A 47680-nucleotide genomic window follows, 5' to 3' on the forward strand; every position below is an offset into this window, starting at 1 on the left:
CTGCTGACCGACCGCAACTTCGGGACGACCTTCTTCGACCCGGCCGGCGGCGGCGACCCGATCCTGTGGCAGCACCTGTTCTGGTTCTTCGGTCACCCCGAAGTGTACATCATGATCCTGCCGGCCTTCGGCATCGTCTCGCACATCATCGCCACGTTCTCGCGCAAGCCCGTGTTCGGCTACCTCGCGATGGCCTACGCGATGGTCGCGATCGGCGTCGTCGGCTTCGTCGTGTGGGCGCACCACATGTACACGGTCGGCCTCTCGCTCCAGACGCAGTCCTACTTCGTCTTCGCGACCATGGTGATCGCGGTCCCCACGGGCGTGAAGATCTTCTCCTGGATCGCGACCATGTGGGGCGGCTCGATCCGCTTCACCGCCGCGATGCACTGGGCCGTCGGCTTCATCTTCCTCTTCACCGTCGGCGGCGTGACCGGCGTGGTGCTGGCGAACTCGGCCGTCGACAAGTACCTGCACGACACCTACTACGTCGTCGCGCACTTCCACTACGTGCTCTCGCTCGGCGCCGTGTTCATCATCTTCGCCGGTGTCTACTACTGGTTCCCGAAGATGACCGGCCACATGATCCCCGAATGGGCCGGCAAGCTGCACTTCTGGCTGGCCTTCATCGGCGCGAACGTCCTGTTCTTCCCGATGCACTTCCTGGGGCTCGCCGGCATGCCGCGCCGCTACGCCGACTACCCGGAGGCCTTCGCCGGCTGGCACAAGGTCTCGACCTATGGCGGCCACATCTTCGGCCTCGGCATGTTCGTCTTCGTGATCGGCGTGATCCTGGCCTTCCGCTCGAAGGAGCGGGCCGCGGACAACCCGTGGGGCGAGGGTGCGACGACGCTGGAATGGACCCTGTCCTCCCCGCCGCCCTTCCACCAGTTCGAGACGCTGCCCCGCATCGTCGACGAGCCGGGCCACCACTGAGGACGACCGGCCCGGGGATCTCCCCGGGCCCCTTGCGAGGACCGCCGACGCGGTCCTCGCCCTTCCCCGGAGGCCGCAAGCATCGGCCTCCCGGAAAGGGCGAACCATCCGGGCACAGCGGCAGGGAATAGCCGCACGCTTGGAATCATTCCGATTCGCCTCTCGCGCCGCCTGGAAGGGCGGGCTGCCAGAGCCAGTGATGTCGATGACGAGTCTGACCAACGCGATTCCCGCCGAGCCCGCCCCCCTCGCCCCCGCCGTGGGCGGCGACGTGCCGGACTACTTCGCCCTGCTGAAGCCGCGGGTGATGGCGCTCGTCATCTTCACGGCGCTCGTCGGCATGGTGGTGTCGCACGGCCACGTCTCGCCCGTGATCGCCACGATCTCGCTCCTGATGATCGCGGTGGGCGCCGGCGCCTCGGGCTGCCTCAACATGTGGTGGGACGCCGACATCGACGCGGTGATGACCCGCACGGCCAAGCGCCCGATCCCGGACGGTCGCATCCGGCCCGACGAGGCGCTCGCCTTCGGCCTCGTCCTCTCGGTCGGCTCGGTGCTGATCCTCGGGCTCGCGGCGAACTGGCTCGCGGCCGGGCTCCTCGCCTTCACCATCGTGTTCTACGCGGTGATCTACTCGATGTGGCTGAAGCGGGCGACCGCGCAGAACATCGTGATCGGCGGCGCCGCGGGCGCCCTCCCCCCGGTGATCGGCCAGGCGGTGGTCTCGGGCAGCGTCGGCATCGAATCGCTGGTGCTGTTCGCGATCATCTTCATCTGGACGCCGCCGCATTTCTGGGCGCTGGCGCTGGTCAAGGCCGGCGAATACGCCAAGGCCGGCATCCCGATGATGCCGAACGTCGCCGGCCCCACCTCCACACGCCGTCAGATCGTCTACTACACCCTGCTCCTCGCGCCGCTCGGCCTCGCGCCCGTGGCGCTGGGCTTCGGCGGCCTGATCTACGCGGTGGTCGGCGTGCTCGGCGGCCTCGGCATGCTGGCCTTCAGCGTCCAGGTCCTGCGCAACCGCGAGGGCGAGGCCGAGAAGCGCGCGGCCATGGGCATGTTCGCCTTCTCGATCCTCTACCTGTTCCTGCTCTTCGCCGCCCTGCTCGCCGAGCAGGGCCTGGGCTTGTTCCGGCCGCTGGTGGCCTGATTGATCGTGATGCAAGATCCCAAGATCGAGTACCGTCCTCTCACGCCGGAGGAAGAGGCGCGCCGCCGCAAGCGCTCGGTGGCGATCGCGCTCGCGCTCGGCGCGATGGTGCTCCTGTTCTTCGTGCTGACCATCGCCAAGCTCGGGCCTCAGGTCCTGAGCCGTCCGCTCTGATCCGATGACGCAGACGCCGCCCGCTCCCGCCCGGAACGCCGGCCGCACGGCCCTCGCCTGCGCCGGCTTCGCCCTCGGCATGCTCGGCCTCGCCTTCGCCTCGGCGCCGCTCTACGACGCCTTCTGCAAGGCGACCGGCTATGACGGCACGCCGCGCCAGGGCGCCGCGCCGGCGACGGCGGCGGCGCAGCCGGGCGACGCGATGCTCGTCCATTTCGACACGAACGTCGCGCCGGGCCTGCCCTGGAAGTTCCGCGCGGAGGCGCGCAGCGTCGAGGCCAAGCTCGGCGAGACGCAGACCGTGTTCTTCAAGGTGCGCAACGCGGCCTCGGTGCCCACCACCGGCATCGCCACCTTCAACGTGCAGCCCGGCCTGATGGGCGGCTATTTCGTGAAGGTCGAATGCTTCTGCTTCAAGGAGCAGACGCTGCAGCCGGGCGAGACCATCGACGTGCCGGTCGTCTTCTATGTCGACCCGGCGCTGCGGACCGATTCGAACACCGCTCATCTCTCGGAGATGACGCTGTCCTACACCTATTTCGCCTCCAAGAACGGCCAGCCGGTGACCGCCGCGCTGACCTCGCAGGGCGAAGCGGCGGGACGGCGGGATTTCTGAGGGCCTAAGCGTGACAACAGCCGCGCCCGTCCAGTATGGGTGCGCGAGACGGGCTCGACGGGGCGGATAGGCCCCGCGACGGATGGGGATAGGGCTCGGCCGGCGGCGACGACGGCGGGCCGGAAGGGGTCAGGAGAAACGTTCAGATGGCCGAGGCGCACGCCAAGAATCACGACTACCACATCCTGAGCCCGAGTCCGTGGCCGCTGATCGGCGCCATGTCGGGCTTCGTGATGACCACGGGCGCCGTCTTCTGGATGAAGAGCCTGCAGTTCGGCACCCTGACGCCCGGCCCCTACGTCTTCGGCGCGGGCCTGCTCGGCGTGCTCTACACCATGTTCTCCTGGTGGCGGGACGTGGTGCACGAGGCCAATTCCGGCGACCATACCCGCGTGGTGCAGCTCCACCACCGCTACGGCATGATGATGTTCATCGCCTCCGAGGTGATGTTCTTCGTGGCGTGGTTCTGGGCCTATTTCGAGGCGGCGCTCTACACCGCCGACCCGATCCAGGTCTCGCGCGTCGAGTTCACCGGCGGCGTCTGGCCGCCCAAGGGCATCGAGGCCTTCGATCCCTGGCACCTGCCGCTGCTCAACACGCTGATCCTGCTCACCTCCGGCACGACCATCACCTGGGCGCACCACGCCCTGCTGCATGGTGACCGGAAGGGCCTGAAGTACGGCCTCTGGCTCACCGTGATCCTCGGCGTCCTGTTCACCGCCTGCCAGGCCTACGAGTACCACCACGCCGCCTTCGGCTTCTCGGGCAGCATCTACTCGTCGACCTTCTTCATGGCGACGGGCTTCCACGGCGCCCACGTCATCATCGGCACGATCTTCCTCGCGATCTGCCTGTACCGGGCCTATCTCGGCCAGTTCACCATCCAGCAGCATCTCGGCTTCGAGTTCGCCGCCTGGTACTGGCACTTCGTCGACGTGGTGTGGCTGTTCCTGTTCGCCGCGATCTACGTCTGGGGCTCGGGCGCCGGCCACGGCGCCCACTGACGGGGCGCCCGCCGCCTTTTGCATGGCGGCAATGCCAAGGGCGGCTTCGGCCGCCCTTTTTCGTGCGCGCAGGGTCCCTCCATATGGCAGGGCCGGGGACAGCCGAAGGATGGATGCGTTGGACAACCGTTATCAGACGCCGGAGCCGATCCCGACGGGCGTGCGCGGGCGCTGCCCGCGCTGCGGCGAGGGCCACCTGTTCAAGGGCTTCCTGTCCCTGCGCCCCTCCTGCGAGGCCTGCGGCCTCGACTATTCGCGCTTCGATTCGGCGGACGGGCCGGCCTTCTTCGTGATGTCGATCGTCGGCCTCGTCGTGGTCGGCCTCGCCCTCTGGATGGAGATCACCTACGAGCCGCCGATCTGGGTCCACGCGCTGGTCGCGGTCACCCTGTCGGTCGGTCTCAGCCTGATCCTCGTCCGGCCGTTGAAGGGCATGCTGATCGCCCTGCAATACGCCAACAAGGCCGAGCAGGGACGTTTCGAGCGGTGAGCGCGGACGCTGCCGATGCGGCCCGGGCCGGCTCCTGGCGCGGCCTCCTCGCGCCCGGCCTGTCGGCGCTCGTGGCGCTCGCCATCCTCCTCACCCTCGGCACCTGGCAGATCGCGCGCAAGACCGAGAAGGAGGCGCTGATCGGCCGTATCGTCGAGCGCTCGCGGGCGGAGCCGGTGGCGCCCCCCGAGCCAGCCGCCTGGGACGCGGCCCGCGACGAGTTCCGGCACGTGCGCGCCGCCGGCCGCTTCGTCAACGAGGACGAGACGCTGGTCCACGGCCTTGCCCCGGGCGACACGCCCGGCCGGGCGCTGCAGGGCTACTACGTCCTCACGCCGTTCCGGCGCGACGCGGGCGGTATCGTCCTGGTCAACCGCGGCTTCGTGCCGACCGAGTTGAAGGCGCAAGCCGACCGCCGCGACGGCGTGATCGAAGGCGACACCACGGTCACCGGCATCCTGCGCGCCAGCGAGGCGCGCGGGATGTTCGTGCCGGCGCCCGATCCGAAGCGCGGCGAGTGGTTCAACCGGGACATCGCCGGGATCGCGCAGGCGCGCGGGCTCGGCGCGGTCGCGCCCTACCTGATCGAGGCAGATGCGGTGCCGGGCGCGAAGACCTGGCCGAAGGGCGGCCAGCTCCGCGTCGACCTGCCGAACAACCACCTGCAATACGCCTTCACCTGGTTCGGCATCGCGGCCTGCCTCGTCGGCGTCTTCACGGTCTTCGCCTGGCGGCGCCTGCGCGGCCTGACCTGAGCCGCTTGCCGGAGCGGGACGCCGCCATAGTCTTCATCGGATCATCGCCCCGTGGCGGAGTGGTCCCGATGCGCGCGCGGCTCGCCCTTCTCGCCGGTCTCATGGCCGCCTGCCTCTTCGCCTCTCCCACCCTCGCGGCGGATGACGGCGCCCGCGACGCGGCCCGCGCCGCGATCAGCCGTCAGGCCGAGGCGCTCGCCCGGGACGATGCGGAGACCGCCTACGCTCAGGCCTCGCCCGCCATCCGCGACCTGTTCCCGACGCCGGAGGTCTTCATCGGCATGGTCCGGACGAATTACCGTCCGGTCTACCGCCACCGCAGCTTCGTCTTCGGGCAGGCGCAGGACCGGGGCGAGACCGGCCTGTCGCAGGAGGTCGCGATCCAGGACGAGTACGGTGTCGACTGGACCGCCGACTACACGGTCGAGCGCCAGCCGGACGGGAGCTGGCGCATCACCGGCTGCCGCCTGACCAAGGCGCCGGGCACGAATACCTGAGGGGTGAGCTCGCAGGTTTCGACACGGCCCCAGGCTTCGTGTAGAGGGGGCGCCTTCCCCCGGAGGCCCTCGTGCTGCATGTCTCGACCCGCGGCGACGCCGCGCCGCTCTCGTTTTCGGATGCCCTCCTCGCGGGCCTCGCCCGCGACGGCGGCCTCTACCTGCCCGAGAGCTGGCCGGGCATTCCGCACGGGGAGATCGCGGCGCTGGCGGGCGCCCGCTACGCCGACGCGGCCAAGCGCGTGCTGCGCCCCCTGGTCGACGGCGAGATCGCCGATGCCGACCTCGATGCGATGATCGAGGCCGCCTATGCCGGCTTCCGCCACGACGCCGTCTGCCCGCTGACCCAGCTCGGCGACAACCTGTTCCTGCTCGAACTCTTCCACGGCCCGACGCTCGCCTTCAAGGACGTGGCGATGCAGCTCCTCGGGCGGCTGATGGACCATGTGCTGAGGAAGCGCGGCGCGCGCGCCACCATCGTCGGCGCCACCTCGGGCGATACCGGCTCGGCCGCGGTCGAGGCCTTCCGCGGGCTCGATCAGGTCGACATCTTCATCCTCTACCCGCACGGCCGGGTCTCCGAGGTCCAGCGCCGCCAGATGACCTCGGTGGAGGCGGCCAACGTCCACGCGCTCGCCGTCGACGGCACCTTCGACGATTGTCAGAACATCGTCAAAGCGCTGTTCCAGCACGCGGATTTCGCCGACGAGGTCCGGCTGTCGGGCGTCAACTCGATCAACTGGGCCCGCGTCGCCGCTCAGGTGGTCTATTACTTCACCAGCGCCGTGGCGCTCGGCGCGCCCCACCGGCCGGTCTCCTTTGCCGTGCCGACCGGCAATTTCGGCGACATCCTCGCCGGCTGGGTCGCCAAGCGCATGGGCCTGCCGGTCGAGCGCCTGATGATCGGCACCAACGCCAACGACATCCTCGTGCGCACCCTGGAGCACGGCGCCTACGAGTTGCAGGGCGTCGTGCCGACGACCTCGCCCTCGATGGACATCCAGATCTCCTCGAATTTCGAGCGCCTGCTGTTCGAGGCGCTCGGGCGCGACGCCGCCTCGATCCGCCGGCTGATGGCCGGGCTGAAGCAGTCGGGCGGCTTCCGCCTGGACGATTCGGTGCTCGCCACCGTCCGCTCCGAGTTCGACGCCGTCGCCGTCCCCGAGCCCGACGTGATGGATGAGATCCGCGCGACCTATGCCGGAACCGGGATCGTGCTCGATCCGCACAGCGCCATCGGCGTCCGCGCCGGCCGCCGCCTGCTGGAGAAGGACCCGCGCACGCCCGTCGTCGCGCTCGCCACCGCCCATCCGGCGAAGTTCCCGGATGCGGTTGCTGAGGCGACCGGCGGCCTGCGGCCCGCCCTGCCGCCGCATCTCGCCGACCTGATGGAGCGCCCCGAGCGCGTCACCCGCGTGGCGAACGACCAGGCCGCGATCGAGACGCTGATCCGCTCGCGCGCCCGCATCACGAGGGGCGCATGAACCAGCATTTCGCCACGCACGGGGCCTCGCCCTCGCTGCGCGTCACCCGGCTCGACAACGGCCTCACCGTGGCGACCGAGGCGATGCCCGGCGTCGCCACCGCGACGCTCGGCGTCTGGGTCGGCGCGGGCTCGCGCCACGAGCGGGCGGAGGAGAGCGGCCTCAGCCACCTCATCGAGCACATGGCCTTCAAGGGCACGCGCACCCGCTCGGCCCGGGCCATCGCCGAGGACATCGAGAATGTCGGCGGCGAGATCAACGCGGCGACCTCGGCCGAGGGCACCAGCTACACGGCACGGGTGCTCGGCGAGGATGTCGGCGTCGCCCTCGACGTGATCGGCGACATCCTCTCCGATTCCGTCTTCGATGCGGGCGAGCTCGCCCGCGAGAAGGGCGTGATCCTCCAGGAATACGCCGCCGTCGAGGATACGCCCGACGACGTGGTCTACGACGCCTTCATCGAATCCGCCTTCCCGGGCCAGCCGATCGGCCGGCCGATCCTGGGGCGCCCGGAGACGATCAAGAGCTTCGACGAGCCGGCGATCCGCGCCTATCTCGCCCGCGAATACACCGCCGACCGCTTCGTGGTGGCCGCGGCCGGCGCCGTCGAGCACGAGGCGATCGTCGCCGCGGCCGGGCGGCATTTCGGCGCGATGCCGGCCGCCACCGCCCCCGAGGCGGTGCCGGGCGTCTATGGCGGCGGCGAGCGGCGCATGCCGCGCAAGCTCGAACAGGCGAACCTCGTCCTCGGCCTGCCGGGTCTCTCCTTCCGCGACGACGGCTACTACGCCCTGCACATGTTCGCGCAGGTGCTCGGCGGCGGCCTGACCTCGCGGCTCTGGCAGGAGGTCCGCGAGACCCGCGGCCTCGCCTACGAGATCCAGGCCTTCCACTGGCCCTTCTCCGATTGCGGCCTGTTCGGCATCGGCGCCGGCACTTCGGGCGGCGACCTCGCCGAGCTCACCGACGTGACCCTCGACGCCCTGGTCCGCGCGACGCGGGACATCGCGCCCGAGGAGATCGCCCGGGCCAAGGCGCAGCTCAAGCTCTCGCTGCTGGGCGCCCTGGAGACGCCGGGCGGGCGCATCGAGCGCAACGCCCGCCAGATCCTGGCCTGGGGCCGCGTCATCCCCGCCGCCGACGTGATCGCGAAGGTCGACGCCGTCACGGTCGAGGCGGTGCGCGCGGCGGGCGCGCGCCTGCTCGCCGGGGCGCCGACGCTCGCCGCCATCGGCCCGATCGGCAAGCTCCAGCCCCTCGACCGGATCGCCGGGCGGCTGCGCGCGGCCTGATCCGCGCCCGCAACTTGATTTGGCCGCAAACGGGGCCGATGCCCCGGCAAGCGGCCGGCAGGAAGCGGTGGGCGCCCGCGCGCCCGCCGGACCCGCCGGGTTGCTCCCTGTGGGTGGCGCCATTACCACTGCCCTGCACCTGAGCCGTTCACGCGCTCCAACGCCCGGCCGGAACCCTCCTCCGTTGCGCATCCTCGCCTTCTTCCTCGCCTGTCTCGTCTGCGGCCTGGTGGCGAGCCGGCCCGCGGACGCGGTCGAGGCGGTGCGGGTCACCCTGGACAGCCCGGTCATCGATCTGACGCCCGCGATCGAGCGCTACCGCTCGGACGGCGACCTCATCCAGATCTCGACCGCGCCGGGCAAGGACGGCATCGTCCGCCGCATCGTGGTCAAGGCGCGCGACGCCGGGGCGCGGCCGGACTGGATGGTCTTCGCGCTCACCAACGACACCGACGAGCAGATCGACCGCATCCTGGTGGCGCCGCATTTCCGGCTGGTCGATTCCGGCGTGGTCTGGCCGGATCTCGGCGGCTCGCGCATCGCCGCGATCACCGCGAGCCAGGGCATCCGCCCGGAGCGCGACGAGAACCCGGAAGCCGACCAGTTCGTCATCACGCTCGATCCCGGCACCACCGTCACCTACGTGGCGGAGCTGCGCGGCCCCAATATCCCGCAGGTCCATCTCTGGGACCAGGACGCCTACCGCAAGAAGGCCGCGGGCCTGACCCTCTACAAGGGCATCATCATCGGCATCGCGGGGCTGCTCGCCCTGTTCCTCACCATCGTCTTCGTGGTGAAGGGCGCGATCATCTTCCCCGCCGCGGCCGCGCTCGCCTGGGCGGTGCTCGCCTATGCCTGCATCGATTTCGGCTTCCTGCAGCGGGTCTTCACCGTCACGGAGCTGGCCGAGCGGGTCTACCGCGCCTCGGCCGAGGCGGTGCTCGGGGCGACGCTCCTCGTCTTCCTGTTCGCCTATCTGAACCTCTCGCGCTGGCACGTGCGCTACAGCCACGTCGCCTTCTTCTGGCTGGCCTTCCTCGCCGGCCTCGTCGGGCTCGCGGTGTTCGATCCGCCCGTGGCGGCGGGCGTGGCGCGGATCTCGATCGCGGCGGTGGCCGGCGTCGGCCTGCTGCTCATCGTCTATCTCGCCGCCCATAACGGCTACGACCGCGCCATCCTGCTGGTGCCGACCTGGACACTCCTCGTCGTCTGGGTGGCGGCGGCAGGCTTCGCGGTGACCGGGCAGATCGGCAGCGAGCTGGTCCAGCCGGCCCTGATCGGCGGCCTCGTCCTCATCGTCATGCTGATCGGCTTCACGGTGATGCAGCACGCCTTCGCGGGCGGCGGCCTCTCGCACGCCCTGGTCTCGGATACCGAGCGCCGCGCCCTCGCCCTCACCGGCGCCGGCGACGTGGTGTTCGACTGGGACGTGCCGGGCGACCGGGTCTTCGCCGGTCAGGAGATCGAGGGCCAGCTCGGCCTCGCCCGCGGCGCCCTCGAAGGGCCGGCGGCGAACTGGCTGCAACTGCTCCACCCCTTCGACGTGGAGCGCTACTCGGCGGCCCTCGACACGGTGATCGAGGAGCGGCGCGGGCGCATCGTCCACGATTTCCGCCTGCGCGCGTCGAGCGGCGCCTATTACTGGTACCGCCTGAAGGCGCGGCCGGTGATCGGCTCGGACGGCGAGGTGGTCCGCGTGGTCGGCACCATCGCCGACGTCACCGAATTGAAGACCGCCGAGGAGCGCCTCCTGCACGATGCCGTGCACGACAGCCTCACCGGCCTGCCGAACCGCGAGCTGTTCGGCGACCGGCTCGACGCGGCGCTCGCCTTCGCGAGCCAGGACGCGCGCCTGAAGCCGACGGTGATCGTCCTCGACATCGACCGGTTCAAGGGCATCAACGACGCGATCGGCCTGTCGGCCGGCGATTCCATCCTGCTCACCCTGTCGCGCCGCCTCGGGCGCCTGCTCCGCCCCCAGGACACCCTCGCCCGGGTCGCCGGCGACGAGTTCGCCGTGATTTTGCTCTCCGAGCGCGACCCGGACCGGGTGCTCGCCTTCGTCGAGATGATCCGCCGGGCCATCGCCACGCCGATCACCTATGCCGACCGCGAGATCTTCCTCACCGTCTCGATCGGCCTCGCCCTGTACGAGACGGGGGCACAGGTGAAGCGCGACGACGTGTTCAAGAACGCCGAGACCGCGATGATCCAGGCCAAGCGCGGCGGCGGCGATCGCATCGAGGTCTTCCGCGCCCATATGCGCGCCGAGCGCTCCGACCGCCTGATGCTCGAGGGGGACCTGCGCCGCGCGCTCGAGCGCAACGAGATGAAGGTGCTGTTCCAGCCGATCGTGCGGCTCGAGGACCGCACCGTGGCGGGCTTCCAGACGGTGCTGCGCTGGGACCATCCCAAGCTCGGCCGCATCCCCGCCTCGACCTTCATGCCGGTCGCCGAGGAGAGCGGCTTCATCGTCAATCTCGGCATCTTCGCCCTGGAGCGCACGGCGCTGGAGCTCGCCGCCTGGCAGCGGGCGCTGGAGGTGGAGCCGCCGATCTTCGCGTCCGTCGACGTCTCCTCGCGCCGCCTGCTGCGCCACGACCTCCTGCACGACGTGAAGACCGTGCTGGCGCGCTCCGGCGTCCTGCCGGGCTCGCTCAAGCTTCAGCTCTCCGAGGGTCTCGTGATGGAGAACCCGGAATACGCCGCGCAGATGCTGACCCGCATCCGCGACCTCGGGGCGGGTCTCTGCCTCTCCGATTTCGGCACCGGCTACTCGGCCCTGTCCTACCTGCAGCGCTTCCCCTTCGACACGATCAAGGTCGACCAGTCCTTCGTCCGCCAGATGGCGACCGGCAAGACCGCGATCCTGCGCTCCATCGTGAAGATGGCCACCGAGCTGAACCTCGCCATCGTCGCCGAGGGCACGGAATCCGAGGCGGACGCGCAGGCGCTGATGGAGCTTGGCTGCGAATACGCGGAGGGCACGGCCTTCGGCGAGCCGATGACCGTGCTCCAGGCCCGCCAGCTCGTCGGGGCCGCCCCCGAGGCCGCCTGACGACGGCCTCCCCACGGCTGCGTCTTGTCCCGGCGTCCGGGACTATTGCCCACGTGTCCCCGGCGCTCCGGAGCCTGTTGAGGCTGCCCGCACCCTGCCCTAGCGATCGGGGCGAGGGCCGGGGCGAGAGACATCGCATGAACACGGCCGGCCCCTCCAAGAGGGCTACCGATGAAAGCGCTGCTGTTCTCCGCTCAGGGCCGCATCGGCCGCGGGCAATTCTGGAAGGGTGTCGTGCTCTCGACGCTCGCCATGCTCGTCGTCCTGACGGTCGCGAACCTGATTCTGGCCCAGTTCGTCCCCAACGAGGCGTCCGACGACGGCGGATTCAAGGCGACGGGCGCCGCCGCGATCCCGATGGTGCTCGCCAACTTCGCCGTGATCGGCCTCTTTGCCTGGTCCTCGATCTGCCTCGGCATCAAGCGCTTCCACGATCGCGGCAAGCCCGGCATCTGGGTCCTGATCAGCTTCGTGCCGATCATCGGCGGTATCTGGTATCTGATCGAGACCGGCTTCCTGAAGGGCACGGACGGCGCGAACGCCTACGGGCCCGACCCGCTCGCCGGCTCCCTCCCCGCCGGCGCCCTCGCCGCCGCGCGCTGATCCGCAACCAGATCGGTTCGATACGCAGACACCCGGTGCCGCCGCAGCGGCGCCGGGTGTCTGCTTTTCAGAAACGGGAGCGTCCGCAATCGGTAGCGAGCCTCCGTTGACGATCGATTTAAGTCCGCCTTAACCATGTCGCGGCATCGTCTTGTGCATGATGGGTATGGGCGCGCACCGGGCGGCGCGCCGCCCGCACGGGTGGAGAGTGGGCATGGCCGAGGCGGCGCGGCGGTTCGAGAGCCGGAGCAATCCCGACGTCGTGCGTCGGCTGATCGCCCGCCCGATCCGGCTGGAGCACAGCCGGCTCGTCCCGCCGCCGCCCGAGCCGGAGGTGCTGCCCGAGCCCTTCGAGCCCGAGGTCGAGGCCGCCGTCACCGGTGAGCGCGACGTCGAGGTGCTCGAGGCCGAGCTCGCCCTGCTCAAGGCGGTGCTCCAGGCCGAGCGCGACGAGGTGGCCCAGCTCCGCGCCCGCCTCGCCCTCGCCGACGACGAGCCCGAGATGGACGTGCGCGCGATCCGCGAGCGCTGGGCCGCCCTCGTCGACCACCTGCTGCTGACCCGCCGCTGAACGGCCGCCTCGCGTGACCAGGAGACGCCCATGAGCGCGCGTTGCTCGCTCATCGTCAACGGCAAGGCCGTGCGCGTCTCGACAGGGGACACCCCCGTAGAGGCGGCGCTTGCCGAGGGCATGATCGGATCGCTCCAGGCCCTGCACGGGGCCGGGCTGCTCGGCCAGGGGCCGGGCGTCGCCCCCCGCCGGACCAAGAGCCGCCGCGGCCGGGCCGACACGCTGAAGCTCGCCGCCTCGACCGCCGCGCCCATCGTCGCCGCGGAGCCGCGGCACGTCCCGACCACGTCGCGCAAGGGCACGCTCACGGCCGTGCGCGTCCTCAGCCCGCACGTGGTCGAGGCGGTGGTGACGCTCGAGAAGCGGATCGTGCTGGAGCCGGGCCATCAGGTCGCCCTCAGCATCGAGGAGCTGAGCCCCGTCACCCTCTGCCCGACCCTGCGCGTCGACGGCTCGGCCGAGCTGAACGAGGCCGTGTTCCACTGCCCCCGCGACGAGGACGGGAACTCCCTGTTCGAGGCCGTCGGGCTCGACGTGGCGGTGAAGCTGAAGGGTCCGGTCGGGCGCGGCCAGTACCGGCCGGGCGGCGGCCGCCTCGTGCTCGTCGCCGCCGAGACGGGCTTCGGCGCGATCTGGTCGATCGCCCATGCCGCCCGCTACATCGAGCCGGCCCGCGAGATGACCGTGATCGTCGGCGCGCGTGATTCCCGCGACCTCTACATGCGCGAGAGCCTGGACTGGCTGCGCCGCACCGGCATCGGCCGCATCGTGATGGTGGCCGACCGCGGCCGCCAGCGGCCGCCGGACGTGCGGCCCGGGCCGCTCACCGCGCACCTGCCCAGCTTGCGCGCCACGGATGTGGTGCATGTCGCGGGCTCCGCCGCGACCATCGGCGCCGTGCAGGTGCTCGCGGCCTCGGTCGGCGCGCGCTGCTACCCGATCCCGGTCGAGGGGCTCGATCCGGCCTGATCAGGCTTCTTTGACGTTTTCAAGTTGATCGAACCGGAGCGGCCCGCTCGACCCGAAGCGATCGACTGGTTTCAGGATCAGGCCGGCCGCCAGATCCGCTGCCGCCCGCTGATCCCGCGCAGGGCGAAGGCGCCGACCGGTTCGAAGGGGGCGCCGCAGCGCGCGGCGAAGGCGTCGGAGACGAGGAGCGGCTGGCCGACCTCGCCGCACAGGGCCTCGATCCGGCTCGCCTCGTTCACGGCGCTGCCGATCACCGTGAAATCGAGCCGCCGCCCGGTCCCGACATTGCCGTAGACCAGCGGCCCGAAATGCAGGGCGAGGTCGGCCTCCAGGGCCGGCAGGCCGGCGCGCGCGCGGCGCCGATTGAGCGCGTCATTCCCCGCGAGCGCCCCGCGGGCGGCGGCCAGGGCCGCCCCGCAGACCGGGCACGGTGAGCGCTCCGGATCCTCCACGGGGAAGATCGCGAGGAAGCCGTCGCCGAGGAACTTCAGGATCTCGCCGCCCTCCGCCCGGACCGGCTCGCCCAGCGCGTCGAGATGCTCGTCGAGCCAAGCCACCACGCGCAAGGGGTCCTCCCGGTCGGCCAGCGCCGTGAAGCCGCGCAGGTCCGCGAGCAGGATCGCGGCCGAGACCGTCCGGCCCTGGCCGCGCCGCACCTCGCCGGCGAGCACGCGCGTCGCGGTCAGGGGGCCGAGATAGGTCGTCAGCGAGTCGCGCAGGCTCTGCGCCAGGCTGAACTTGCACATGGCGAGGGCGAGTGCCGGGCGCAGGGCCGCGAAGGCGGCGAGCGCCCCGTCCGAGAAGCCGCCGGGTCGGTCCGTGGCGAAGGACAGGGCGACGCCGTACACCGCCGTGCCGGAGGTGAAGGCCGTCAGATGCAGGACGTAGTCGGTCCCGCCCTGCGCGCGCAGCTCGCCGAGCAGCGTCAGGTTCGGGACGGGCGCCGGTCCGTCGAGACGCCAGCGCAGGGAATCGCCCCCGTTCTCGAGGAGCGCGTTGATCGGCGAGCGCGCGAACTGCGCCTCGCCCTCCGGGCCGTGCTCGGTCGATTCCCGCACCAGCCCGCGCCCGCGGCGCCAGACGAGGCTGATCGCACGGAAGGTCGGGTCGATCGCCGGCATCGCCACGCTGACCCGCCAGAGCGGGATGCCCGCATCGAGTAGGGCAGCGAAGGCCGTCTCCAGGACGTCCTCCGCGCGAGAGGCGACCGCCGCCCCGGCCACGAGCCGGTCGGCGATCGCCGCGATGATCGGGTCCTTCGACGCCACGGATCGCGCGACGCGCCGCCCTCAGGCGACGCGCACGCGCCAGATCTCCTCGGCGTATTCGCGCATGGAGCGGTCGGAGGAGAACCACGCCATCCGGGCGGTGTTGTGGATCGCCCGCCTCCACCACGCCGCCGGGTCCTTCCAGGCGGCGTCGATCTCGCGCTGGGCGCGCCAGTAATCGTCGAAATCGACGGTGAGCAGGTACTGGTCGCGGTGGCGCAGGTCGTCGGTGAGCGGCCGGAAGCGGTTCGGCTCCTCGGGCGAGAACCGGCCGGAGGCGATCATGTCGAGCGCCGCCGCGAGGCGCGGCGAGTTCCAGATCGCGTCGCGGGCATAGTGCGGCTCCGCCGAGCGGGCCTGCACGCCGGCCGCGTCGAGGCCGAAGATGAAGATGTTCTCCGCGCCCACATGGTCGCGGATCTCGATGTTGGCGCCGTCGAGGGTGCCCACCGTCAGGGCGCCGTTCAGCGCGAACTTCATGTTGCCGGTGCCCGAGGCCTCCATGCCGGCGGTGGAGATCTGCTCCGAGAGGTCGGCGGCCGGGATGATCGCCTCGGCGAGGCTCACCGAGTAGTTCGGCATGAACACGACCTTGAGCCGGTCGGCCACCTCGGGATCGTCGTTGACCGCGCGGGCCACGTCGCAGGCGAGCTTGATGATGAGCTTGGCCTGCGTGTAGCTCGGCGCCGCCTTGCCGCCGAAGATCTTCACCCGCGACGTCCAATCCTTGTGCGGCTCGGCCTTGATCGCCTGGTAGAGCGCCACCGTCTCGATGACGTTGAGGAGCTGGCGCTTGTACTCGTGGATGCGCTTGATCTGCACGTCGAACAGCGCGGACGGGTCGACGCTCACGCCGGCGCGGTCCTCAATGATCCGGGCGAGCGCCTCCTTGCGGCCGCGGCGCACGGCGGCGTAGCGCTCCACGAAGGACGCGTCCTGCGCGAAGGCGTCGAGACCCTTCAGCAGCTCCGGATTGTCGAGGACGCCCGCGCCCACCGCGTCGACGGCGAGCCGGGTCAGGCCCGGATTGGCGTTGTGGAACCAGCGGCGGAAGGTGATGCCGTTGGTCTTGTTGACGATCTTGTCCGGATCGAGGGCGTGCAGGTCCGCGAAGACGGTCTTGCGCATCAGTTCGGTGTGGAGCGCCGAGACGCCGTTGACCCGGCGCGAGCCGTGGAAGGCGAGATGGCCCATGCGCACGCGCCGTCCGTGCGACTCGTCGATGAGCGAGACGGCGGCGAGATGCGCGGCGTCCGACTTGCCGTTCTTGGCCTGCTCCTCGAGGTGCATCCAGTTGATCAGGTAGATGATCTGCATGTGGCGCGGCAGCAGCCGCTCCATCAGCTCGACCGGCCAGGTCTCAAGGGCCTCGGGCAGGAGGGTGTGATTGGTGTAGTTCAGCGTGTTGGTGGTGACGTGCCACGCATCCTCCCAGATGAGGCCGTGGTCCTCGAGCAGGATGCGCATCAACTCCGGCACGGCGATGGCCGGGTGGGTGTCGTTGAGCTGGATCGCGGCGTGGTCGGGCAGCGTGCGCACGTCGCCGCGCTCGGCCACGTGCCGCCGGACGAGGTCCTGCAGCGAGGCCGAGGTGAAGAAGTATTCCTGGCGCAGGCGCAGCTCCTGGCCGGCGGTGGAGGAATCGCTCGGGTAGAGCACCCGCGAGATCGCCTCGGCGCGCATGCGGTTCGCCACCGCGCCGACATGGTCGCCGCCGTTGAACTGGGCGAGGTCCACCGGCTGCTCGGCCTCGGCCTTCCACAGGCGCAGGGTGTTGACCGTCCGGCCCTTCCAGCCGACCACCGGCACGTCGTGGGCCACCGCCTTCACCGTCTCGGTGGGGTGCCAGCTGCGGCGGATCACGCCCTCGCTGACCATCGACATGGTGACGTGTCCGCCGAAGCCGATCGTGTAGGTCGCCTCGGGGCGGACGAACTCCCAGGGGTTGCCCTCGGCGAGCCAGGTCTCCGGCGCCTCGCGCTGCCAGCCGTTCTCGAAGGACTGGCGGAACAGGCCGTGGTCGTAGCGGATGCCGTAGCCGTAGGCCGGGATGCCGATGGAGGCCATGCTCTCCATGAAGCAGGCGGCGAGGCGCCCGAGGCCGCCATTGCCGAGCGCGGCGTCCGGCTCGGCCGCCTCGACCGCGCCGAGATCGACGCCGAGGTCCTTCAGCGCGGCGCGCGTGGTCTCCACGAGGCCGAGATTGTTCATCGCGTCGGAGAGGAGCCGGCCGATGAGGAATTCGAGGGAGAGGTAGTAGACGCGCTTGTTCGGCACCGACCGGTCGGCGGCGGCGCAAGCGGCCACGATCCGGTCGCGCAGGGCGAGCGCGGTGGCCGCGAACCAGTCGCGCTCGCGCGCGGTCTCGGGCGACTTGCCGATGACGAAGGCGAGCTTCGCGCGGATCGCCTCGCGCAGGTCGATCACCGCGTCGCCGGATGCGGGAAGGACGGGCGTGGCCGACGTCGCCGGCCGCACGGCGGCCGTCGCGTCTTGCTCGGAAGCCTCCTTGCCGGAAGGCCGGGTAAGGACGTCGTTCAGCACCTTGCTAACCCCCATAAATAGTCGCCGCCGCGTGCTCCGCGTGCCCGGGTCCGTCGTCCGCTTCTAGCGGCGGCGATCGGCTTCCGTATTGATGGACGCCGTATCCTGTTCCGGGCTTGCGGCCATTGCGAGGCGAGTCTGAGGCACATGCTCCGTCTGCAAGCGATGTGCCGGGTTCGCGGCAAAGCCTTGCAGCCCGGCTGCAGATGACCTCAGGCTCTCACGATGTGGTTGAAGCAATGCTGAACGCGGCCGAAGGATCCCGCCGCGCGCTTTTGGGCGGGTGACGGGTCGCCGCTTCCGGCCCAGCCCCTACCTCTGGCGCGGGGAAGCAAGCCTCCGGGGAACAGCGCATGGCCGAGACCGTCTGGTGGAAACGCGGCACCGTCTATCAGGTCTATCCGCGCTCGTTCCAGGATACGAACGGCGACGGCGTCGGCGATCTCGCCGGAATCACGCAGCGGCTCGACTATCTCGCCTGGCTCGGCGTCGACGCAGTCTGGATCTCGCCGATCTATCCCTCGCCGATGGCCGATTATGGCTACGACGTGGCCGATTATTGCGGCATCGACCCGCTCTTCGGCACGCTCGCCGATTTCGACGCGCTGGTGGCCGAGGCGCACCGGCGGAAGCTGAAGGTGATTCTCGACTTCGTCCCGAACCACACCTCGATCGCCCATCCCTGGTTCGCGGAGGCCCGCGCCGCGCGCGAGAGCGCGAAGCGCGACTGGTACATCTGGCGCGACCCCGCGCCCGATGGTGGTCCGCCGAACAACTGGCTCAGCAATTTCGGCGGCCCGGCCTGGACGCTCGATCCGGCGAGCGGCCAATACTATTACCACGCCTTCCTGCGCGAGCAGCCGGACCTGAACTGGCGCAACCCGGCCGTGCGCGAGGCGATGTACGACGCCATGCGCTTCTGGCTGGAGCGCGGCGTCGACGGCTTCCGGATCGACGTGATCTGGCACCTGATCAAGGACGACGACTTCCGCAACAACCCGTCCAATCCGGATTTCGCCGCGCACCTGCCGGAGATCAACCGCTTCACGCAGGTCTATTCCGCCGACCGTCCGGAAGTGCTCGACGTCATCGCCGAGATGCGCTCCGTGCTGCGGGCCTATGGCGAGCGGGTGCTGATCGGCGAGATCTACCTGCCGATGGAGCGGCTGATGGCCTATTACGGCCCCGACCTCTCGGGCGCCGACATGCCCTTCAACTTCCAGCTCATCCAGACGCCCTGGCGCGCGGACGCGGTGGCGGAGCTCGTCGAGAACTACGAGGCGGCGCTGCCCGAGGGCGGCTGGCCGAACTGGGTGCTCGGGAACCACGACCAGCCCCGCATCGCCGCCCGGATCGGCGAGCGGCAGGCCCGCATCGCGGCGATGCTGCTCCTCACGCTGCGCGGCACGCCGACCCTCTATTACGGCGACGAGCTCGGCCTCGGCCGCGTGCCGATCCCGCCGGACCGGGTCCGCGACCCCTGGGAGATGAACGAGCCGGGCCATGGCCGCGACCCGGAGCGCACGCCGATGCAGTGGGATGACGGCCCCCAGGCCGGCTTCAGCAAGGTGGAGCCCTGGCTGCCGCTCTCGCCGGACGCGCCGACGCGCAATGTCGACGCGCTGCAGGACGTGCCCGGCTCCATGCTGACCCTCTACCGCCGCCTGCTCGCGTTGCGCCGCGAGCATGCTGCCCTTTCCACGGGCAGCTACCGCACCGTGCCGACGCAGCCCGAGGAGGTCTTCGCCTACGAGCGCGAGGACGAGGGCCGCCTCTTGCGCATCGTGCTCAATTTCGGCGAGGGCGCGCACGAGATCCCCCTCCCCGACGGGACCGCCTGGGCGGTGCTGCTGTCGAGCGATGCCGGCCGTGCCGGCGAGCGCGCCGCGGGCCGCATCGTGCTCGCCGGGGCCGAGGGCGTGATCCTGCTCGCGGTCTGAATCTCGCGGTCTGAATTTCGACCGCGCTGCATTGCGGCGGGCGCAGTGTTGCGTTAACGAATTTCGTGGCCTGATTTGTGCGACGCAACGGAACCGGCAGGGGACAGGGGCGTTGGCATGACGATCTTGGCCGCGGGCGCCTCAGCCCGTACCGGGCGGACCGCCCGCATCGAGACCGCTGCAATGGCATTCTGGGGTTGTTCGGACGGCGAGAGCCGTGTGCCGTTGCGCGAGCCCGACCCCAGATACGATTCAGCTTTGGACCAGCGCACCTCGCTGCAGTCGCGCATCCTGTTCGCGACGCCGGAGATGGCCGACTTCGTGAAGACGGGCGGCCTCGGCGAGGTGGCGGCCGCCCTGCCGCGGGCGCTGCGCCGCAGCTTCGACGTGCGCGTGCTCATCCCCGGCTACCGGCAGGTGCGCGCCGCCTTCCCGGACATTCCGGTGATCGGCCGCCTGGAGGGCTTCGCCCAGGTGCCGGCCTGCGATCTCGGCCTCGTCGAGACCGAGGACGGCCTCTCGATCTACGTCCTCCTGAACGCCGACCTGTTCGAGCGCGAGGGCACGCCCTACGGCGATGCCGGCGGCGATTTCTGCGACAACGACCTGCGCTTCGCCCGGCTCGGCCTCGCCGCCGCCGAGATCGCGCTCGGGGCCGATCCGGCCTGGCGTGCGGATCTCCTCCACCTCAACGACTGGCAGGCCGCCCTCGCCCCCGCCTACCTCGCCTGGCGCGGGATCCGGGTTCCGAGCGTGCTGACGATCCACAACCTCGCCTACCAGGGCCTGTTCCCGCAGGCGAACCTTGCCCGGCTCGGCGTGCCCGACCACGCCTTCCACATGAACGGCGTCGAGTTCTACGGGCAGCTCTCCTTCCTCAAGGCGGGCCTGTTCTACAGCTCCTTCGTGACCACGGTCAGCGAGACCTATGCCCGCGAGATCCAGACGCCCGAGATGGGCTGCGGCCTCGACGGGCTCCTGCGCACCCGCGCGGCGCGGGGGCGGCTCGCCGGCATCCTCAACGGCATCGACGAGAGCTGGGACCCGCGGACCGACCCGCACCTCGCCACCCGGTTCGAGATGGACGACTGGAAGGGCAAGCGCGCCAATGCCGAGGCCGTGCGCCAGCATTTCGGGCTCTCGGTCTCGCGCGGGCCGCTCTTCGCGATCGTCTCGCGGCTGGTGCACCAGAAGGGCATCGACCTTTCGATCCAGGCCGCCGAGACCATCGTCGCCGAGGGCGGCCAGATGGTGGTGATCGGCCAGGGCGAGGGCCGCTTCGAGAACGCCCTGCGCAGCCTCGCCCGCAAGCATCCGGATTCGGTCGGCGTGCATGTCGGCTTCGCCGAGGATCAGGCGCGGCGCATGTTCGCGGGCAGCGACTTCCTGCTGATGCCCTCGCGCTTCGAGCCCTGCGGCCTTGCCCAGATGTACGCGCAGCGCTTCGGCTCGCTGCCGATCGTGCGCCGCACCGGCGGCCTCGCCGACACGGTCGAGGACGGGGTGACCGGCTTCACCTTCGCGGACGGCGCCGATACGGGCTTCCTCGGCGCGGTGCGCCGGGCGCTCGACACCTTCGGCCAGAAGAAGCGGCTCAACACCATGCGCCGGCAGGCGATGTCGCGGGATTTCGGCTGGGCCGGGGCCGCGGAGCATTACGCCGCCCTCTACGCCCGCGCCTTCGGCAACAACGCGGCGCAGCGCTGGCGCGCTGCCTGACGCTCAGAGCAGCGCGCGGACCAGCTCCCTGAACCGGTCGCCGCGCTGCTCGAAGGAGCGGAACTGGTCGTAGGAGGCGCAGGCCGGCGAGAGCAGCACCACCGGCTCGGGCGCGGCGGAGGCGTCCGCGCCCTCCGCCGCCGCCGCCACGGCCCGGTCGATCGTCTCGCAGCGGGTGTAGGGCACCGCGCCCTCCAGCGTCGCCGCGAAGGCGTCGGAGGCCGCGCCGATCAGGTAGGCGTGGGCGATCCGCTCGAAATACGGCACCAGCGGGAAGATGCCGCCATCCTTGGCCTTGCCGCCGAGGATCCAGTGGATGTCGCGGAAGGCGGTGAGCGCCTTCTCGGTGGAATCGGCGTTGGTCGCCTTCGAATCGTTGACGAAGAGAACCCGGCCGCGCCGGCCGACCTCCTCCATCCGGTGCGGCAGGCCGGGGAACGAGCGCAGGCCCGCCTGGATCTCCTCCGCGCCGAGGCCGAGCGCGCGGGCGACCGCGACGGCCACCGCCGCGTTCTGCCAGTTGTGCGCGCCGCGCAGCGAGCCGATCCCGGAGACGTCGGCGAGACGGCTCCCGTCCGGATCGAACACCGCGGCGTCGCGGGCGACGAGAGCCTCGGCCGAGAGCAAAGCCTCGCGCGGCACGTGCACGCGCACGAGGTGCTCAGACCGGCGCTCGGCGATCTCGCGGCTGAGCCGATCGTCGATGCCGACCACGGCGAGGTCCGAGCCCGCGATCAGCCGCTCCTTGATGGCGGCGTATTGCTCCAGCGTGCCGTGCCGGTCGAGATGGTCGGGGGTGATGTTGAGCAGGATTCCGACGCTCGGATTCAGCGAGGGCGTCAGGTCGATCTGGAACGAGGACATCTCGATCACGTGGATCCGCGCCTCCGAGGGCGGCTCCAGCGAGAGGATGGCGGTGCCGATATTGCCGCCCATCTGCACGTCGCGGCCGGCCGCGCGCAGGATATGCGCGATCAGCGCCGTGGTGGTGGATTTGCCGTTGGTGCCGGTGATCGCGACGAACGGGCTCTTCGGCGCCATCGTCGCCCGCTCGCGGCAGAACAGCTCGATGTCGCCGACGATCTCGACGCCGGCCGCCTGGGCGAGGCCCACCGTCCAGTGGGGCGCCGGATGCGTCAGCGGCACGCCCGGCGCCAGGACGAGGGCGGCGAAATCCGACCAGTCGGCGCTGCGCAGGTCCCGGGTCTCGATGCCCGCGGCCTCGGCGCGGGCGACGCTCTCGGGGTTGTCGTCCCAGGCGAGCACCCGCGCGCCGCCGGCCTTCAGGGCGAGCGCGGTGGCGAGCCCGGATCCGCCGAGCCCGAACAGGGCGACGCGGCTGTCCGCGAAGGTGGTGATGGGTGTCATACGCGCACCTTGGAGATCGCCGCGCGGTCAAGCGCGGCGGCCTCTCCTAACCTCCGCCGCGCGGTCGAGGGAAGAGCACCGCTCAGCGCAGCTTCAGCGTGGCGAGGCCCGCGAGCGCCAGGATCACCGCGATGATCCAGAACCGGATCACCACCTGCGGCTCCTTCCAGCCCTTCTGCTCGAAATGGTGATGGATCGGCGCCATCCGGAAGACGCGCTTGCCGGTGAGCTTGAAGGAGGCGACCTGGATGATGACCGACATCATCTCCAGGACGAACAGGCCGCCGACGATGGCGAGCACGATCTCGTGCTTGGTGGCCACCGCGATCACGCCGAGTAGGCCGCCGAGCGAGAGCGAGCCGGTATCGCCCATGAAGATCTGCGCGGGCGGCGCGTTGAACCAGAGGAAGCCGAGGCCCGCCCCGATCACCGCGCCGCAGACCACGGCGAGCTCGCCCGTGTCGCGCACGTAGTTCACCTGCAGGTAGCTCGCGGTGAAGGAGTTGCCAACGAGATAGGCGATGACGCCGAAGGTGCCGCAGGCGATCATCACCGGCACGATGGCGAGGCCGTCGAGGCCGTCGGTCATGTTCACGGCATTGCCCGCGCCCACGATCACGAAGGCGCCGAACAGCACGTAGAACCAGCCGAGATTGAGCAGCGCATCCTTGAAGACGGGGAAGGCGAGCTGGTTCTGCAGGGCGGAGGGCGACCAGTAGGAGATGGCGATGCAGGCGCCGACCGCGATCAGCGCCTCGAGCCCGAGGCGGAACTTGCCCGAGAAGCCCTTGTGCGACTGCTTCGTGACCTTGAGGTAGTCGTCGTAGAAGCCGATCGCGCCGAAGCCGAGCGTCACGGTGAGCACGATCCAGACGTAGTAGCTGCGCGGATTGGCCCAGAACAGGATTGCGACGACGGCGCCGGCCAGGATCATCAGGCCGCCCATGGTCGGCGTGCCGCGCTTGGTGAGGAGATGGGCCTGCGGCCCGTCCTCGCGGATCGGCTGGCCTTTGCCCTGGCGCAGGCGCAGGAGCGAGATGATCCACGGCCCGAACCAGAACACGAACAGGCCCGCCGTGAACAGCGCGCCGCCCGTGCGGAAGGTGATGTAGCGGAAGACGTTGAGCGCCGAGAGCGTGCCGCTCAGGTCCGACAGGAGATACAGCATCCGTTCAGCCGAGCCTGCGCGTTCGGATAAGGGAGGAGATGCGGCGAGGCCGGCCCGAAGGGAGGGCGACCGTCATTTATGGGGCGGCCGCACGGGCCGAATCACGCTGCGTTGCAGCATCCGCGTAGCGGGCTTTCAGCGCCTCGACAATCCGGCCCATGCGGATGCTGTTCGAGCCCTTCACCATCACGGCGTCGCCCGCGCGCAGCAGCTTGGCGAGGGGCTCGACCAGTTCCGCGGATTCGGCCGCCGCGATGCCCCGCCGGCTCACCGGCAGCGCCTCGAACAGGTGGCGCATCCGCGCGCCGGCCGTGAAGACGAGGTCGATGCCGTTGGTCTCGACCGCCTCGGCGAGGCCGCGATGCTGGTCCTCGCTGGTGGGCCCGAGTTCGAGCATGTCGCCGAGCACCGCGATGCGGCGTCCGCGCGGGCCGGTCTCGATCCCGGCCAGGGTCGCGAGGCTCGCCCGGATCGAGGCCGGGTTGGCGTTGTAGCTCTCGTCCACGAGGAAGGCCTCGCCCGCCTCGAAGCGCAAGGCCGTGCGCTCGCCGCGGCCGGTGGGCGGGCGCAGGGCCGCGAGCGACAGGGCCGCGCGGGCGAGGTCGGCGCCGAGCGCGTGGACGACGCCCATCACGCCGAGCGAGTTCATCGCCGTGTGCCGGCCGGCCGTGCCGAGCTGGTAGGTCACGGGCTGGTCCATCACCATCGCGTCGACCACCGAGAGGTCGGGGCGCAGCACGATCCGGAGCGCGCGGACATCGGCCTCCGGGTGCTCGCCGAAGGTGACGACGCGGCCCGCCTGCGAGGCCTGGGCATGGGCGATGAGGCGCGGATAATTCGGGTTGTCACGGTTGATCACGGCGACGCCGCCGGGCTTCAGACCGGAGAAGATCTCGCCCTTCGCGTCGGCGATGGCCGTGAGCGAGGGGAAGTGCTCGATATGCACGGGCTCGACCGTGGTGATCAGCGCCACGTCCGGCCGCACCTGGGCCGCGAGCGGCAGGATCTCGTGGGCGTGGTTCATGCCGATCTCGAACACGCCGAAGCGGGTCGTCTCGGGCATGCGCGCGAGGGTCAGGGGCACGCCCCAATGGTTGTTGTAGGAGGCGACGGAGGCGTGGGTCTCGCCTTGCGCGCCGAGCACATGGCGCAGGGCCTCCTTGGTCCCGGTCTTGCCGACGGAGCCGGTGACCGCGACGATGGCGGCCTGCGTGCGCGCCCGCGCCGCCTGGCCGATCGCCCGCATGGCGTCGAGCACCGGGTCGGCCCCCTCCCCCGGGACGGCGAGGACGGGGCCCTTGTCGGCGAAGGCCTCGGCGCGGTCCTGCGCCACCACGGCCGCGCCGGCCCCGCGGCCGAGGGCGTCGGCGACGAAGTCGTGCCCGTCGCGGGCATCGCCCCGGATCGCGAAGAACAGGTCGCCCGGCTGCAGGGTGCGGGTGTCGATGGAGGCGCCGGAGATCGCGCGCGGCGCGCCGACGAGCCGCCCGCCGGTGGCGGCCTCAAGGGCTTGCGGGGTCCAGAGATCCATCATCGTCGTCCGATCCGTTTCCGCGCCGTCCCTGCCCCCACGGATCTCGGGCCTGTCCGAGATCCGCTCTCCCCACGGATCTCGGGCCTGCCCGAGATCCGCTTGCCCGTACCCAAGTCGGGCAGGCCCGACTTGAGATGGGGGAGGGAAAACCTCTAGTCCCTTTCCGCGATCGCTGCGCGGACCACCTCATGGTCCGAGAACGGCAGGGTGCGATCACCCACGATCTGGCCGGTTTCATGGCCCTTGCCCGCCACGACCAGCACGTCGCCCGGCCCGAGGCCGCGCACCGCGCTGCGGATCGCCTCGGCGCGGTCGCCGATCTCGGTGGCGCCCGGGGCCGCGGCCAGGATCGCGGCGCGGATCCCCGCGGGCTCCTCGCTGCGGGGATTGTCGTCGGTCACGATCACCGTGTCGGCGAGCCGCGCGGCGATCGCCCCCATCAGCGGGCGCTTGCCGCGGTCGCGGTCGCCGCCGCAGCCGAACACGCAGACGAGGCGGCCCGTGGCGAAGGGGCGCAGCGCCGCGAGCACGCTCTCCAGCGCCTCCGGCTTGTGGGCGTAGTCCACGAGGCAGAGGCCACCATGGGCCTCGCCGATCCGCTCCATCCGGCCGGGCACGCCGGTGAGATGCTCCAGAGCCGCGAAGACCCCGTCCGGATCGGCGGCGCCGGCCGGCGTCGCGAGGACGAGGCCGGCGGCGACGAGGGCGTTCTCGACCTGGAAGGCGCCGACGAGGGGCAGGCGCACGCGGCGCGGTCCGTGGGCGCCGTCGAGGTCGAGAGCTTGAGCGAAGCCCTCGGTCGCGGCGGCGACGAGCCGGATCTCGCGGCCCGCCCGACCGGTCGTCCGCACCGGCCGCCCCGCGGCCTGGGCGACGGCGATGACCCGGTCGGCATAGGCGCCGTCCGCGTTCACGATGGCCGGGCAGCCCTCGGGCAGCAGCGTCGTGAACAGGCGGAGCTTGGCTTCGAGATAGCTCTCGATATCGGTGTGGTAGTCGAGATGGTCGCGGCCGAGATTGGTGAAGGCGGCCGCCTTCAGGCGCACGCCGTCGAGGCGGCGCTGCTCGATCCCGTGCGAGGAGGCCTCCATGGCGAGATCGGTGATGCCCGCATCGGCGAGCCGCGCCAGCGTCTCGTGCAGGGTGACGGGATCGGGCGTGGTGAGCGAGCCGTAATGCGCGCCGCGATTCGTGACGATGCCGACCGTGCCGAGGCTCGCGGAATCGCGGCCGATCCGCGCCAGGATCTGGCGGACGAAGTCGGCCACCGAGCTCTTGCCCGCCGTGCCGGTCACGGCGACCACGGTCGCGGGCTGGCGCGGATGCAGGCCGGCGGCGGCGAGCGCCAGGGCGCGGCGCGCATCCGCCACCGCGATCCAGGGCGTGCCGGCCGGAAGGTCGGCGGGCCGCTCGCCCTCCCCCGCCACCGCGACGGCGCCGGAGGCCGCGGCCTTCGCCGCGAAGAGGCGGCCATCGGCCTTGGTGCCGGCCACCGCCACGAAGACGCTGCCGGGGCCGGCCTTGCGGCTGTCGGCGGTGATTGCGGATACGGGGAGGCCGGCGCTGTCGGCGCCGGCTTCCGGGAAGAGGTCGCGGAGCGCGGTCATCGCCCGTCGACCTGGGTGGCGTGGTAGGCGCCGAGCTTCACCATCAGCGGGAAGGGCTTGGCCGGCGGCTCGAATTGCGGCGGCAGGCCGAGGATCGGGGCGACCCGCTCGATCACCCGGCCGGTCACCACGCCCGAGTTCCAGGCGGCGGTGGCGTAGCCGCCCGATTCCGGCAGGCCCTGCGGCTCGTCCATGATGGTGACGAAGAGGTATTTCGGGTTGTTCATCGGCGCCGCCGCCATGAAGGTCGTGAACAGGCGGTTCTTCACGTAGCGCCCGCCGATCACCTTCTCGGCCGTGCCGGTCTTGCCGCCGACATAGTAGTACGGGATCGCCGCCTTCTTGGCCGAGCCCTCGACCGCGTTGAGGCGCATGATGAAGCGCATCGCCTCGCTGGTCTCGGGGCGCAGCACGCGGGTGGCCTTGGCCATCGCCTCCTCGGGCGTGGACTTGAGGAAGGTCGGCGTCATCAGGAAGCCGCCGTTCGCGATCGCGGCGACCGCGGCCGAGGCCTGGAGCGGCGCCACCGCGAGGCCGTGGCCGAAGGCGATGGTGATCGTGTTGATCTCGGTCCAGCGCGGCGGGATGATCGGCGAGGCCGATTCCGGCAGCTCGGTGCGCAGCCGGTCGAGCAGGCCCATCTTCTTCAGGAAGGCCTTGTGGCCGGGGACGCCGACGCCGAGCGCCATCTTGGCCGAGCCGATGTTGGAGGAGTGCGTGAACACCTCCGGCATGGTGATGACGCGGTTGGTGCCGTGGTATTCGTGGATCTTCTGCCGGCCCCAGTTGAGCACGCCGCCGCGGGTGTCGAAGGTCGAGTTGACGGTGAACTTGCCGGATTCGAGCGCCATGGCGAGCGTCATCGCCTTGAAGGTCGAGCCCATCTCGTAGACGCCGACGCTCATCCGGTTGATCTTGTCGTCGGAGAGCGCGTCGACCGGGTTGTTCGGGTCGAAATCCGGCATCGAGACCAGGGCGATCACCTCGCCGGTGGTCACGTCGAGGATCATCGAGGCGCCGGCCTTGGCCTTGAAGTGCTCGATGCCCTTGGCGAGCTCGTCGCGCACCGCGAACTGGGCGCGCAGATCCACCGAGAGCTGGACCGGCTTGAGGTCGGTCTGCTTGGCGATCAGGCCGAACTCGTTGAGCGCCTTGTTGCCCTGGCTGTCGATGTACTTCTCGATGCCGGCGATGCCGATATTGTCGAGGTTCGTCGCGCCGATGATGTGCGCCGCCGCCATCCCGTTCGGGTAGACGCGCTTGTGGTCGGGCAGGAAGCCGATGCCGGGGATGCCGAGCCGGTGGACCTCGGCCTGCTGGCGCGGGGTCAGCTCGCGCTTCACCCAGACGAAGCCCTTCTTGGTGGAGAGCTTGGCGCGCAGCTCCGTGGCGTTCAGCTCCGGCAGGACTGCGGTGAGCAGCTCGACCGCCTCGTCCTTGTCGTAGATGTTGCGCGGCTCGGCGAAGACCGAAACCGTGCGGATGTCGGTGGCGAGGATCTCGCCGTTGCGGTCGATGATGTCGGGCCGGATCGCGGTGGTCGCGGCCGCGGCGACGCGGTGGTCGTCCTGGCCCTTGCCGGGGAAGGCCGCGCGATAGACGAGCTTCCCGCCGATCGCGCCGAAGATGCAGATGAAGGCGAGGCCGACCAAGCCGACGCGGGCGTGCGAGCGCTCGATGGCGAGACGGAACATCGCCCGGATGAGGCCGATGAGCGGCGGCACACGCGGCGCGGCGGGCGCCGGCGGCACCGCGTCGATCCCGGGCCGCAGGCCGGCCTCGCCGGCGATCTCGCCGCCCGGCGCGGATTCGGGGGCCGCCTCCTCGAAGGCGGCCTGCGCCTCGGCGGCGGCCGGCGCGTCGTCGCGGTGCTCTGTCGGGTGCTCGGACACGGGGCTACCTCGCGGCCGCGGTGGGCGTGCGGGTGTTGACGGTGCGGGTCAGGGAGCCGGTGGTGCGCGGCTCCGGCGGACCCTTCTCCTTCGGCGTGGCGGTGGCGGCGAGCAGCCGCCCGATCTCGTCCCCGCGCTCGACCCGGTTCGGCAGGTCGGCGAAGCGCCCGAGATGGGCGGTGCCGATCGGCTCCAGCGCGAGATGCTTCTCCACCGCGGCCTGCAGGCGGTCCGGCCGGGTCAGGAGCTGCCACTCGGCGCGCAGCACCGCGATGGCCTGCCGCTCCTTGTGCAGGGCCGTCTTCAGCTTCGAGACCTGGCCGCCCTGGTAGAGCGTGTCGTACTTGGTCGAGTAGGCGTAGATCGCCGAGGCGATGAGGCCGCAGACCGCGAGGAGGTTGAGCAGGCGGATCACCGGCGCCCTCCCCCGCGTGCGTCGGGCAGGCTCGCCAGCGCCTCGACCGTCGAGAGCGGGGCCGGGGCCGGCGCCTCGGTGCGCTCGGCGACCCGGAGCTTGGCCGAGCGCGCGCGCGGATTGCGCTGCTGCTCCGCCTCGCCCGGCAGGACCGGTCCCTTGGTCACGGGCGCGAAGCTGCGCACGGGCGCGTCGCCCGGCAGGCCGCCGGGCAGGTGCCGCGAGCCCTGGGACGAGCGCCCGCTGCGCGCGGCGAAGAACTGCTTCACGATCCGGTCTTCCAGCGAGTGGAACGTGACCACGGCGAGGCGGCCGCCGGGGCGCAGGACCCGCTCGGCGGCGTGCAGGGCCCGGACCAGCTCGCCGAGCTCGTCGTTCACCGCGATGCGCAGGGCCTGGAAGGTCCGCGTCGCCGGGTGGATGCCGGGCTCGGAGCGCACCACGCCGGCGACGAGCTCGGCGAGCTGCGCGGTGGTCTCGATCCGCCCGCGGCGGCGCGCCTCGATGATCGTGCGGGCGACGGCGCGGGCGCGGCGCTCCTCGCCGTAATGGTAGACGATGTCGGCGAGCTGCGCCTCCTCCGCCTCGTTGACGAGGTCGGCCGCGCTCGGGCCGTCGGCGGCCATGCGCATGTCGAGGGGGCCGTCGTTGCGGAAGGAGAAGCCGCGCTCGGGCCGGTCGAGCTGCATCGAGGAGACGCCGATATCGAGGACGACGCGGTCGGCCTCTGCCTCGCCGATCTCGGCGAGAAGCGCGTCGAGGCGTCCGAAGCAGCCCTCGACGATGCGGAGGCGGCCGTCCGATTCCGCCACGAGCGCGCCGCCCGCGGCGATCGCGGTGGGGTCGCGGTCGATCGCCACGACCCGGAGGGCGGGCTGCGCTGCGAGGATGGCACGGGTATAGCCGCCGGCCCCGAAGGTGCCGTCGACCGCGAGCCCGGCCTCGGGCAGCGCCAGGGTCTCGATCACCTCGTCCAGCAGGACGGGAATGTGGGGCTCGGGCCGGGCGCCCGCGCTCGCGCGCATGCTCACGCCGCCCCGCAGCGGGTTGGCGCCCCGTCGCGCACGCGCTGCGGAATGGCCGGGACGGCGCCTGCAATGGGTCGGCTCATGAACACCTGTATCCGGCCGCAGGGCGGCGCGCGGATTCGCTGAGGCGCCGGATGAGATGGGGCCGGCCACAGCCCGCACCCGGGCGCGCCCTGCTCCGAGGAAGGGTGAGCCCGCCGATCCGATCGACGCCGTTGACGGTATGATGCCGGGTAACATGGGCCTCGGAGGATCGTCAACGCATCTAGACTGCCGGACGGCGTTGCGCGATCAGACCGCAGCAAGGTTAACCGAACGTTATCCGGCCGCGGGATTTCCAGCGGCCAAGCCTATGTCCAGCAGGCGCAGAAGCTTGGCCGGACACGCGATTTTTGATCGCACGCGGTTTCGGGTGCGAATGCTTGGGCGCGCCGGCGCGAAGACTGCTTCAGCGCCGCGGGGTGGATCAGGCGGCCTATAAGCCGGGTTCTGTAGGGCCCGGTGCGCCGAAGCGACCGGACGTGGCGGCCATTCCTCTGGGACGGTCGTTGCCGACCGCCTCAAGCAACCAACCCGGGCGACTGGCCTGGAGAACGAGCCTGCCCCGGCCCCGAAGGACCGCGGCGCGTCGCCCCTATTCGGTTTTGCTCCCGGTGGGGTTTGCCGTGCCGTCCGCGTTGCCGCGTCCGCGGTGCGCTCTTACCGCACCCTTTCACCCTGACCCTGCAAGCAGGGCGGTCTGCTCTCTGTGGCACTGTCCCTAGGGTCGCCCCCGCCGGACGTTATCCGGCACCGTCTCTCCATGGAGCCCGGACTTTCCTCCCCGGGCCGGAGCCCGGAGCGGCCGCCCGGCCGCCTGATCCGAGGCGCAGATGCGCCGCCGCCCGGGCGCCCGTCAAGCGCGGCCGGCGCATGCCTCGCCGATGGGCATGCCCGGATATGCGGCAGGTGGTTGCCCCCGCCCGGCCCCGGCCCACCTCCCCGGGCAGGCGGAGCCGCGGCCCGCGGCGGCGGCTCGCGCCCGACGAGGAGGAGACCATGACGGAAACGACCTGGAGCCTCGACACGGTGCAGACCCTGCGGGCGATGGCCCGCGAGGGCATCACGCCGGAGGTGATGAGCCTGAAGCTCAAGCGGCCGGTCGAGGCGGTGCGGGCCAAGCTGGCCGAGCTCGGCATCACACCCTCGACGGCCTGATGCCGGCTACCAACTGCCGGTATTCTCCATCGAGGCCCAGGGCTCCTGCGGCGGCTTCGCGCCGCCCTTCTGCAGGATCTCGATGGAGATCCCGTCCGGCGACTTGACGAAGGCCATATGGCCGTCGCGCGGCGGACGGTTGATGGTGACTCCGGCATCCTTCAGCCGTTGACAGAAGGCGTAGATGTCATCGACCTGATAGGCGAGATGGCCGAAATTGCGCCCGCCCGTATAGGTCTCCGGATCCCAGTTGTAGGTCAGCTCGACCAGAGGCGACTTCGTCGTCTCGGCCCGCGCGGCGTCGCCGGGCGCCGCGAGGAAGACCAGCGTGAAGCGGCCCTTCTCGTTCTCCACGCGCCGCACCTCCTTCAGGCCGAACGTGTCGACGTAGAAGGCCAGCGCCCGATCGAGATCGGCCACGCGGACCATGGTGTGCAGGAATTCCATATTTTGGCTATCCTATTGATAACATGAGAGAATTGTGACTTCCTGGCAAGAAGCTGGCACACCCCTGCAAGGCGCCCGAACGAGGTGAGCGGCCGATCCATCTGATAGTTAGCGTCGTAAGGTGCAGAAGGTAGACCGATCACCCGGTTGAGCTTGAGGCGATCGCTGCTCCTGGACCCGTTCGAATTCGACAGTTCGGTAGGCACGCAGGGCGCCCTGTACTTCGGTCCGAGGGGTTAACCCCTTGAGAAACCGCCAGATTGCTCGATAGCGGCTGACACAGGCTGAACAGGAGGATGGTGAGCAGTATCGTTAATATCCCGACATCCCAGCCGAGCGACCTGCTCGCCTCTCATTGCGGCTCCGCAGACATCAATGTGTCTGAAGTTGGCCGTTTCCGGGCCGTCCGCTTTTTGGCTCGGGTAGCGGACAAGCGGACGTTCCGCGAGGCTCGGATGGTGGGCTCAAATGACCCCTTCCAGACCTTGCACTTTGCAGGTCCGGATGTCCGTTGAAGAGGAAGAAGCGGCCCCCACAAGGGCGATCACGGCGTCAACAGCTTTGGGCCCTCCTTGCGCTGTGACTGGGAGGCAAACGTGGCGGTCTTGGAGCCGAAGCCGGCTTCTAGACGGTTGTCTGCATCCGTTGGCGGACAAGAACCCCGCGTAGGGCCCGGGCGACGTTCTCGGCCGAGAACGGTTTGCGCACGAGCTCGAAGCCGTGGGCGTCGTCCCGGGCCAGCACGTCGCTATAGCCCGTGTCAAGATCACTGGCCGGTCTGGATGGCTGTCCCGCAGCCGCCGTGCGAGCTCGACCCCGCCGATGCCGGGCATTACTACGTCCGAGAAGACCCGGCGTCCTGCGATGCGCACCTCGGGCACACCTGATGTGGCAATGGACGCTCAATCCGGCTGACCCTTGTTGGCGGCTAGGTTCCAGAACGCGCGGTGAGGGCAGCCAATTCGCTTCACCTCACCCGGCCAGGGTACGCACCAGCCACGTCGTCTCGTCGTCGATGTTCGTACCCGTTCACTGTACCAGTCACGATGCCGCTTGCCGGTTGAGTGGAAGGTAAGCGCTTACCTTGGCAGATGCCACTGGACGCTGCTGTTCGCCGGTATGGCTGGATGCCCGCCACGGTCGAGGAACCAAGCGGGGCGATGGGCGTCCGCCTGCGCGCTCAGGCGGCGACGCCCGAGGTATCCCGAAAAGAGGTGAAACGGTCCTGGGCGTCGAGGGGCACGTCAATCGTGCAGAGCAGGCCGGCGGGCTCGAATGCCAGCCGGACCATGCCGCCGAGCTCGTGCGTGATGGCGCCGGTGATCAAGCGGGTGCCGTAGCCGCGCCGACGCGGCTCCTGCGCAGGTGGACCCCCTTGCTCGTACCACTCCATCGCGAGCCGGCGCCCGCCGTCATCGGTCGTGACGACACGCCAGGCGATGTTCACTTGGCCGCCCTCGACAGACAGCGCGCCGTATTTGGCGGCGTTCGTGGTGAGTTCGTGCACTGTCATGCCGAGCGCCAGGACGTAGCGCGGCGCCAGGTCGAGGTCGGGACCGTCGAGCCGGAAGCGGTAGGCCTGCCCCTCTCGGAACGGGGCGAGCTCGTTCTCCAGCACCGTCCGGAGGGAGGCACCGGACCAGTCGTCGCGCGAGAGGAGGTCGTGCGTCTTCGACAGGGCGAGGATGCGGCCCTCCAACTGCTCGCCGGTGGCATCGCCTCGGCGAGCCTGACGGGCCAGGGATTGCACCGTCGTCAGCGTGTTGCGGACGCGGTGGTTGAGCTCGTGCAGCATCATCGTCTGCCGCTCCTGCAGCAGATGGCTGCGGGAGAGCTCGGCCCGCAACTCGCCCTCATGCTTCTGCAGGGACGCCGCCATGCCGTCGAACGCCTCGCCCAGCTGCCCGAACTCGGTCGGCCCGGAGAGGCCGGTCCGCGCGGCGAGATCGCCCGTCCGCCAAGCGGACGCCGCCCGCAAAAGGCGTCGCACCGGCCGGCGGATGAAGGCGCGGCCGGCCAGCAGGGCCGCCGCAAGGGCGAGGGCGGCGCCCAGGCCGATCAGCACGAGCCCGCGCCAGGTCGCCGCGTCGATGTCTGCGAAGGCCGCCGCCGGGGATAGGCCGACGGCAACCGTGATGTTGTCGAGATCATCCGGGGTGGCGCCCGCGACGCCGGTGATGCGCATCCGGCCGCGCAGTCCGGGCATGTCCACGACCTGGCCGCGGTTCGCCGAGAGTGCCGACCAGTAGGCGGGCGATAGGGGCTTGCCGACCCATTCCGCGTGGTCGGGCACCCGGATGAGGATCACGCCAGCCTTGTCCGCGACCGTGAGCGTCGCATCATGTGGCAAGCCCGCCCGCGCCTGCTGGGCGGCGAGGTAGTCCAGGTCGATGCTCGCCACCACCACCCCGTCCGGGCGTCCGTCCAGCCCCGTCAGAGCCTGTGCGAGCTGGATGGTCGACTTGTCGGTGATGCGGCCGCGGAGGTGCTCGCCGACGACGAAGCCGCCGGTGCGCATCGCGTCCTGGAAGTAGCGGCGGTTCGCCAGAGAGTAGGCGCCGCCGGCGGAGCCGAGTGTGTTGCAGACCACGCTCCCGTCCGCGTCGACCACGGCGAAGAAGAAGGCGCCGGGCACCTTGTCGAGCAGGGTCTTGAGGTAGGGCGTGCAGACCTCGTGGTCCTTACCGCGGATCTCGGGCACCTCCGCGAGGATGCCAAGCGACTGGCGAACACCACGCCCGAACTGCCCGAGGTCGGCCGCGACGCTTCGGGCCGTGCGCATCGCCTCGCCGCGCACGGCCTCGCCGCGCGCAGTTCGCAGCGCGTACTCGTTATAGCCCTGGATGGCCAGCGCCGGCACGAGCGCCAGGGCCACCAGACCGACGATCCGTTTGGTCAGCGACATCGAGGGACCGGCCCTACTCCGCGGTTCCCTCGGCAGAAAGACAGAAGGACTTTAACGAGTACATAGGCGGCACCCCCGTGCCAGCCAGAGCGTGTAGCGTCGGGGCTCGGATCCGGCTAAGCGGCGACCGCGTCACTCTGCTCCTGCATGGAGGCGAGCGGCGCCTCCAGGCGGCAGGTGAGACCCGTCGGCGCGAAGGTGAGCTTGACCTCACCGCCGACCTCGGACGCGAAACTGCGCTCGATCAGGCGCGAGCCGAAGCCGCGCCGCGTCGGCTGGGTCAGGATCGGCGGCCCACCCTGTTCGGACCAGGTCAGGCAGAAGCGAGGCGCGTCGCCCTCGTGCACCACGTACCAGCGCAGCTCCACGACCCCGCTCTCGTTCGAGAGCGCCCCGTACTTGGCCGCGTTGGTCGCGAGCTCGTGCAGGGCCAGCGCCAGCGACAAGGCTGCACGGGCCGCCAGCAAGACATTCGGGCCACTGATCCGGATCCGGGAAGCCTCTGCCTGGCGATGCACCGAGAGGGCGCCCTCGACCACGTCCGCGATCGGAGCTTCCGTCCAGCTCGCCTGAGTGAGGATGTCGTGCGTCCGCCCAAGGGAGATCAGCCGCGCGGAGAACGCCTCACGCACCTCGTTGATGTCGGTTGCGCCGCGCAGGGTCTGGCTGGCGATCGCCTGGACCATCGCGAGGGTGTTCTTGACCCGGTGCTGCAGCTCGCCCGTGAGCAGGCGCTGGTGCTCCTCGGCCCGTTTGCGCGCAGTGATGTCGAGCATGGCGCCGATCATTCGCACCGCTTTGCCATGGGGGTCACGCAGGACATATCCCCGGTCGAGAATGGCGGCATAGGAGCCGTCCGCTCGTAGGAAGCGGTACTCGTCGGTCCAGTGATCGCTAGATCCATCGATGACGGCGTAGATGCTCGCCTTAACCCGTTCGCGGTCGTCCGGGTGGATGTGCGACTTCCACCATGAGCCGCTCGGGCCGACCTCGTCGGCCGCGTAACCGAACAGGGTCTGCACCGCCTCGTTCCAGCGGATGTGGTCGCTCGCGAGGTTCCAGTCCCAGATCGCATCGTTGGTGGCGCGGGAGGCGAGACGGTAGCGCTCCTCGGTCTCGCGTAGGGTCTGTTCGGCGTGCCGACTCGGGGTGATGTCACGGACCGTACCGATGAAGCGCACGGCGCGACCGTCCGCGAAGAACACCTGTCCCTTGGCTGCAATCCAACGCTCAACGCCATCCTTAAGGCCAACCGTGCGGTAGGCGATGTCGTAGGAGCCATCACCGGCAGGGTCGAGCGCGGCTTTGACGGCAGCGTCCACCCAGCCACGGTCGTCAGGGTGCAGACCGGCCAGGAAGGTATCGTAGGTGACCGGCGCCTCAGGCGGCAGCCCGAACAGCGCGTGCACACGCGCATCCCAGCCCAGGTCGTCCATGACCAGGTCGTAGTCGAAGATGCCGAGATCGGTGGCGGACACGGCCAGGTGGAGCTGATCCCGGACCTTGTGCAGGATCGCGGCATCCTGGCGCTGCTGCGTGCGGTCGCGCAGGATTTTGAGGAAACCCTGGATCTCGCCGTTGCCGGCTCTGAGCGGCATCACTTCACTACTCGCCCAGAACCGCGCGCCGCCCTTGCGCAGGTGCCAGCGCTCGTCGGGAGCGCAGCCGTTCTGCAGCGCCAGCGCCATCTCGGTTTCGGGGCGTCCGGCCACGCGGTCCTCGGGCGTGAAGAACACATGGCAGGGATCGCCCAGCATCTCGTCCTCACGCCAGCCGAGGATCTGCTCGGCGCCGGCGTTCCAGCGGGTGACCCGACCGCTCCGGTCCATTGCGATGACGGCGTAATCTGTCGCGCTCTCCAGGATTCGGTCCTGCAATTCCTTCTGGGCCTGATACGCGAGGGCCGCCCTGCGCTGTTCCAGCTGCGCCATCGTTTGGCGCGCCAGGCGCCGGAGGCTGTCTTGCTGTCGCTCGGTCAGCTCATGCGGCTTGGTATCGAGCACACACACCGTGCCGATCGGCAGGCCGTCTTCTGTTTTGAGGAGCGCACCCGCATAGAAGCGTAAGCCTGGCTCGCCCGTCACCAGCGGGTTGCAGGCAAAGCGCGGATCCTGAGCTGCATCCGGCACGTAGAGGAAGTCGCTCTGCAGGATGGCCTGTCTGCAAAACGAAGACTCCAGCGGCGTCTCGCGCACGCCGAGGCCGACCTCGGCCTTGAAGAACTGCCGACCGTCGCCGATGAAGTTCACCACCGCGATCGGCGTGCCGCAGATCTCAGCCGCGAGCGCGGCGATATCGTCGAAGCCTGGCTCACGCGGCGTGTCGAGAATACCGTAGCTGTTCAGAGCCCGAAGACGCGCACCTTCATCCATCAGGGGCTTGGCCTGCTCCATAAGGTGGTCACGTGCGGGCAGAGGGTTATGTTCCATCCGCGCACCGATTCAGCCGACCTGGCTCATCTGGTTGTCTGCAGGGGATTTCGGGCGCAGCGACACCAGGGTGCCACCAGCGTTGTAGAGGGCGCCGAGCACGGCCTCGAAGTGCCGCTTGACCGCGCCGTGGCACTCGCAGGTCGCCTCTTCCATCGCCAGGCGACTGACGATGATGATGCGACCGCGCCGGACCTGGATCAGCCCCTGCTGCTGCAAGGTACTCAGCGTGCGCGTAAGGTAGGAGCGTTGCACGCCGAGGAGCTCGGACAGCACCTCATGGGTGACCGGCAGCACGTCGGTGCCCAGGCGGTCCTGCAAGCTCAGGAGCCAGCGGGCGCAACGCGCCTCGATGGTGTGGCTGGCGTTGCAGGCGACCGACTGCAGCACCTGGGCAAGCAGGCAGTCGGAGTAGCGGGTGATCAGGTTGCGCAGGCCCGGCGAGCTCTGCTTGATCTGCTGCAGCACGGGAGCCTCGATACGCAGGACCGAACCCGGGACCTGCACCACGGCCCGGCTGAAGGCCGGCAGGGAGCCCTGGCTGACCACCCCACCGATGGCGCCCTCGCGGCCGACCGTGGCGGTCTCGACGGCGCGTCCGTCCTTGAGGCCGATGACGAGGGCCGCCACGCACTGGCCGAGCGGGAAGGAGATGTAACTGACGTCTTCGCCCGCTTCGAAGAGCAGCTCGCCGCGCTGATACGTCTTCAGGTCCAGATGAGGCTTGAGCAGGATCTGATCCGGCAGCCGCAGAGCGCTGAGGAGTAGGTTGCCGCTAAGCAGGGTGTCGATGTCGGGGAGCATGGGGACCAGCGGCGAAGGGGATCCTGGTTGTCAGCCACGACCCCTACCGCAACGCTCCCCTGCTGTCTGTTCACTAGTACACAGACGCCTGGAAGGTCAGCGATTTTCATTGGCTTGGCAGGCAGGGAACCCTACGTGGATTAACCCATGCAACCATCGGCGGCGGAAGGGCTTCTAGGTTTGTAAGAAGCCGACCTCTCTAGCTCGCGCGTCGTGATGCCCCGCTATTTCATCGATTTCCAGGATGGTGCGCTGTGGCTGAAGGACGAGGAGGGGCAAGAGTATCCGGACCTGCAGGCCGCCCGTGATGCAGCGATCGCGGCGCTCCCCGACATCGGCAGGGAAGCGCCACCCAACGACGGCAAGCGCGACTTCGTGGCGTATGTCCGCGGCGAGGACGGGACCGAGCTCTGCACCGTGCGGCTGAACCTGGATGCCGAGTGTCATCCCGAGCGTCAGGGGTCCGCCGAGCGGTGCGCATAATCGATGTTGTAGCGGCCAGTGCTCCATGTGCCAGTTATGAAGACAGGCCGTGGTCCATGCTTCGGTTCTGCTGTGATGCTCGCGATCTCCTCTCCGTTGCCATGCCCGTTCATAAGACGCTGGTCACCTTGCTCAGCGAGCCGCCCGGCCGTGACCGGCTCGCTGCCGGGCGGCTTTCGGCTCGTCTTGATTATCTGGAATATGGATCCAAGGCGACGTCGCGATCGTCGGGGACGATCAGGGCTGCCCACTTTCTCACTGCACCGAGGATCGCGTCCGGCTCGATGCCGTAGATGGTCACTATGGCCCAGCTGGTGAAATCCATCGCGAGCGTGTCGGCATCGCGTATCCACTAGCCAAAGCAGGTGCTCCGATACAATTACGGGGGATCCCGACAACAGCTGTTCAGAAGGTCGCGGTCAGGTGTCTATCCGAGCCCCGATCTCGGCGGCTCGATTGGTCGGGATGCGGCGATAGCGCGAGGTAACCGTCGCGCGGCCCGCGCCATCATGATGTAGAGCTGGTCCTGACAGGCCGGCATGCCGGTCTCCGGCGATGGTACCAGGACACGCCGCGTCAGGAAGTACGACAGAGTGCCAGCGTCGAAGGCCGCACTGGCTGGGGCCGCGGGGCAGGTCGGGCAGAGTTCCATGAAACCGAAGCGCATCATCGCGCAGTTGAAGACGTCCGAGAAAGGCTCGATCGTGACGCGCTCTGATCCCAGCATATCAAGGCGCCTTGTGGCGGCTACTGTTCTGCTCAGTGTCACTCAGCAATCCGCGCAACATCTCGATCAGGTCACTCGTACGGTAGGGTTTCTGCAGCAACTCGAAGCCGTTCGTATCTTGATCCTCCTGTAGATAGCCGGAAGCCAACAGAATTGGCATCTGCGGCCATTGCCGGCGAATGATGTGTCCCAACTCGATACCGGTCATCGCGCCTGGCATGTTCACGTCGCTGAAGACGAGGGCGATGTTTGGCTCTTTCTCAAGGATGCACAGGGCCTCGCCACCGTCATGCGCGCTGAGGACCTTGAACGCGAGGGACTCGAAGGTCGAGGTAACGGTATAGCGGACGTCGGCATCGTCCTCGACGACGAGCACGGCCCGGCCTGCACCGTTCACGGCACCCATCGTTTCGGCGCTCGTGCCGTGTTCGGCCGTTTCCGAAGCGAAACTCCGCTTGGCGAGCGCGGGCAAGCTGATGACGAAGCAGGTGCCCTGGCCGGGACTGCTGTCGACCGTGATGGAGCCCCCGCTCTGCTGCACGAAACCGTAGACCATGCTGAGGCCGAGACCGGTGCCTTTGCCGGCCTCTTTCGTAGTGAAGAAGGGCTCGAATACACGGGCGAGGACGGGAGGGGACATGCCCATGCCCGTGTCAACGATCGAGATCTCCACGAAGCGCGTGCCCTCACCGCCGTCCCGTTCTGGGGTGTCGCGGCGCTGGATACGGATGCCCAGCCTCCCGCCGTTCGGCATCGCATCCCGCGCATTGACGGCGAGGTTGATGATGGCCGCCTCGAACTGAGCGTGATCGACGCAGACATCCGGCAACTCCGCCGCCAAGTCTGTGGAGATCGTGATCCGCTCGCCGAGCGTGCGCTCGAGCAGCTTGATCAGACCCGGCATGAAGCTGATGAGCTCCAAGGCCTTGGGCTGCAGAGGAGAGCGCCGCGAGAAGGCCAGCAGACGGCTCGTGAGTTCGGCGCAGCGATGTGCCCCTTCGATGGCGCTCTCGACGCGGCGCAGGACCTTCTCGTCGCCCTGCAACGATCCTTTGACGAGATCGAGGTTGCCGATCACGATGCTGAGCATGTTGTTGAAGTCGTGCGCGATGCCGCCCGTCAGGCGGCCAACTGCTTCGAGCTTCGAGGCATGCTGCAGGCTGAGTTCGAGCTCCTTTCGCTCGGTGACGTCGAACCACATACCGAAGAGTTCGGTGGCCGTGTCCCCCTCGCCGCGATGCACCACGACCTGATCGAGGATGTGCCGCTCTGCTCCGTCGGCGTTGCGCCAGCGATATTCCAGCGCCACCGCGCCCGCATCCGATACGGTTCGCAGATCCGAGAACACGCGGTCAGTGTCCTCGGGATCGAGGCGGGATTCCCAGAGGCTCGCGGTCGCAAAGGCTTCGCGCGAGAAGCCGGTGATCCGCTCGATGCTATCGTTGGTGAAGTGAAGCCGTCGGCCCTCCGTCCCGAGCGCAGCGGTGTAGAGGGCGATCGGGAGACTGCGAAGCACCGCGGCCTGATGCTCCTCGCGCCTGCGCAGAGCTTGCTCGGCTTCCAGCTTCTCGCCACGCACGCGCAGGTTCTCGAGCAGGAGCTGCTTCTCGGCCGCCGCCTTGTGCTTGATCTCCTCGGTCTTGCAGTACAAATCGACGAAGACATCGACCTTCGACTTGAGGACAAGGGGTTGGATGGGCTTGAAGACATAGTCGACCGCTCCCGCGGAGTAACCGCGGAAGACGTGCATGTCTTCCTTGTTGTGCGCCGTCAGGAACAGGATGGGGACGCGGGAACTGCGCGAGCGGCTGCGGATCAGGGCGGCGACCTCGTAGCCATCGATGCGCGGCATCTGGACGTCGAGCAGGATCAGGGCGAAATCTTCCCGGAGGGTTCGGCGTAAGGCCTCCTCCGGCGAGTCCGCCAGGACGAGGTCGACCGCCGGGTCTGAGAGGATCTCGGATGCGGCGAGCAGGTTGCGGCGATCGTCGTCGACGATCAGGATTTTCGCCCGGATCGGAAGCAGCTCCGGGGGAGCGGCCTCCGTCTTGTCGCCAGCGTTCGCGCCCATCGAAAGGGAGGCCTCCGGTCGCCCCGTCACTGAGCCGTGCTCGCCGGTTCCTGCGCGCCCTCCCTGACCGCCGCGCCGTTCCAGCGCTCGCTGCGCCGTTCCAGCTGGACCCGGAGCACGGCGAGCAGCTGGTCCATGTCGATCGGCTTGGAGACATAATCGGAGGCGCCGGCCTCAAGGCATTTCTCGCGGTCGCCCTTCATCGCCTTTGCGGTGACCGCGATGAGAGGCAGGCTCCGGAAGGCGGCCTTGGCCCGGATCTCCCGGATCATCTCGTAGCCGTCCATCCCCGGCATCATGATATCGATCAACATCACATCGATGTTCGGGTTCGCCTCAAGGAGGGCGATGCCGTCCCGCCCGTTCTCCGCGAACAGCACCTCAAGTCCGTGCTGCTCCAGCGCGCTCATCAGCGAGAAGATGTTGCGCAGGTCGTCGTCCACGAGAATGACCCGGCATCCCTGTAGGGATGCCGACTCCGTGCGCTCGTTCAGGATCTGATCATCGACGGGAACGCGGCTGAGAGCACGGTGCAGGAACAGGGCGGTCTCGTCGAGGAGCCGCTCGGACGAACGCGTGTCCTTCAGGATGATGGTCGAAGCGGTCTGCCTGAGGTGTTGCTCCTCGGCGCCCGTCAACTCTCGGCCCGTATAGACGATGATGGGCAGCTCCTCCCCGTCCTGAGAGGCGCGAATCCGCTCGATCAGCTCGGAACCGCCGAAATCGGGCAGGCCGAGATCGATGATCGCGCAATCGAACCGCCCGCCCGTTAAGGCTTCCAGGGCTGCCGATGCAGTGCCGACCGCGAAGATCTTCACGTCCTCCTCGCTCAGGAGCGCCGACATGCTGGCGCGCTGGTTCTCGTCGTCCTCGACGAGCAGAAGGTTTCGCACCGGCCGTGTGATGAACTCCTTCGAGCGCTCCAGGGCCCGCAACAAGCCCTCGCGCTCGACCGGCTTCTCGAGGAAGCCGAACGCACCTGCGCGCAGGCCGCGCTTCTTCTCGTCGTTGACCGAGATGACGTGGATCGGGATGTGCCGGGTGCGGGGATCGTTTTTCAGGAGGTCGAGGAGCGCCCAGCCGTCCATGTCGGGCAGCCCGATATCGAGGGTGATGGCATGCGGCTTGAACCGGTGGGCGAGGCTCAGCGCACCGGCACCATCCTGCGCGATCAGGCCCTTGAACCCGCGCTCGCGAGCAAGCTCCAAGAGGACCGAGGCGAACATCGCGTCGTCTTCGACGATAAGCACGATGTGGTCGCCCGTATGGATGGCATGGCGGTCGTCCGCCGAGGCCGAGAGCGCCATCGCGCCATTGGGCTGGCGTCCGATCAACGCAGACGTTCCGCTCCACTCGGAGGCCTCCGGCGCGCGACCCGTGCCTGTATTGGCCGGCGGCACGAAGGGCAGGAACAGCGTGAAGGTGCTGCCCGCGCCGACGCGACTCTCCACCACGATCTCGCCGCCCAACAGGCGCGCGATCTCCCGGCTGATCGCGAGGCCGAGACCCGTGCCGCCGAACTTGCGGCTTGTGGTCCCATCGGCCTGCTGGAACGCCTCGAAGATGATGCGCTGCTTATCCTCGGCGATGCCGATCCCGGTATCGGTGACCGACAGGGCCATCCACTGGCTTCCGGCGCGCAGCGGCGAGCCCTCGGCCGAGCCGATCTTGAGGGAGACGCTACCCTTCTCGGTGAACTTGAAAGCGTTGGATAGCAGATTGCGCAGGACCTGCTGCAGACGCTTTGAATCGGTGCGCACCGACCGCGGCAAACCCGGCTCGACCGCGATCTCGAAGGTGAGATGCCGCTCCTCGGCTACCTGCCGGAAGGTTCTGTTGAGATTCTCGACGAGATCCTGCAGCGTGACGTCGCCAATCTCAAGCGACACTGTGCCGGACTCGATCTTCGAGAGATCGAGGATATCGTTGATCAACGATAGGAGGTCCGTGCCGGCCGCGTTGATGGTCTTGGCGAACTCCCGCTGTTTGTCCGTGAGGTTGCCGTCGCGGTTCTCGGAGAGGAGCTTCGAGAGGATCAGCAGGCTGTTGAGCGGCGTGCGCAGCTCGTGGCTCATATTGGCCAGGAACTGGGACTTGTAGCGCGAGGTCAGGCTCAGTTGCTCGGCCTTCTCCTCGAGCGCCGTCTTGGCGACGGAGACCTCGCGGTTCTTACCTTCCACCTCACGCTTCTGGATCTCGAGCAGGCGCGCCTTCTCCTCCAGCTCCTCGTTGGTCTGTTGCAGGCGCTCGCGCTGGTTCTTGAGCAGGTCCTCGGATTGTTGGAGCGAGGCTGCCTGTAGCTCCAGCCGGTCATTGGTTTTCTTGAGTTCTTCCTGGCGGCTCTGCAGCTCGCCCGTCAGCAGCTGGGACTGCTTCAGGAGGCCCTCGGTGCGCATGTTCGCCGCGATCGTGTTGAGCACGATGCCGATCGACTCGGTAAGCTGGTCGAGGAAGGACTGGTGAGTCTCGCTGAACCGGTTGAACGAGGCGAGTTCGATCACCGCCCGCACCTCCTGCTCGAACAGGACCGGCAGCACGATGATGTTGAGCGGCGCCGCCTCGCCCAGAGCCGATCCGATGGTAATGTAGTCGCCCGGCACGTTGGTGAGCAGGATGCGCTTCTTCTCGTAGGCGCATTGCCCGACAAGACCCTGGCGCATCCGGTAGCGATTCGAAAGGTTCTTGCGTTCGGTGAATGCGTAGCTCGCAACGAGGTCGAGCACCGGCTCGCCCGCATCGTCCTCGACCATGTAGAACACGCCGCGCTGCGCGCTCACCAGCGGCGCGATCTCGGATAGGATCATGTTCGAGACGGTGGCGAGGTCGCGCTCGCCCTGCAGCATGCGGGTGAACTTGGCGAGGTTGGTCTTCAGCCAGTCCTGCTCGGCGTTCTTCAGCGTCGTATCCCGCAAGTTGCGGATCATCTCGTTGATGGTGTCCTTCAGCGCGGCGACCTCGCCCGAGGCCTCGACCGCGATCGAGCGCGCGAGGTCGCCCTTGGTCACGGCGGTCGCGACCTCCGCGATGGCCCGTACCTGGGTCGTAAGGTTCGCCGCGAGTTGGTTCACGTTGTCGGTGAGGTCCCGCCACAGGCCGGCGGCGCCCGGTACCCGCGCTTGACCGCCGAGCTTGCCCTCGACGCCCACCTCGCGGGCGACGTTCGTCACTTGGTCGGCGAAGGTCGCGAGCGTCTCAATCATCTCATTCACGGTGTTGGCGAGCGCGGCGATCTCGCCCTTGGCATCGACCGAGAGCTTGCGCTTTAGGTCACCCTGCGCCACCGCCGTCACCACGCTGGCGATGCCGCGCACCTGCCCCGTGAGGTTGGCCGCCATCATGTTCACGTTGTCGGTTAGGTCTTTCCAGGTGCCGCCGACGCCCTTCACCTGGGCCTGCCCGCCGAGTTTACCCTCGGTGCCGACCTCGCGGGCGACACGCGTCACCTCGGAGGCGAAGGAGTTGAGCTGGTCGACCATCGTGTTGATCGTAGATTTCAGCTCTAGGATCTCGCCGCGCACGTCGACGGTGATCTTCTTGGACAGGTCGCCGTTGGCCACCGCGGTGGTGACCTCGGCGATGTTGCGCACCTGACCCGTCAGGTTAGCCGCCATCATGTTCACGTTGTCGGTTAGGTCTTTCCAGGTGCCGCCGACCCCGCGCACCTGGGCCTGCCCGCCGAGCTTGCCCTCGATGCCGACCTCGCGGGCAACGCGGGTCACCTCGGACGCGAACGAGTTGAGCTGGTCCACCATCGTGTTGATCGTGGATTTCAGCTCCAGGATCTCGCCCTCGACCGCCACGGTGATCTTCTTGGACAAATCGCCGTTGGCGACGGCTGTGGTCACTTCGGCGATGTTGCGCACCTGACCCGTCAGGTTAGCCGCCATCATGTTCACGTTGTCGGTCAGACCCTTCCAGACGCCCCCGACGCCCTTCACCTCGGCTTGGCCGCCGAGCTTGCCCTCGGTGCCGACCTCGCGAGCGACGCGGGTCACCTCGGAGGCGAAGGAGTTGAGCTGGTCCACCATCGTGTTGATCGTGGATTTCAGCTCCAGGATCTCGCCGCGCACGTCGACGGTGATCTTCTTGGACAGGTCGCCGTTGGCCACCGCAGTGGTGACCTCGGCGATGTTGCGTACCTGACCCGTGAGGTTCTCGGCCATCAGATTCACGTTGTTGGTCAGGTCTGCCCAGGTCCCGGCCACCCCCTCGACGCGGGCCTGACCGCCGAGTTTACCCTCCGACCCGACTTCCTTGGCGACGCGGGTCACCTCGGAGGCGAAGGAGTTGAGCTGGTCCACCATCGTGTTGATGGTGTTCTTCAGTTCCAGGATCTCGCCCTTCACGTCGACGGTGATCTTCTTCGAGAGATCGCCGTTGGCCACCGCGGTGGTGACCTCGGCGATGTTGCGTACCTGACCCGTGAGGTTGGCCGCCATCAGGTTCACATTGTCGGTGAGATCGGCCCAGGTGCCAGCCACGCCCTTCACCTGGGCCTGGCCGCCGAGCTTGCCTTCCGAACCCACCTCGCGGGCGACGCGGGTCACCTCGGAGGCGAAGGAGTTGAGCTGGTCCACCATCGTGTTGATGGTGTTCTTCAGCTCCAGGATCTCGCCCTTCACGTCGACGGTGATCTTCTTCGAGAGATCGCCGTTGGCCACCGCGGTGGTCACGTCCGCGATATTGCGCACCTGCCCCGTGAGGTTGGCCGCCATCATGTTCACGTTGTCGGTTAGGTCTTTCCAGGTCCCGCCCACGCCCTCGACCTGGGCTTGGCCGCCGAGCTTGCCTTCCGTGCCCACCTCGCGGGCGACGCGCGTCACTTCGCTCGCGAAGGAGTTGAGCTGGTCCACCATGGTGTTGATGGTGAGCTTGAGGGCGAGGATCTCGCCCTTCACGTCGACGGTGATCTTCTTCGAGAGATCGCCGCGCGCCACCGCGGTGGTGACTTCGGCGATGTTGCGCACCTGACCGGTGAGGTTCTCGGCCATCATATTCACGTTGTCGGTGAGGTCCTTCCAGACGCCGCCGACGCCCTTGACCTGGGCCTGGCCCCCAAGCTTGCCCTCGGTGCCCACCTCCTTGGCGACGCGGGTCACCTCGGAGGCGAAGGAGTTGAGCTGGTCCACCATGGTGTTGAAAGTGGATTTCAGGTCCAGGATCTCGCCCTTCACGTCGACGGTGATCTTCTTCGAGAGATCGCCGTTGGCCACCGCGGTGGTGACCTCGGCGATGTTGCGCACCTGACCCGTGAGGTTGGCCGCCATCAGGTTCACGTTATCGGTGAGGTCCTTCCAGGTGCCGCCCACGCCCTTCACCTGGGCCTGGCCGCCGAGCTTGCCTTCTGACCCTACCTCGCGGGCGACACGCGTCACCTCGGAGGCGAAGGAGTTGAGCTGGTCGACCATCGTGTTCACGACCTTGCCAATCCGCAGGAACTCGCCCCTGAGTGGACGGCCCTCGATCTCGATCTGCATGGTCTGGCCAAGATCGCCCTTGGCGACGGCGCCGATGACGCGGGCGACCTCGGTGGTCGGCTGGACGAGATCTCCGATCATCGAGTTGACCGAGTCCACGCACTCGACCCAACCGCCCGTCGCTGCGGGAAGCTTGCCGCGCTCGCCGATCCGGCCGTCCTTGCCGACGGCGCGCGCCACTCGGTCGAGCTCCTTGGCAAGCCCCTGGTTCAGCTCGACGATGTCGTTGAAGGCCTCCGCGATCTCACCATCGATCCCGGTCAGGTCGAGCGGCAAGCGGGCCGAGAAGTCCCCTCTGCGGAATGCTCGAAGACTCTTGAGCAGGAGCTTCGGTTCGAGCTGCGAGGGCACTGGCGTCATGGGGACACACCTGCGGACGGGGAGGTGCGCCTGTCTGCGAGCAACTCAGCTGTCGGCACCAATTCATAAGCTGACGCGGCGTGTGGCTGATCGTTGGCCCACTGAGAGGCGGCAACTGACGCTCGTACGGGCACGTGTTGCCACGCGCAAGCTCAACCGAGGATAGTAGCAGAAGACCAGCACGACGCATCGACGCTGTGCCCGCATTCCACGATCCTCGCAGGGTAATTCGCCCTAATCGCGGTGATGGTTCCTGGACCGAGCGCAGGATGCGTGAGGTTGGCGCCCAGGGGTGCGCTACTCCGGCCTAAGCTAAGGCCATTCCGTCACCGCGTCGGGCTCCTGCCGTGCTGGACCATGGCGGCAAGTATGTCGGTGCAGAGCTGGGTCGCCAATGAATGTCTACTCCGCTGCTGTGAGCAGTCCTTTGACCTCAGCGCACCAAATGGCTTCTGATGGCGCAACCGAGACCCGCCAACTGATCTGCTGCAGCGTCCGTTTTGGAGGGGCCGCGAGGGACGAATGAGCGGCCGAGTTGGGCACAAAACGGTCGCGAGCTGTCAGATATGCTAAACAACCGAGTGATTTCCTAAGGCTGACCTGACCGGCATTTTGGACCGAGCCGATTGAGAGGCTACTGCATGGTGGCGGCCATGGGTAGCCGGAAGGCTCGATCCGGGACGGTGACGGGCGCA

General features: G+C 69.0%; 35 protein-coding genes, 1 other RNA gene and 1 pseudogene (1 of these 37 only partly in view). 18 read left to right on the forward strand and 19 right to left on the reverse strand.

Going from position 1 to position 47680, the window contains the following annotated elements; translation table 11 throughout:
- From ctaD to MTDSW087_RS16080, 14 genes are all read left to right on the forward strand, one after another.
- Nucleotides 1-936, forward strand: partial view of a cytochrome c oxidase subunit I gene (ctaD, locus tag MTDSW087_RS16020; protein WP_144765604.1) — the 3' portion only. 693 nt of this gene lie to the left of the window's left edge; only the last 936 of its 1629 coding nucleotides appear in the window; the start codon falls outside the window, past its left edge; the stop codon is at nucleotides 934-936.
- 205 nt (nucleotides 937-1141) lie between these two features.
- On the forward strand, nucleotides 1142-2089 hold the full coding sequence (locus tag MTDSW087_RS16025; RefSeq protein ID WP_144765669.1) for a heme o synthase: 948 nt from the start codon (nucleotides 1142-1144) through the stop codon (nucleotides 2087-2089).
- 9 nt (nucleotides 2090-2098) lie between these two features.
- Entirely contained in the window at nucleotides 2099-2263 is a 165-nt protein-coding gene (locus tag MTDSW087_RS30185) for a hypothetical protein (RefSeq protein ID WP_186383866.1), read from the forward strand.
- A 4-nt stretch (nucleotides 2264-2267) separates the two neighbouring features.
- Entirely contained in the window at nucleotides 2268-2879 is a 612-nt protein-coding gene (locus tag MTDSW087_RS16030) for a cytochrome c oxidase assembly protein (RefSeq protein WP_144765606.1), read from the forward strand.
- Between the two features lie 146 nt (nucleotides 2880-3025).
- Nucleotides 3026-3883 carry a cytochrome c oxidase subunit 3 gene (locus MTDSW087_RS16035; protein ID WP_144765608.1) on the forward strand — a complete coding sequence of 286 codons (858 nt, stop codon included), beginning with the start codon at nucleotides 3026-3028 and terminating at the stop codon, nucleotides 3881-3883.
- Between the two features lie 109 nt (nucleotides 3884-3992).
- Nucleotides 3993-4373, forward strand: a complete 381-nt coding sequence (locus MTDSW087_RS16040) for a DUF983 domain-containing protein (RefSeq protein ID WP_144765610.1) — start codon at nucleotides 3993-3995, stop codon at nucleotides 4371-4373.
- Nucleotides 4370-5128, forward strand: coding sequence for an SURF1 family protein (locus MTDSW087_RS16045; RefSeq protein WP_144765612.1), 759 nt, complete (start codon nucleotides 4370-4372; stop codon nucleotides 5126-5128). Before MTDSW087_RS16040 ends, MTDSW087_RS16045 begins: the two co-directional genes overlap by 4 nt.
- A gap of 68 nt (nucleotides 5129-5196) precedes the next feature.
- A complete protein-coding gene (locus MTDSW087_RS16050; protein ID WP_144765614.1) occupies nucleotides 5197-5625 on the forward strand; it encodes a DUF4864 domain-containing protein in 429 nt (142 codons plus the stop codon).
- Nucleotides 5626-5696: 71 nt separating this feature from the next.
- Nucleotides 5697-7109 carry a threonine synthase gene (gene thrC / locus MTDSW087_RS16055; protein WP_144765616.1) on the forward strand — a complete coding sequence of 471 codons (1413 nt, stop codon included), beginning with the start codon at nucleotides 5697-5699 and terminating at the stop codon, nucleotides 7107-7109.
- The gene (locus MTDSW087_RS16060) at nucleotides 7106-8401 is read left to right on the forward strand and encodes a M16 family metallopeptidase (protein WP_144765618.1); all 1296 of its coding nucleotides are present in this window, start codon (nucleotides 7106-7108) and stop codon (nucleotides 8399-8401) included. The genes thrC and MTDSW087_RS16060 overlap by 4 nt, the downstream gene beginning before the upstream one ends.
- 184 nt (nucleotides 8402-8585) lie before the next feature.
- Complete coding sequence (locus MTDSW087_RS16065) at nucleotides 8586-11459, forward strand: EAL domain-containing protein (RefSeq protein ID WP_144765620.1); 2874 nt, start codon at nucleotides 8586-8588, stop codon at nucleotides 11457-11459.
- A gap of 171 nt (nucleotides 11460-11630) precedes the next feature.
- Nucleotides 11631-12062, forward strand: coding sequence for a DUF805 domain-containing protein (locus MTDSW087_RS16070; RefSeq protein WP_144765622.1), 432 nt, complete (start codon nucleotides 11631-11633; stop codon nucleotides 12060-12062).
- 214 nt (nucleotides 12063-12276) lie between these two features.
- A complete protein-coding gene (locus MTDSW087_RS16075) occupies nucleotides 12277-12633 on the forward strand; it encodes a hypothetical protein (RefSeq protein ID WP_144765624.1) in 357 nt (118 codons plus the stop codon).
- 30 nt (nucleotides 12634-12663) lie between these two features.
- Nucleotides 12664-13602 (forward strand): ferredoxin reductase domain-containing protein, encoded by a 939-nt coding sequence (locus MTDSW087_RS16080; RefSeq protein ID WP_144765626.1) that lies wholly within the window; start codon nucleotides 12664-12666, stop codon nucleotides 13600-13602.
- Between the two features lie 77 nt (nucleotides 13603-13679).
- Here the strand turns inward: MTDSW087_RS16080 and MTDSW087_RS16085 are convergent, their stop codons facing one another.
- Nucleotides 13680-14870, reverse strand: a complete 1191-nt coding sequence (locus tag MTDSW087_RS16085) for an adenylate/guanylate cyclase domain-containing protein (protein WP_144765628.1) — start codon at nucleotides 14868-14870, stop codon at nucleotides 13680-13682.
- Nucleotides 14871-14891: 21 nt separating this feature from the next.
- Nucleotides 14892-17414 (reverse strand): glycogen/starch/alpha-glucan phosphorylase, encoded by a 2523-nt coding sequence (locus MTDSW087_RS16090; protein ID WP_373321886.1) that lies wholly within the window; start codon nucleotides 17412-17414, stop codon nucleotides 14892-14894.
- Nucleotides 17415-17767: 353 nt separating this feature from the next.
- On the opposite strand from MTDSW087_RS16090, the gene MTDSW087_RS16095 reads away from it, so the two are divergent.
- Both MTDSW087_RS16095 and glgA read left to right on the forward strand, forming a co-directional pair.
- Nucleotides 17768-19354 (forward strand): alpha-amylase family glycosyl hydrolase, encoded by a 1587-nt coding sequence (locus MTDSW087_RS16095; protein ID WP_144765632.1) that lies wholly within the window; start codon nucleotides 17768-17770, stop codon nucleotides 19352-19354.
- Nucleotides 19355-19537: 183 nt separating this feature from the next.
- On the forward strand, nucleotides 19538-21073 hold the full coding sequence (gene glgA / locus MTDSW087_RS16100; RefSeq protein WP_144765634.1) for a glycogen synthase GlgA: 1536 nt from the start codon (nucleotides 19538-19540) through the stop codon (nucleotides 21071-21073).
- Nucleotides 21074-21076: 3 nt separating this feature from the next.
- Here glgA and murD read toward each other — a convergent pair whose 3' ends face one another.
- From murD to rnpB, 8 genes are all read right to left on the reverse strand, one after another.
- Complete coding sequence (gene murD, locus MTDSW087_RS16105; RefSeq protein ID WP_144765636.1) at nucleotides 21077-22441, reverse strand: UDP-N-acetylmuramoyl-L-alanine--D-glutamate ligase; 1365 nt, start codon at nucleotides 22439-22441, stop codon at nucleotides 21077-21079.
- Nucleotides 22442-22523: 82 nt separating this feature from the next.
- Entirely contained in the window at nucleotides 22524-23609 is a 1086-nt protein-coding gene (gene mraY / locus MTDSW087_RS16110) for a phospho-N-acetylmuramoyl-pentapeptide-transferase (protein ID WP_144765638.1), read from the reverse strand.
- A gap of 76 nt (nucleotides 23610-23685) precedes the next feature.
- A complete protein-coding gene (locus tag MTDSW087_RS16115; RefSeq protein ID WP_144765640.1) occupies nucleotides 23686-25143 on the reverse strand; it encodes a UDP-N-acetylmuramoylalanyl-D-glutamyl-2,6-diaminopimelate--D-alanyl-D-alanine ligase in 1458 nt (485 codons plus the stop codon).
- A gap of 152 nt (nucleotides 25144-25295) precedes the next feature.
- Nucleotides 25296-26750: a UDP-N-acetylmuramoyl-L-alanyl-D-glutamate--2,6-diaminopimelate ligase gene (locus MTDSW087_RS16120; protein WP_144765642.1), complete on the reverse strand. Its 1455-nt coding sequence runs from the start codon at nucleotides 26748-26750 to the stop codon at nucleotides 25296-25298.
- On the reverse strand, nucleotides 26747-28510 hold the full coding sequence (locus tag MTDSW087_RS16125) for a peptidoglycan D,D-transpeptidase FtsI family protein (protein WP_238178631.1): 1764 nt from the start codon (nucleotides 28508-28510) through the stop codon (nucleotides 26747-26749). Before MTDSW087_RS16125 ends, MTDSW087_RS16120 begins: the two co-directional genes overlap by 4 nt.
- A gap of 136 nt (nucleotides 28511-28646) precedes the next feature.
- Entirely contained in the window at nucleotides 28647-29057 is a 411-nt protein-coding gene (ftsL, locus tag MTDSW087_RS16130; RefSeq protein ID WP_144765644.1) for a cell division protein FtsL, read from the reverse strand.
- A complete protein-coding gene (gene rsmH / locus MTDSW087_RS16135; RefSeq protein ID WP_144765646.1) occupies nucleotides 29054-30082 on the reverse strand; it encodes a 16S rRNA (cytosine(1402)-N(4))-methyltransferase RsmH in 1029 nt (342 codons plus the stop codon). Before rsmH ends, ftsL begins: the two co-directional genes overlap by 4 nt.
- A gap of 465 nt (nucleotides 30083-30547) precedes the next feature.
- Nucleotides 30548-30945, reverse strand: an RNA gene (rnpB, locus tag MTDSW087_RS16140) — RNase P RNA component class A.
- Nucleotides 30946-31123: 178 nt separating this feature from the next.
- On the opposite strand from rnpB, the gene MTDSW087_RS30190 reads away from it, so the two are divergent.
- Nucleotides 31124-31282 (forward strand): hypothetical protein, encoded by a 159-nt coding sequence (locus tag MTDSW087_RS30190; protein WP_186383867.1) that lies wholly within the window; start codon nucleotides 31124-31126, stop codon nucleotides 31280-31282.
- Nucleotides 31283-31288: 6 nt separating this feature from the next.
- Here the strand turns inward: MTDSW087_RS30190 and gloA are convergent, their stop codons facing one another.
- The 5 genes and pseudogenes from gloA to MTDSW087_RS16165 all read right to left on the reverse strand — a co-directional run bounded on the left by gloA (nucleotide 31289) and on the right by MTDSW087_RS16165 (nucleotide 37867).
- Nucleotides 31289-31729 (reverse strand): lactoylglutathione lyase, encoded by a 441-nt coding sequence (gloA, locus tag MTDSW087_RS16145; RefSeq protein WP_144765648.1) that lies wholly within the window; start codon nucleotides 31727-31729, stop codon nucleotides 31289-31291.
- A 624-nt stretch (nucleotides 31730-32353) separates the two neighbouring features.
- Nucleotides 32354-32580, reverse strand: a pseudogene (locus MTDSW087_RS30850) (response regulator); the annotation flags it as partial.
- Between the two features lie 329 nt (nucleotides 32581-32909).
- Nucleotides 32910-34634, reverse strand: coding sequence for an HWE histidine kinase domain-containing protein (locus MTDSW087_RS16155; RefSeq protein WP_144765650.1), 1725 nt, complete (start codon nucleotides 34632-34634; stop codon nucleotides 32910-32912).
- Between the two features lie 116 nt (nucleotides 34635-34750).
- Complete coding sequence (locus tag MTDSW087_RS16160) at nucleotides 34751-37027, reverse strand: PAS domain-containing protein (protein ID WP_186383868.1); 2277 nt, start codon at nucleotides 37025-37027, stop codon at nucleotides 34751-34753.
- Between the two features lie 48 nt (nucleotides 37028-37075).
- Entirely contained in the window at nucleotides 37076-37867 is a 792-nt protein-coding gene (locus MTDSW087_RS16165) for a Crp/Fnr family transcriptional regulator (protein WP_144765654.1), read from the reverse strand.
- Nucleotides 37868-38083: 216 nt separating this feature from the next.
- Here MTDSW087_RS16165 and MTDSW087_RS16170 point away from each other — a divergent pair, with 216 nt between their 5' ends.
- Nucleotides 38084-38350, forward strand: a complete 267-nt coding sequence (locus MTDSW087_RS16170) for a DUF6894 family protein (RefSeq protein WP_144765656.1) — start codon at nucleotides 38084-38086, stop codon at nucleotides 38348-38350.
- A 190-nt stretch (nucleotides 38351-38540) separates the two neighbouring features.
- Here MTDSW087_RS16170 and MTDSW087_RS31235 read toward each other — a convergent pair whose 3' ends face one another.
- The 4 genes from MTDSW087_RS31235 to MTDSW087_RS16185 all read right to left on the reverse strand — a co-directional run bounded on the left by MTDSW087_RS31235 (nucleotide 38541) and on the right by MTDSW087_RS16185 (nucleotide 46985).
- Complete coding sequence (locus tag MTDSW087_RS31235; RefSeq protein ID WP_280525274.1) at nucleotides 38541-38675, reverse strand: hypothetical protein; 135 nt, start codon at nucleotides 38673-38675, stop codon at nucleotides 38541-38543.
- A 102-nt stretch (nucleotides 38676-38777) separates the two neighbouring features.
- Nucleotides 38778-39077, reverse strand: a complete 300-nt coding sequence (locus MTDSW087_RS31435; RefSeq protein WP_373321887.1) for a KUP/HAK/KT family potassium transporter — start codon at nucleotides 39075-39077, stop codon at nucleotides 38778-38780.
- Between the two features lies 1 nt (nucleotide 39078).
- Complete coding sequence (locus MTDSW087_RS16180) at nucleotides 39079-41148, reverse strand: response regulator (protein ID WP_144765658.1); 2070 nt, start codon at nucleotides 41146-41148, stop codon at nucleotides 39079-39081.
- A 26-nt stretch (nucleotides 41149-41174) separates the two neighbouring features.
- Nucleotides 41175-46985 carry a HAMP domain-containing protein gene (locus tag MTDSW087_RS16185; protein WP_210248294.1) on the reverse strand — a complete coding sequence of 1937 codons (5811 nt, stop codon included), beginning with the start codon at nucleotides 46983-46985 and terminating at the stop codon, nucleotides 41175-41177.
- Nucleotides 46986-47680: the final 695 nt, after the last annotated feature.

It is taken from the genome of Methylobacterium dankookense (assembly GCF_902141855.1).
GTDB classification, from domain to species: domain Bacteria; phylum Pseudomonadota; class Alphaproteobacteria; order Rhizobiales; family Beijerinckiaceae; genus Methylobacterium; species Methylobacterium dankookense.

Coding starts and splice junctions, on each gene's coding strand:
- MTDSW087_RS16025 (WP_144765669.1), top strand. CDS start 1,142: ATGACGAGTCTGACCAACGCGATTCCCGCCGAGCCCGCCCCCCTCGCC.
- MTDSW087_RS30185 (WP_186383866.1), top strand. CDS start 2,099: ATGCAAGATCCCAAGATCGAGTACCGTCCTCTCACGCCGGAGGAAGAG.
- MTDSW087_RS16030 (WP_144765606.1), top strand. CDS start 2,268: ATGACGCAGACGCCGCCCGCTCCCGCCCGGAACGCCGGCCGCACGGCC.
- MTDSW087_RS16035 (WP_144765608.1), top strand. CDS start 3,026: ATGGCCGAGGCGCACGCCAAGAATCACGACTACCACATCCTGAGCCCG.
- MTDSW087_RS16040 (WP_144765610.1), top strand. CDS start 3,993: ATGGATGCGTTGGACAACCGTTATCAGACGCCGGAGCCGATCCCGACG.
- MTDSW087_RS16050 (WP_144765614.1), top strand. CDS start 5,197: ATGCGCGCGCGGCTCGCCCTTCTCGCCGGTCTCATGGCCGCCTGCCTC.
- MTDSW087_RS16060 (WP_144765618.1), top strand. CDS start 7,106: ATGAACCAGCATTTCGCCACGCACGGGGCCTCGCCCTCGCTGCGCGTC.
- MTDSW087_RS16070 (WP_144765622.1), top strand. CDS start 11,631: ATGAAAGCGCTGCTGTTCTCCGCTCAGGGCCGCATCGGCCGCGGGCAA.
- MTDSW087_RS16075 (WP_144765624.1), top strand. CDS start 12,277: ATGGCCGAGGCGGCGCGGCGGTTCGAGAGCCGGAGCAATCCCGACGTC.
- MTDSW087_RS16080 (WP_144765626.1), top strand. CDS start 12,664: ATGAGCGCGCGTTGCTCGCTCATCGTCAACGGCAAGGCCGTGCGCGTC.
- MTDSW087_RS16095 (WP_144765632.1), top strand. CDS start 17,768: ATGGCCGAGACCGTCTGGTGGAAACGCGGCACCGTCTATCAGGTCTAT.
- glgA (WP_144765634.1), top strand. CDS start 19,538: ATGGCATTCTGGGGTTGTTCGGACGGCGAGAGCCGTGTGCCGTTGCGC.
- murD (WP_144765636.1), bottom strand. CDS start 22,441: ATGACACCCATCACCACCTTCGCGGACAGCCGCGTCGCCCTGTTCGGG.
- mraY (WP_144765638.1), bottom strand. CDS start 23,609: ATGCTGTATCTCCTGTCGGACCTGAGCGGCACGCTCTCGGCGCTCAAC.
- MTDSW087_RS16115 (WP_144765640.1), bottom strand. CDS start 25,143: ATGATGGATCTCTGGACCCCGCAAGCCCTTGAGGCCGCCACCGGCGGG.
- MTDSW087_RS16120 (WP_144765642.1), bottom strand. CDS start 26,750: ATGACCGCGCTCCGCGACCTCTTCCCGGAAGCCGGCGCCGACAGCGCC.
- rsmH (WP_144765646.1), bottom strand. CDS start 30,082: ATGCGCGCGAGCGCGGGCGCCCGGCCCGAGCCCCACATTCCCGTCCTG.
- MTDSW087_RS30190 (WP_186383867.1), top strand. CDS start 31,124: ATGACGGAAACGACCTGGAGCCTCGACACGGTGCAGACCCTGCGGGCG.
- gloA (WP_144765648.1), bottom strand. CDS start 31,729: ATGGAATTCCTGCACACCATGGTCCGCGTGGCCGATCTCGATCGGGCG.
- MTDSW087_RS16155 (WP_144765650.1), bottom strand. CDS start 34,634: ATGTCGCTGACCAAACGGATCGTCGGTCTGGTGGCCCTGGCGCTCGTG.
- MTDSW087_RS16160 (WP_186383868.1), bottom strand. CDS start 37,027: ATGGAGCAGGCCAAGCCCCTGATGGATGAAGGTGCGCGTCTTCGGGCT.
- MTDSW087_RS16165 (WP_144765654.1), bottom strand. CDS start 37,867: ATGCTCCCCGACATCGACACCCTGCTTAGCGGCAACCTACTCCTCAGC.
- MTDSW087_RS16170 (WP_144765656.1), top strand. CDS start 38,084: ATGCCCCGCTATTTCATCGATTTCCAGGATGGTGCGCTGTGGCTGAAG.
- MTDSW087_RS31235 (WP_280525274.1), bottom strand. CDS start 38,675: ATGGATTTCACCAGCTGGGCCATAGTGACCATCTACGGCATCGAGCCG.
- MTDSW087_RS31435 (WP_373321887.1), bottom strand. CDS start 39,077: ATGCTGGGATCAGAGCGCGTCACGATCGAGCCTTTCTCGGACGTCTTC.
- MTDSW087_RS16180 (WP_144765658.1), bottom strand. CDS start 41,148: ATGGGCGCGAACGCTGGCGACAAGACGGAGGCCGCTCCCCCGGAGCTG.
- MTDSW087_RS16185 (WP_210248294.1), bottom strand. CDS start 46,985: ATGACGCCAGTGCCCTCGCAGCTCGAACCGAAGCTCCTGCTCAAGAGT.